This window comes from Streptomyces sp. NPDC104831 (assembly GCF_055583025.1).
The window spans coordinates 26678-83383 of sequence record NZ_JBVJOT010000026.1; the positions used below are offsets into that span (position 1 = coordinate 26678).

At 72.4% G+C, this 56706-nt stretch carries 51 protein-coding genes, 1 pseudogene and 2 riboswitches (1 of these 54 running past the window's edge); of the genes and pseudogenes, 14 read left to right on the forward strand and 38 right to left on the reverse strand.

Translation table 11 applies throughout. The features are described 5' to 3' along the window. Positions 1-98: 98 nt before the first annotated feature. Together pruA and ACZ63H_RS19155 are read right to left on the reverse strand one after the other, a co-directional pair. Positions 99-1730 (reverse strand): L-glutamate gamma-semialdehyde dehydrogenase, encoded by a 1632-nt coding sequence (gene pruA / locus ACZ63H_RS19150; protein WP_469866470.1) that lies wholly within the window; start codon positions 1728-1730, stop codon positions 99-101. A gap of 39 nt (positions 1731-1769) precedes the next feature. Further along, positions 1770-2696, reverse strand: coding sequence for a proline dehydrogenase family protein (locus ACZ63H_RS19155; protein WP_469866472.1), 927 nt, complete (start codon positions 2694-2696; stop codon positions 1770-1772). A gap of 164 nt (positions 2697-2860) precedes the next feature. Here ACZ63H_RS19155 and ACZ63H_RS19160 point away from each other — a divergent pair, with 164 nt between their 5' ends. Continuing rightward, positions 2861-4144, forward strand: coding sequence for a PucR family transcriptional regulator (locus ACZ63H_RS19160; protein WP_469866474.1), 1284 nt, complete (start codon positions 2861-2863; stop codon positions 4142-4144). Positions 4145-4488: 344 nt separating this feature from the next. Here ACZ63H_RS19160 and serA read toward each other — a convergent pair whose 3' ends face one another. From serA to ACZ63H_RS19190, 6 genes are all read right to left on the reverse strand, one after another. After that, the gene (serA, locus tag ACZ63H_RS19165; RefSeq protein ID WP_469866476.1) at positions 4489-6078 is read right to left on the reverse strand and encodes a phosphoglycerate dehydrogenase; all 1590 of its coding nucleotides are present in this window, start codon (positions 6076-6078) and stop codon (positions 4489-4491) included. 251 nt (positions 6079-6329) lie between these two features. Beyond that, positions 6330-7328 (reverse strand): ketol-acid reductoisomerase, encoded by a 999-nt coding sequence (gene ilvC, locus ACZ63H_RS19170; RefSeq protein ID WP_030614409.1) that lies wholly within the window; start codon positions 7326-7328, stop codon positions 6330-6332. A gap of 116 nt (positions 7329-7444) precedes the next feature. Continuing rightward, positions 7445-7969 (reverse strand): acetolactate synthase small subunit, encoded by a 525-nt coding sequence (ilvN, locus tag ACZ63H_RS19175; protein WP_356860857.1) that lies wholly within the window; start codon positions 7967-7969, stop codon positions 7445-7447. A gap of 29 nt (positions 7970-7998) precedes the next feature. After that, entirely contained in the window at positions 7999-9849 is a 1851-nt protein-coding gene (locus ACZ63H_RS19180) for an acetolactate synthase large subunit (protein ID WP_467941359.1), read from the reverse strand. Positions 9850-10092: 243 nt separating this feature from the next. Next, the gene (locus tag ACZ63H_RS19185) at positions 10093-13191 is read right to left on the reverse strand and encodes a putative bifunctional diguanylate cyclase/phosphodiesterase (RefSeq protein ID WP_469866479.1); all 3099 of its coding nucleotides are present in this window, start codon (positions 13189-13191) and stop codon (positions 10093-10095) included. Positions 13192-13576: 385 nt separating this feature from the next. Next, complete coding sequence (locus ACZ63H_RS19190) at positions 13577-14554, reverse strand: 2-hydroxyacid dehydrogenase (RefSeq protein ID WP_469866481.1); 978 nt, start codon at positions 14552-14554, stop codon at positions 13577-13579. Positions 14555-14629: 75 nt separating this feature from the next. Between ACZ63H_RS19190 and ACZ63H_RS19195 the strand changes: the two genes are divergently transcribed. Both ACZ63H_RS19195 and ACZ63H_RS19200 read left to right on the forward strand, forming a co-directional pair. Continuing rightward, positions 14630-15628, forward strand: coding sequence for an aldo/keto reductase (locus tag ACZ63H_RS19195; protein WP_469866483.1), 999 nt, complete (start codon positions 14630-14632; stop codon positions 15626-15628). 227 nt (positions 15629-15855) lie between these two features. Beyond that, positions 15856-17007 (forward strand): PQQ-dependent sugar dehydrogenase, encoded by a 1152-nt coding sequence (locus ACZ63H_RS19200; RefSeq protein WP_469866485.1) that lies wholly within the window; start codon positions 15856-15858, stop codon positions 17005-17007. Between the two features lie 13 nt (positions 17008-17020). On the opposite strand, the gene ACZ63H_RS19205 is transcribed toward ACZ63H_RS19200, so the two are convergent. From ACZ63H_RS19205 to ACZ63H_RS19220, 4 genes are all read right to left on the reverse strand, one after another. Continuing rightward, positions 17021-17230, reverse strand: coding sequence for a DUF6191 domain-containing protein (locus ACZ63H_RS19205; protein ID WP_469866487.1), 210 nt, complete (start codon positions 17228-17230; stop codon positions 17021-17023). 250 nt (positions 17231-17480) lie between these two features. After that, positions 17481-18074: a hypothetical protein gene (locus tag ACZ63H_RS19210; protein WP_469866489.1), complete on the reverse strand. Its 594-nt coding sequence runs from the start codon at positions 18072-18074 to the stop codon at positions 17481-17483. Between the two features lie 75 nt (positions 18075-18149). Next, complete coding sequence (locus ACZ63H_RS19215) at positions 18150-18722, reverse strand: GNAT family N-acetyltransferase (protein ID WP_469866491.1); 573 nt, start codon at positions 18720-18722, stop codon at positions 18150-18152. A 59-nt stretch (positions 18723-18781) separates the two neighbouring features. Further along, positions 18782-19210 carry a hypothetical protein gene (locus ACZ63H_RS19220; protein WP_469866493.1) on the reverse strand — a complete coding sequence of 143 codons (429 nt, stop codon included), beginning with the start codon at positions 19208-19210 and terminating at the stop codon, positions 18782-18784. 75 nt (positions 19211-19285) lie between these two features. Here ACZ63H_RS19220 and ACZ63H_RS19225 point away from each other — a divergent pair, with 75 nt between their 5' ends. Further along, positions 19286-20083, forward strand: coding sequence for an SAM-dependent methyltransferase (locus ACZ63H_RS19225; protein WP_469866495.1), 798 nt, complete (start codon positions 19286-19288; stop codon positions 20081-20083). Positions 20084-20184: 101 nt separating this feature from the next. On the opposite strand, the gene gatB is transcribed toward ACZ63H_RS19225, so the two are convergent. The 10 genes from gatB to ACZ63H_RS19275 all read right to left on the reverse strand — a co-directional run bounded on the left by gatB (position 20185) and on the right by ACZ63H_RS19275 (position 31416). After that, on the reverse strand, positions 20185-21699 hold the full coding sequence (gatB, locus tag ACZ63H_RS19230; RefSeq protein WP_469866497.1) for an Asp-tRNA(Asn)/Glu-tRNA(Gln) amidotransferase subunit GatB: 1515 nt from the start codon (positions 21697-21699) through the stop codon (positions 20185-20187). Positions 21700-21714: 15 nt separating this feature from the next. Next, on the reverse strand, positions 21715-21954 hold the full coding sequence (locus tag ACZ63H_RS19235) for a hypothetical protein (protein WP_318201248.1): 240 nt from the start codon (positions 21952-21954) through the stop codon (positions 21715-21717). After that, on the reverse strand, positions 21951-23456 hold the full coding sequence (gene gatA, locus ACZ63H_RS19240) for an Asp-tRNA(Asn)/Glu-tRNA(Gln) amidotransferase subunit GatA (RefSeq protein WP_469866499.1): 1506 nt from the start codon (positions 23454-23456) through the stop codon (positions 21951-21953). The genes ACZ63H_RS19235 and gatA overlap by 4 nt, the downstream gene beginning before the upstream one ends. Next, the gene (gatC, locus tag ACZ63H_RS19245; protein WP_004925108.1) at positions 23453-23749 is read right to left on the reverse strand and encodes an Asp-tRNA(Asn)/Glu-tRNA(Gln) amidotransferase subunit GatC; all 297 of its coding nucleotides are present in this window, start codon (positions 23747-23749) and stop codon (positions 23453-23455) included. Before gatC ends, gatA begins: the two co-directional genes overlap by 4 nt. A gap of 130 nt (positions 23750-23879) precedes the next feature. Further along, positions 23880-24251, reverse strand: coding sequence for a DUF4267 domain-containing protein (locus ACZ63H_RS19250; protein ID WP_469866501.1), 372 nt, complete (start codon positions 24249-24251; stop codon positions 23880-23882). Positions 24252-24401: 150 nt separating this feature from the next. Beyond that, complete coding sequence (locus ACZ63H_RS19255; protein ID WP_469866503.1) at positions 24402-26663, reverse strand: putative bifunctional diguanylate cyclase/phosphodiesterase; 2262 nt, start codon at positions 26661-26663, stop codon at positions 24402-24404. A gap of 259 nt (positions 26664-26922) precedes the next feature. Then, positions 26923-29118, reverse strand: coding sequence for an NAD-dependent DNA ligase LigA (ligA, locus tag ACZ63H_RS19260; protein ID WP_469866505.1), 2196 nt, complete (start codon positions 29116-29118; stop codon positions 26923-26925). A 14-nt stretch (positions 29119-29132) separates the two neighbouring features. Then, positions 29133-30140: a methionine synthase gene (locus ACZ63H_RS19265; RefSeq protein ID WP_469866507.1), complete on the reverse strand. Its 1008-nt coding sequence runs from the start codon at positions 30138-30140 to the stop codon at positions 29133-29135. Between the two features lie 31 nt (positions 30141-30171). Then, entirely contained in the window at positions 30172-30861 is a 690-nt protein-coding gene (locus ACZ63H_RS19270) for an SDR family oxidoreductase (protein WP_469866508.1), read from the reverse strand. Positions 30862-30876: 15 nt separating this feature from the next. Continuing rightward, positions 30877-31416 carry an LOG family protein gene (locus tag ACZ63H_RS19275; protein ID WP_469866510.1) on the reverse strand — a complete coding sequence of 180 codons (540 nt, stop codon included), beginning with the start codon at positions 31414-31416 and terminating at the stop codon, positions 30877-30879. Positions 31417-31481: 65 nt separating this feature from the next. Between ACZ63H_RS19275 and ACZ63H_RS19280 the strand changes: the two genes are divergently transcribed. Then, complete coding sequence (locus ACZ63H_RS19280; RefSeq protein ID WP_469866512.1) at positions 31482-31805, forward strand: DUF427 domain-containing protein; 324 nt, start codon at positions 31482-31484, stop codon at positions 31803-31805. Positions 31806-31868: 63 nt separating this feature from the next. After that, the gene (locus ACZ63H_RS19285; protein WP_469866514.1) at positions 31869-32651 is read left to right on the forward strand and encodes an alpha/beta fold hydrolase; all 783 of its coding nucleotides are present in this window, start codon (positions 31869-31871) and stop codon (positions 32649-32651) included. A gap of 13 nt (positions 32652-32664) precedes the next feature. Here the strand turns inward: ACZ63H_RS19285 and mnmA are convergent, their stop codons facing one another. After that, a complete protein-coding gene (gene mnmA / locus ACZ63H_RS19290; RefSeq protein ID WP_469866516.1) occupies positions 32665-33792 on the reverse strand; it encodes a tRNA 2-thiouridine(34) synthase MnmA in 1128 nt (375 codons plus the stop codon). Between the two features lie 60 nt (positions 33793-33852). Between mnmA and ACZ63H_RS19295 the strand changes: the two genes are divergently transcribed. Further along, positions 33853-34557 (forward strand): N-acetylmuramoyl-L-alanine amidase, encoded by a 705-nt coding sequence (locus ACZ63H_RS19295; protein ID WP_469866518.1) that lies wholly within the window; start codon positions 33853-33855, stop codon positions 34555-34557. Between the two features lie 70 nt (positions 34558-34627). Here ACZ63H_RS19295 and ACZ63H_RS19300 read toward each other — a convergent pair whose 3' ends face one another. The 3 genes from ACZ63H_RS19300 to ACZ63H_RS19310 form a co-directional block, all read right to left on the reverse strand. Beyond that, positions 34628-35797 carry a cysteine desulfurase family protein gene (locus ACZ63H_RS19300; RefSeq protein ID WP_469866520.1) on the reverse strand — a complete coding sequence of 390 codons (1170 nt, stop codon included), beginning with the start codon at positions 35795-35797 and terminating at the stop codon, positions 34628-34630. Between the two features lie 123 nt (positions 35798-35920). Beyond that, positions 35921-36202, reverse strand: coding sequence for a DUF4190 domain-containing protein (locus ACZ63H_RS19305; protein WP_469866522.1), 282 nt, complete (start codon positions 36200-36202; stop codon positions 35921-35923). 142 nt (positions 36203-36344) lie between these two features. Next, entirely contained in the window at positions 36345-36509 is a 165-nt protein-coding gene (locus ACZ63H_RS19310) for a hypothetical protein (protein ID WP_467941394.1), read from the reverse strand. 144 nt (positions 36510-36653) lie between these two features. Between ACZ63H_RS19310 and ACZ63H_RS19315 the strand changes: the two genes are divergently transcribed. Continuing rightward, entirely contained in the window at positions 36654-37280 is a 627-nt protein-coding gene (locus ACZ63H_RS19315) for a TetR family transcriptional regulator (RefSeq protein WP_467941395.1), read from the forward strand. 54 nt (positions 37281-37334) lie between these two features. On the opposite strand, the gene ACZ63H_RS19320 is transcribed toward ACZ63H_RS19315, so the two are convergent. Beyond that, positions 37335-38315 (reverse strand): helix-turn-helix transcriptional regulator, encoded by a 981-nt coding sequence (locus ACZ63H_RS19320; protein ID WP_469866524.1) that lies wholly within the window; start codon positions 38313-38315, stop codon positions 37335-37337. A gap of 104 nt (positions 38316-38419) precedes the next feature. Between ACZ63H_RS19320 and ACZ63H_RS19325 the strand changes: the two genes are divergently transcribed. Further along, positions 38420-39001: a TIGR03086 family metal-binding protein gene (locus tag ACZ63H_RS19325; RefSeq protein WP_469866526.1), complete on the forward strand. Its 582-nt coding sequence runs from the start codon at positions 38420-38422 to the stop codon at positions 38999-39001. Here the strand turns inward: ACZ63H_RS19325 and ACZ63H_RS19330 are convergent. Beyond that, on the reverse strand, positions 38988-39848 hold the full coding sequence (locus tag ACZ63H_RS19330) for a thioesterase family protein (RefSeq protein WP_469866528.1): 861 nt from the start codon (positions 39846-39848) through the stop codon (positions 38988-38990). The genes ACZ63H_RS19325 and ACZ63H_RS19330 overlap by 14 nt on opposite strands. Before the next feature lie 155 nt (positions 39849-40003). Here ACZ63H_RS19330 and ACZ63H_RS19335 point away from each other — a divergent pair, with 155 nt between their 5' ends. Then, the gene (locus ACZ63H_RS19335) at positions 40004-41254 is read left to right on the forward strand and encodes an alpha/beta hydrolase (RefSeq protein WP_469866530.1); all 1251 of its coding nucleotides are present in this window, start codon (positions 40004-40006) and stop codon (positions 41252-41254) included. On the opposite strand, the gene ACZ63H_RS19340 is transcribed toward ACZ63H_RS19335, so the two are convergent. From ACZ63H_RS19340 to ACZ63H_RS19385, 10 genes and pseudogenes are all read right to left on the reverse strand, one after another. Further along, on the reverse strand, positions 41163-41822 hold the full coding sequence (locus ACZ63H_RS19340) for a trimeric intracellular cation channel family protein (RefSeq protein ID WP_318201266.1): 660 nt from the start codon (positions 41820-41822) through the stop codon (positions 41163-41165). The two genes, ACZ63H_RS19335 and ACZ63H_RS19340, sit on opposite strands and share 92 nt — an antisense overlap. Before the next feature lie 46 nt (positions 41823-41868). After that, positions 41869-43260: a M1 family metallopeptidase gene (locus tag ACZ63H_RS19345; protein WP_469866532.1), complete on the reverse strand. Its 1392-nt coding sequence runs from the start codon at positions 43258-43260 to the stop codon at positions 41869-41871. Positions 43261-43700: 440 nt separating this feature from the next. Further along, positions 43701-45056 (reverse strand): annotated as a pseudogene (locus ACZ63H_RS19350) (ABC transporter ATP-binding protein); the annotation flags it as partial. Next, the gene (locus tag ACZ63H_RS19355) at positions 45053-46144 is read right to left on the reverse strand and encodes an ABC transporter ATP-binding protein (RefSeq protein WP_469866534.1); all 1092 of its coding nucleotides are present in this window, start codon (positions 46142-46144) and stop codon (positions 45053-45055) included. The pseudogene ACZ63H_RS19350 and the gene ACZ63H_RS19355, both read right to left, overlap by 4 nt. Next, positions 46141-47148: an ABC transporter permease gene (locus tag ACZ63H_RS19360; RefSeq protein ID WP_469866536.1), complete on the reverse strand. Its 1008-nt coding sequence runs from the start codon at positions 47146-47148 to the stop codon at positions 46141-46143. The genes ACZ63H_RS19355 and ACZ63H_RS19360 overlap by 4 nt, the downstream gene beginning before the upstream one ends. 72 nt (positions 47149-47220) lie before the next feature. Next, a complete protein-coding gene (locus ACZ63H_RS19365) occupies positions 47221-48972 on the reverse strand; it encodes an ABC transporter substrate-binding protein (protein ID WP_469866538.1) in 1752 nt (583 codons plus the stop codon). Positions 48973-49027: 55 nt separating this feature from the next. Beyond that, positions 49028-50026 (reverse strand): ABC transporter permease, encoded by a 999-nt coding sequence (locus ACZ63H_RS19370; protein ID WP_467941412.1) that lies wholly within the window; start codon positions 50024-50026, stop codon positions 49028-49030. A 350-nt stretch (positions 50027-50376) separates the two neighbouring features. Further along, complete coding sequence (locus tag ACZ63H_RS19375) at positions 50377-51165, reverse strand: enhanced serine sensitivity protein SseB C-terminal domain-containing protein (RefSeq protein WP_469866597.1); 789 nt, start codon at positions 51163-51165, stop codon at positions 50377-50379. Between the two features lie 171 nt (positions 51166-51336). Beyond that, entirely contained in the window at positions 51337-52128 is a 792-nt protein-coding gene (locus tag ACZ63H_RS19380; protein WP_469866540.1) for an enhanced serine sensitivity protein SseB, read from the reverse strand. A 66-nt stretch (positions 52129-52194) separates the two neighbouring features. After that, positions 52195-52863 carry an AAA family ATPase gene (locus ACZ63H_RS19385; protein ID WP_469866542.1) on the reverse strand — a complete coding sequence of 223 codons (669 nt, stop codon included), beginning with the start codon at positions 52861-52863 and terminating at the stop codon, positions 52195-52197. A 178-nt stretch (positions 52864-53041) separates the two neighbouring features. After that, positions 53042-53146: riboswitch (glycine riboswitch) on the forward strand. Continuing rightward, positions 53147-53260: riboswitch (glycine riboswitch) on the forward strand. 43 nt (positions 53261-53303) lie between these two features. Between ACZ63H_RS19385 and gcvT the strand changes: the two genes are divergently transcribed. The 4 genes from gcvT to ACZ63H_RS19405 all read left to right on the forward strand — a co-directional run. Continuing rightward, positions 53304-54422: a glycine cleavage system aminomethyltransferase GcvT gene (gene gcvT / locus ACZ63H_RS19390; protein ID WP_469866544.1), complete on the forward strand. Its 1119-nt coding sequence runs from the start codon at positions 53304-53306 to the stop codon at positions 54420-54422. Between the two features lie 135 nt (positions 54423-54557). After that, a complete protein-coding gene (gene gcvH, locus ACZ63H_RS19395; RefSeq protein WP_467941418.1) occupies positions 54558-54935 on the forward strand; it encodes a glycine cleavage system protein GcvH in 378 nt (125 codons plus the stop codon). Between the two features lie 14 nt (positions 54936-54949). After that, a complete protein-coding gene (gene glyA, locus ACZ63H_RS19400; protein ID WP_469866546.1) occupies positions 54950-56215 on the forward strand; it encodes a serine hydroxymethyltransferase in 1266 nt (421 codons plus the stop codon). A gap of 103 nt (positions 56216-56318) precedes the next feature. Beyond that, a protein-coding gene (locus ACZ63H_RS19405; protein WP_469866548.1) for an L-serine ammonia-lyase crosses the window boundary here: on the forward strand, positions 56319-56706 show its start. Its footprint extends 980 nt past the window's final position; only the first 388 of its 1368 coding nucleotides appear in the window; the start codon lies at positions 56319-56321; its stop codon lies off the right edge, out of view.

Here is a 56706-nt window from a genome sequence, read left to right on the forward strand (position 1 = left end):
GCGCCTCCCCCCCCCCCCCCCCCCCCCCCCTCCGCCCCCCCCCCCCCCCCCCCCCCCCCCCCCCCCCCCCCCCCCCCGGGCCGGGATCGCGGGGGCGGTCAGCCCATGTGCGGGTAGGTGTAGTCGGTCGGCGGGACCAGGGTCTCCTTGATGGCGCGGGTCAGGGTCCAGCGCAGGAGGTTCTGCGGGGCACCGGCCTTGTCGTTGGTGCCGGAGGCGCGGCCGCCGCCGAAGGGCTGCTGGCCGACGACGGCGCCGGTCGACTTGTCGTTGATGTAGAAGTTGCCCGCGGCGAAGCGGAGCTTCTCCATCGTGTACGCCGCCGCCGCGCGGTCGTTCGCGATGACCGAACCGGTGAGGGCGTAGTCCGACACCGACTCCATCTGGGTCAGCATCTCGTCGTACTTGTCGTCCTCGTAGACGTACACCGCGAGGATCGGGCCGAAGTACTCGGTGGTGAAGACCTCGTTCTCCGGGTCGGTGCACTCGATGACGGTCGGGCGGACGAAGTAGCCCACCGAGTCGTCGTAGGAGCCGCCGGCCACGATGGTGCAGGCGGGGTCGGCCTTGGCGCGGTCGATGGCGGCCTTGTTCTTGGCGAACGAGCGGTCGTCGATGACGGCGCCGAGGAAGTTCGACAGGTCGGTGACGTCACCCATGGTGAGGTAGTCGACCTCGGCCGCGAACTCCTCCTTGAAGCCCGAGTTCCAGATGGAGGCCGGGATGTAGGCGCGGGAGGTGGCGCTGCACTTCTGGCCCTGGTACTCGAAGGCACCCCGGGTCAGGGCGGTCTTCAGGATCGCGCGGTCGGCCGACGGGTGGGCGACCAGGAAGTCCTTGCCGCCGGTCTCGCCGACCAGACGCGGGTAGGAGCGGTACTTCTCGATGTTGTTGCCGACCGTCTTCCACAGGTACTGGAAGGTCTTGGTCGAGCCGGTGAAGTGGATGCCCGCGAGGTCCCGGTGCTCCAGGGCGACCTCGGAGACCGCGATGCCGTCGCCGGTGACGAGGTTGATGACGCCCTTGGGCAGGCCCGCCTCCTCCAGCAGCCGCATGAGCAGCACGGCGGCGTGCGTCTGGGTCGGGGACGGCTTCCAGACCACCACGTTGCCCATCAGGGCGGGGGCGGTGGGCAGGTTCGCCGCGATCGCCGAGAAGTTGAACGGCGTGATCGCGTAGACGAAGCCCTCCAGCGGGCGGTGGTCCAGGCGGTTCCACACGCCCGGGGAGTTCGCCGGGGGCTGCTCGGCCAGGATCTGGCGGGCGTAGTGGACGTTGAAGCGCCAGAAGTCGACCAGCTCACAGGGGCTGTCGATCTCGGCCTGCTGGGCGGTCTTGGACTGGCCCAGCATGGTGGACGCGGCGATCGTCTCGCGCCACGGGCCGGCCAGCAGCTCGGCGGCGCGCAGGATGATCGCGGCGCGGTCGTCGAAGGACATCGCGCGCCAGGCCGGGGCGGCGGCCAGGGCCGCGTCGATGGCGTCCTGCGCGTCCTGCCGGGTGGCGTGCCGGCCGGTGCCGAGGACGGCCTTGTGGTTGTGCGGCTGCACGACCTCGAACGGCTCGCCGCCGCCCAGCCGCTTCTCGCCGCCGATGGTCATCGGCAGGTCGATCGGGTTCTCGGCCAGCTCCTTGAGCTTGGCCTCCAGCCGGGCGCGCTCGGGCGAACCGGGGGCGTAGCCGTGCACCGGCTCGTTGACGGGGGTGGGGACCTGGGTCACAGCGTCCATGAGATCCGTAACTCCTTGTACGTGAGCGGGTGGTGGGGCTCAGCCCTTGCTGACCATGGAACGGAGGAAGAACCGCAGGTTGGCGGGCTTCTCCGCCAGGCGGCGCATGAAGTAGCCGTACCAGTCGGTGCCGTAGGCGGTGTAGACGCGCATGCGGTGGCCCTCGGCGGCCAGCCGCAGGTGCTCCTCGCTCCGGATGCCGTACAGCATCTGGAACTCGTACTCGTCGAGCTTACGGCCGGCCTGGTGGGCCAGCTCCTGGGCGATGGCGATCAGACGGGGGTCGTGGGACCCGATCATCGGGTAGCCCTCGCCCTCCATCAGGATCCGCAGGATGCGCACGTAGGCCTTGTCGATCTCGTGCTTCTGCTGGTAGGCGACCTCGGCGGGCTCCTTGTAGGCACCCTTGACCAGGCGCACCCGGCTGCCGGCCGCGGCGAGGCGGCGGGCGTCGGCCTCGGTGCGGAACAGGTAGGCCTGGATGACGCAGCCCGTCTGCGGGAAGTCCTTCCGCAGCTCCTCGTGGATGGCGAACATCGAGTCGAGGGTGGTGTGGTCCTCGGCGTCCAGGGTGACCGTCGTGCCGATGGCGGCGGCGGCCTCGACGACCGGGCGGACGTTGGCGAGGGCCAGCTCGTGGCCGCCCTCCAGCGCCTGGCCGAACATCGACAGCTTGACCGACATCTCGACCTTCTCGCCCAGCTCCAGGCCCTTGAGGCGGTCGATCAGCTCCAGGTAGGCGTCCCGGGCGGCGGTGGCCTGCTCCGGGGTGGTGATGTCCTCGCCGACGACGTCCATCGTCAGCTCCAGGCCCTTGGCCGTCAGGTCCTCGATGATCGGGACGATGTCGGCCACGGCCTCGCCGGGTATGAAGCGGTCGACGACCTGCTTGGTCACCGGGGCCGCCGAGATCAGGCGTCGCATCCGGTCGCTGCGCGACGCGGCGAGAATCACGGGACCCAGCACGGGGCACCTCCACAGACAAGCACCAAAGGGACCGCCACCCGACGATTCGGGTACGGCACGGAGAACCACCGTGAAACCTATGGATCTCTCCGATCCTGGGCCATCGACAGCTGTCACGCATCCACGCTCCGGATCTCAGACAGATGTATGAAGGTGGCCGGGAAATGGGGGAGAATGCCCGGGTGGCGGCTGAATTCAAGGCGGATTACCAGGAGCTGGTGGACGAGATCTCCGAGCTGCTGGGGGTGCCCGCGACCCTGGAGAACCGCGACTTCGAGCTGATCGCCTTCGGGGCCTACGACAGCGAGGACGAGCTGGACCCGTCCGCGCTGGACCCGGTGCGCACCCGCTCGATCCTGACCCGGCGCTCCACGGCCACCGTCCGGGCCTGGTTCGAGGGGTTCGGCATCACCCGGGCGATCGCGCCGGTGCGCATCCCGCCCAGTCCGCAGGCCGGTGTCTACCGGGGCCGGATCTGCCTGCCCGTGCGCCACCGGGGCGTCGTCCTCGGCTACGTCTGGCTGCTGGACGGCGACCCGGGACCGACGGACGCCCAGCTGACCGCGGCCATGGGGGTGGCGGACCGGATCGGCGCGCTGCTCGCGGACGAGGCGGAGGCCGGGGCCGGACTGAGCCGGGAGCTGCGGGCGGTGCTCACCGCGGACCGGGGCTGGCAGCGGGACATGGCGGTGGCCGAACTGCGCACCGCGCTCGGCCCCCGCGCCGACGGCCCGCACACGCTGGTCTGCGTGGCGCCCTGGCCGTCGGCGGACCCGGACGACGTCCCCGCCCCGCGCACGGTCCCGCACGCCACGGCCCTGTGCACACTGCCGTGGGGGGCGGCCGGCCTGAGCCTCGCGGTCCTGGTCCGGCTGCGCAGCGCGGACACGACGGCCCCCGCGACGGCCGCGGCCACCCGGCTGCTGAAGGAGGCCGAGGAGTCGCGGGGGGCGCGCACGCGCGGGGCCGGGGCGCGGACCGCGGCGGCGGTGGCGGCGCGGCCCGGCGCGGCGGCCGGACCGGCCGCCCGGGCCACCGGGTGCGCCGCCGGCATCGGGGAGCCGGGCACCGGCCTCGCCGAGCTGGGCGCCAGTTGGCAGCAGGCCCTCGACGCCGCGCGCGCCGCGCTGGCCGAGCCGCGGCTCGGGCCGGTGGCCCGGTGGGCGCGGATCGGGGCGTACCGGCTGCTGACCGCGCTGCCGCCGGAGAGCGCGCACGACAGGGTGGTCGGCTCGCTCCTCTCCCCCGCCCACGGGGAGCTGGCCCGCACGGCGGAGGTCTACCTGGACTGCGCGGGGCAGGCCGGCCGTACGGCGTCGGAGCTGGGCATCCACCGCCAGACGCTGTACTACCGGCTGTCCCGGGTGGAGCAGCTGACCGGCCTGGACCTGGACGACGGCGAGGACCGGCTGCTGCTGCACATGGCGTTGAAGCGGGCCCGGCTGTGAGCTTCGCCGGGCAGGCCCTCACGCGGGCGGCGCCCTGCCGGTGATCGCGGCGAGGTCCCGGTGGAGGGCGTCGGCGCCGGCGGGGCGGGCGGCGACATGACCGTCCGGGCGGACGAGCAGCGCCCCGTGCGGGCCGAGGCCCCACGCGTCGGCGTGCGGTGGGGCGGACGACGGCCCGGGTCGGCGGTGGGGACGTGGTCCGGGCTCCGCACGGGGCGGCGATCGCGGGGCCGTGACGCCGGGGGCGGGGGTCACGCTGCGGAGGAGCGGCGCGCGGACGCGGTGAACGGGAAGACGCCGGACGGGCCGACAGGAGTCGGCCCGTCCGGCGTCTTCCGCGGTGCTCAGACCAGGTTGACCGACCGGGCCGACGTGGCCCCGATCTCCGCGGCGAGCTCGGCCAGCACGGTGGCGCCCACCGTGTCGTCCACGGTCAGGACGGCCAGCGCCTCGCCGCCCACCGCCGCACGGGCGACCTGCATGCCGGCGATGTTGATGCCCGCCTCGCCGAGGATGCGGCCGACGGTGCCGACGACACCCGGACGGTCCTCGTAGCGCAGCACCGCCATGTGGTCGGCGAGCGCGAGGTCGACGTCGTACTCACCGACCGCGACGATCTTCTGGACGTGCTTCGGGCCGGCCAGCGTGCCGGAGACCGACACCTCCTCGCCGGTGCCCAGCGTGCCGCGCACGGTCACCACGTTGCGGTGTTCGGCCGACTCCGAGCTGGTGGTCAGGCGCACCTCGACACCGCGCTCCTGGGCGAACAGCGGCGCGTTGACGTAGGACACGGTCTCGTCCACGACGTCCTCGAAGACGCCCTTGAGCGCGGACAGCTCCAGCACCTTCACATCGTGCTGGGTGATCTCGCCGTAGACCTCGACGTCGAGGCGGACCGCGACCTCGCCGGCCAGCGCGGTGAAGATCCGGCCGAGGCGCTCGGCCAGCGGCAGGCCCGGCTTCACGTCCTCGGCGATGACACCGCCCTGGACGTTGACCGCGTCCGGCACCAGCTCGCCGGCCAGGGCGAGGCGGACGGACTTGGCGACGGCGATGCCGGCCTTCTCCTGCGCCTCGTCGGTGGACGCGCCCAGGTGCGGGGTGCAGACGACCTGGTCCAGCTCGAACAGCGGGGAGTCGGTGCACGGCTCCTTCGCGTACACGTCCAGGCCGGCGCCGGCGACCCGGCCCTCCTTCAGGGCCGCGTACAGCGCCGCCTCGTCCACGATGCCGCCGCGCGCGGCGTTGACGATGCGCACGCTCGGCTTGACCTTGCGCAGCGCCTCGTCGCCGATCAGGCCGAGGGTCTCGGGGGTCTTGGGCAGGTGGACGGTGATGAAGTCGGAGACCTCCAGCAGCTCGTCCAGCGACAGCACCTTGACGCCCATCTGCGCGGCCCGCGCGGGCTGCACATAGGGGTCGTAGGCGACGACCTTCATGCCGAACGCGGACATGCGCTGCGCGACGAGGGCACCGATGCGGCCCAGGCCCACGACACCCAGCGTCTTCTCGGCCAGCTCCACACCCGTGTACTTGCTGCGCTTCCACTCGCCGTTCTTCAGCGCGGCGTTGGCCTGCGGGATGTTGCGGGCGGTGGACAGCAGGAGACCGCAGGCCAGCTCGGCGGCGGTCACGATGTTGGAGGTGGGGGCGTTGACGACCATCACGCCGGCCTTGGTGGCGGCGGCGACGTCGACGTTGTCCAGGCCGACGCCGGCTCGCGCGACGACCTTGAGCTTCTTCGCGGCGGCGATGGCCTCGGCGTCGACCTTGGTGGCCGAGCGGATGAGGATCGCGTCCACGTCGGCGATGGCCGGCAGCAGCTCGGAGCGGTCCGCTCCGTTGCAGTGCCGGATCTCGAAGTCCGGACCGAGTGCGTCGACGGTGGCGGGCGACAGCTCTTCAGCGATGAGTACGACAGGTTTCGAGCTCACGTGAGTCCTCACATGTGCGATGCGGACGGCCGTCCCGACGGCCGCAGGCGGTGGAGGGGGGCTAGCCGCGGAAGACGCACGACGCTGTGGGCCTGACGCGTGTTGTGCAGAAGTGTAGTGGCGCGGCGCGATCCGTATTACGCCTCCGCGGAAGGATCACCCGGATGAGAGGCTCCACTTTGTACGGAGCCCGGGCGGGAAGCCGCGTGGCGGTGCCCCCGGACCTGGGGACACCGCCACGCGAGGCCGGGTCAGGCCTCCTCGTCCACCCACGACATCAGCTTGCGCAGCTGCTTGCCGGTGGTCTCCAGCAGGTGCTCGGAGTCCTGCTTCTTGTACTCGTCGTACTTCTTCAGGCCACCGTGGTACTCGTCCATCCAGTTCCGGGCGAAGGTGCCGTCCTGGATCTCGGCGAGGACCTTCTTCATCTCGGCCTTGGTGGCGTCGGTGATGATGCGCGGGCCGGTGACGTAGTCGCCCCACTCGGCGGTCTCGGAGACGGACCAGCGCATCTTCTCCAGGCCGCCCTCGTACATGAGGTCGACGATCAGCTTCAGCTCGTGCAGGCACTCGAAGTAGGCGATCTCCGGCTGGTAGCCGGCCTCGACCAGGGTCTCGAAGCCCGCCTTCACCAGCGCCGAGGTGCCACCGCACAGCACGGCCTGCTCGCCGAAGAGGTCGGTCTCGGTCTCCTCGGTGAAGGTCGTCTTGATGACGCCGGCGCGGGTGCCGCCGATGCCCTTGGCGTACGACAGGGCCAGCGCGAAGGCGTTGCCGGAGGCGTCCTGCTCCACGGCGGCGATGCACGGGACGCCGCGGCCCTCCTCGTACTGGCGGCGGACCAGGTGGCCCGGGCCCTTCGGGGCGACCATGCAGACGTCCACGCCGGCCGGGGGCTTGATGAAGCCGAAGCGGATGTTGAAGCCGTGGCCGAAGAACAGCGCGTCGCCGTCCTTGAGGTTGTCCTTGATGGACTCCTCGTAGACCTGTGCCTGGATCGGGTCCGGGACCAGGATCATGATGACGTCGGCCTCGGCGGCGGCCTCCGCCGGGGTGACCACGCGCAGGCCCTGCTCCTCGGCCTTGGCCTTGGACTTCGAGCCCTCGTGCAGACCGACACGGACGTCGACACCGGAGTCGCGCAGCGACAGCGCGTGGGCGTGGCCCTGGCTGCCGTAGCCGATGACCGCGACCTTGCGGCCCTGGATGATGGACAGGTCGGCGTCAGCGTCGTAGAACAGCTCGGCCACTTTGGGTTCTCCTTGTGTGCTGGTGGTGCGTCCCACCGTATGACGGCGGGCGGGAGGGAAGTTCGGGGGTCTCGGGATACGGGCGGCCGTTGATCGCCGGCCGCCCGTACCGGGTCTTACGCCGTCCGGTCGAGGGCGCGCAGCGAGCGGTCCGTGATCGAACGGGCACCGCGGCCGATCGCGATCGTGCCGGACTGGACCAGCTCCTTGATGCCGTACGGCTCCAGCATCTTGAGCATGGCGGACAGCTTGTCGCCGGAACCGGTGGCCTCGATGGTCACGGCCTCCGGGGAGACGTCCACGGTCTTGGCGCGGAACAGCTGGACGATCTCCACGATCTGGGAGCGGGTCTCGTTGTCGGCGCGGACCTTCACCAGGACGAGTTCGCGCTGCACGGCCTGGCCCGGCTCCAGCTCGACGATCTTCAGCACGTTGACGAGCTTGTTGAGCTGCTTGGTCACCTGCTCCAGCGGCAGGTCCTCGACGGTCACCACGATGGTGATGCGGGAGATGTCGGGGTGCTCGGTGACGCCGACCGCGAGCGAGTCGATGTTGAAGCCTCGCCGGGAGAACAGGGCGGCGATCCGGGCGAGGATGCCCGGCGTGTTCTCCACCAGGACGGAGAGCGTGTGCTTGGACATGGTGGTTGCTCTTCCTTGCCTGTTGACGGTCAGTCGTCTTCGTTGTCGCCGAAGTCGGGGCGGACGTCCCGGGCGGCCATGATCTCGTCGTTGGAGGTGCCGGCGGCGACCATCGGCCAGACCATCGCGTCCTCGTGGACGATGAAGTCGACGACGACCGGGCGGTCGTTGATGGAGTTGGCCTCCTCGATGACCTTGTCCAGGTCCTCGGGGCGCTCGCAGCGCAGGGCCACGCAGCCCATGGCCTCCGCCAGCTTCACGAAGTCCGGCACCCGGGTGCCCCGGGCGGCCGGGTCGACGTCGTCCGGGCCGCTGTGCAGCACGGTGTTGGAGTAGCGCTGGTTGTAGAAGAGGGTCTGCCACTGGCGGACCATCCCGAGGGCGCCGTTGTTGATGACGGCGACCTTGATCGGGATGTTGTTCAGGGCGCAGGTGGTCAGTTCCTGATTGGTCATCTGGAAGCAGCCGTCGCCGTCGATCGCCCACACGGTCTGTTCCGGGCGGCCGGCCTTGGCGCCCATGGCGGCGGGGACCGCGTAGCCCATCGTCCCGGCGCCGCCGGAGTTCAGCCAGGTGGCGGGCCGGTCGTACTGGATGAAGTGCGCGGCCCACATCTGGTGCTGGCCGACGCCCGCGGCGAAGATCGTGCCCTCGGGGGCGAGCCGGCCGACGCGCTCGATGACCGCCTGCGGGGAGAGCGAGCCGTCCTCGGGCAGGTCGTAGCCGAGCGGGTAGGTCTCGCGCCACCGGTTCAGGTCGCTCCACCAGGCGGTGTAGTCGCCCTTGTGGCCCTCGCTGTGCTCCTTCTGCACCGCCTGCACCAGGTCGGCGATGACCTCGCGGGCGTCGCCGACGATCGGCACGTCCGCCGCGCGGTTCTTGCCGATCTCGGCCGGGTCGATGTCCGCGTGGACGATCTTGGCGTAGGGCGCGAAGCTGTCCAGCTTTCCGGTGACGCGGTCGTCGAAGCGGGCGCCGAGGGCCACGATCAGGTCGGCCTTCTGCAGCGCGGTGACCGCGGCGACGCTGCCGTGCATGCCGGGCATGCCGACGTGCAGCGGGTGGCTGTCGGGGAACGCGCCGAGCGCCATCAGGGTGGTGGTCACCGGGGCGCCGGTCAGCTCGGCGAGGACCTTCAGCTCGGCCGTGGCCTGCGCCTTCAGGACGCCGCCGCCGACGTACAGCACCGGCTTGCGGGCGGCGGTGATGAGCTTGGCGGCCTCGCGGATCTGCTTGGCGTGCGGCTTGGTCACCGGGCGGTAGCCGGGCAGGTCCATCACCGGCGGCCAGGAGAAGGTGGTCTTGGCCTGGAGGGCGTCCTTGGCGATGTCGACCAGGACCGGGCCCGGCCGGCCGGTGGAGGCGACGTGGAAGGCCTGCGCGATCACCCGGGGGATGTCCTCGGCCTTGGTGACCAGCCAGTTGTGCTTGGTGATCGGCATGGTGATGCCGACGATGTCCGCCTCCTGGAAGGCGTCCGTGCCGATCGACTTGGAGGCCACCTGGCCGGTGATCGCGACCAGCGGCACCGAGTCCATGTGCGCGTCCGCGATCGGCGTGACCAGGTTGGTGGCGCCCGGACCCGAGGTCGCCATGCAGACACCGACCTTGCCGGTGGCCTGCGCGTAGCCGGTGGCCGCGTGGCCCGCGCCCTGCTCGTGCCGGACCAGGACGTGCCGCACCCGGGTGGAGTCCATCAGCGGGTCGTACGCCGGGAGGATCGCGCCGCCGGGAATGCCGAATACCGTGTCCGCGCCGACCTCCTCGAGGGAGCGGATGAGGGACTGCGCACCCGTGACGTGCTCGACGGGGGCGGACTGCTGTCCTCCGGAACGGGGCCGCGGCTGCGGATGGTGGGCCCCGGTGGCCTGCTCGGTCATCGGCATTCTCTTCTCGATGCTGAGGGTTTTTGCGAGGTACGGGCGGATCTGGGGTGCTGCACGAACGGCACTCGTGCAACAAAAAACCCCTCGTGCCGCAAGGCAAGCGAGGGGAGCGCGCCGGTGAGGTCGCTGGGGATTCCGGAACGTTCTCCGGTGGGTCCCAGCTCAGCCGACGCGCTGTCCAAGTACGAGAATTCGGGTGCGCATGGAACTGACCCTCCCCCCGGCACGCACCACGTGTCAAGTGGGTGGGACGGGCGTCTCAGAATGTGAGCGAAGGGCGCCGCCGCCTCCGAAGACGGCGGGAACACCCCCCGTGTACATCCCGTTCGGCTCCCTCGCGCTGCCCGCGAACGCGGGCTCGGCCGGGGCGTGCGGCACCGGGTAGTGGCCGGATCCGAGCGCCCGGCGCAGCCGGTACTCGTCCAGCGGACCGGCGAACGCCATACCCTGGCCGTGGGTGCAGCCCATGGCCCGCAGCGCGGCCACCTGCTCGGGCAGGTCGACGCCCTCGGCCACCGACTGGAGGCCCAGATCCCCGGCGATCCGCAGCAGACCACTGGTGATCTTGTGCAGCCGCGCGGACTCCACCACGCCCTCGACCAGGCCGCGGTCGAGCTTGAGGACGTCCACGGGCAGCCGCCGCAGGGCCGTGATGGCCGCGTAGCCGCTGCCGAAGCCGTCCAGCGCGATCCGCACCCCGAGCCGGCTGAGCGCGGTCAGCCGCCGCTCCAGCTCGTCCAGCGAGACCCGCGGGTCGGTGTCGGACAGCTCCACGACCAGCGCCCCGGGGGGCAGTCCGTGCCGGGCCAGCAGCGCCTCCACCGAGCCCAGCGGCGACGAGCGGTCCACCAGCCGGCGGGCGCTCATCCGCACCGTCACCGGCACGGCGACCCCGGCGGCGGCCCGCTCGGCCGCCTGCCGCACGGCCTCCTGGAGGAGCCAGCGGTCCAGCTCGGCGGTCTTGTCGACGTCGTCGGCCACCCGCAGGAACTCCGCCGGGGTGAACAGCACCCCCTGGGAGGAGCGCCAGCGGGCCTGCGCGGAGACGGTCGTGATCCGGCCGCTCTCCAGGCACACCACCGGCTGGTGCAGCAGCGTGAACTCGCCGTCGTGCAGCGCGGCGCGCAGGCGCGTGGCCAGCTCCGCCTTGCGGACGACGTCCTGCTGCATCTGCGGTTTGTACAGCTCGACCCGGCCCTTCCCGGCCGACTTCGCGCGGTACATCGCCAGGTCGGCGTTTCTCAGCAGCTCGCCCGCGCCGATGCCCGGCTCGGCGAAGGCGACGCCGATGGAGGCGGCGACCCGGACGTCGTTGCCGTCGATGACGTACGGCTGGGAGAGGGTCACCCGCAGGCGGTCGGCCAGTTCCAGGATGTTCCGCTCGCGGGCGGCCCGGTCCCGGGTGCCGTCGCCGACGATCAGGGCCGCGAACTCGTCGCCGCCCAGCCGGGAGGCGGTGTCGCCCTGCCGGACGGCCTCCTGGAGTCTGCGGGCGGCCTGGATGAGCAGTTCGTCGCCGGCCTGGTGCCCGATCGTGTCGTTGACCGCCTTGAACCCGTCCAGGTCGATGAAGAGCACCGCCGTACCGCGCAGGGCCGCGCCCCGGTCGGTGGCCCGGCGGCCGGACAGGGCCTGCTGCACGCGCCGGGTGAACAGCGCGCGGTTGGGCAGGTCGGTCAGCGGGTCGTGCTCGGCGTTGTGCTGCAACTGCGCCTGGAGGCGGACGCGCTCGGTCACGTCCCGGCTGTTGAAGATCAGCCCGCCGTGGTGGCGGTTGACGGTCGACTCGACGTTCAGCCAGCCGCCGTCGCCGGAGCGGAACCGGCACTCGATGCGCGTGGTGGGCTCCTGCACCGGGCTGGCGGCGAGGAAGCGGCGCACCTCGTGCACCACGCAGCCCAGGTCCTCGGGGTGGATGAGGGCGGCCAGCTCGGTGCCCACCAGTTCCTCGGCGGGCCTGCCGTACACCCCGGCGGCGGCCGGGGAGACGTACCGCAGGACGCCGTTGGGCGCGGCGATCATGATGACGTCGCTGGAGCCCTGCACCAGGGAGCGGAAGTGGTTCTCCTTCTGCGCCAGTTCCTGGGTGAGGGTGATGTTGTCCAGCAGCATGATGCCCTGCCGGATGACGAGGGCCAGCACCACGGCGCCCGCCGTGATCAGGACGACGTGGTCGGGCCTGCGGCCGTTGAGGACGTTGTACAGGATGCCCAGGGTGCACACGGCCGCGGCGAGGTACGGGGTGAGCGCGGCGAGGGAGCCGGTGAGCGGCCGGCCGGACGGGTACCGCGGGTGCTCGGCGCCCGGCGCCGGCAGCGCCGGCGGGTGCTGGTGCCCGGTGGTCCACTGGCCGGCGTTCCACTGGCCCGTGCTCCACTGCCCCGCGCTTCGCTGGCCCGTGCTCCACTGGCCGGTGGCGCGCTGGCCCGGCACGTGCTCGTGGACGACGCGCGTGTGCCCGTCGGAGGCGCGCGCCTCCTGCCCGCCGTGCCGCCGCGGGGCGGCCCAGGGGGCGTAGGCGAGCAGCAGCGAACCGGCGAACCAGCCCGCGTCCAGCAGCCGGCCGGAGCGGTAGCTGCTGTGCAGCAGCGGCGAGGTGAACAGCGCGTCGCACATCACGGTCAGCGCGAGCGCGCCGATCGCGGTGTTCACCGCCGTGCGGTTGCCCGGCGCCCGGCGGAAGTGCAGCGCGAGCACCATGCTGACCAGGGCGATGTCCAGCAGCGGGTACGCCAGCGACAGCGCCGCGTGCGCCACGCTCGACCCGTCGATCCGGGCCGCCTGGGCGAGCGCGAGGCTCCACGAGAGGGTGAGCAGCGAGCCGCCGATCAGCCAGGCGTCCAGTCCCAGACAGATCCAGCCCGCGCGGGACGCCGGCCGCTTGGCTAGCACCAGCAGGCCCACGATGGCGGGCGGCGCGAAGCACAGGAAGAACAGGTCGGCGTAGCTGGGGCTGGGCACCTCGGCGTCCAGGGCGACCTCGTACCAGCCCCAGACCGCGTTGCCCAGCGAGGTCATCGTCGCCGAGAGGGCGAACAGCAGCCAGGCGGACCGGAAGCGGACGCGCGGGCCGCGGGCGTACAGGAAGCAGGAGACGGCGGCGGCGGCCGCCGCCGCGCTCAGTCCGAAGTCGCCCATCACGTCCGCGACCCGGTCGGAGCCCCAGCCGAAGGCGGCTCCGCCGGCGTAGGCGGCGCAGACCAGGGCGAGGACCAGTTGCTCCACCAGGCGCCGGTTCTCGGCGACGGCCGGCCGGCGGGGCGGCGGTGCCTCGTGCGGGTGCGGTGCGCGCACCGCGCCGCCGAGGGGGGTCGTCAAGGAGGTCGGGGCACTCACCGGGGCCTCCCGGTCCGTGCCGTTCCCCGGTCCTGACGGTCCCGGTGCGCCGTGTACGCGGTCCGGCGACGGCCGCTGTACCTGCGCTGGTGGTGGCTGTGATGGCTGGTGTGATGGCCGCGCCTGCGCGCGGCCGTGCGCCAGGGTCGCCGTCGGCGGCTCCGCCGCGTCGGATCGTTCGTCCATAGGCCGTGCATCGCCCGTCGCCCCCCTCACGAATCTGAAATGTCCATCCCCGGCGCCGAACGTCAGCGGCGCAGCCCCTGCCCGGGACGATACACCAGGATCGTCACTCAGGGACATAGCTTCTCTACGCTCCGTGACGACCAGGGCGTATGCCGGTACGCGGTGCGCCCGAAAGATTGCGGAGGGTGCCGGAAGGCGCCTAGCGCCCGGTTGCTCCCCCCGTTTCGGGACCGGTCGTAAGGATCACGTTCCGCAGGGGTTCGTGGTTCACGAACCGGGTCAGCTGGTCGACGAGAAGCCGCTTGGCGCGGGGCAGGAAGGCCGAGGAGGGCCCGCCGACATGCGGGCTGATCAGCACGCCCGGCGCCTGCCACAAGGGGTGGCCGGCGGGCAGCGGCTCGGGGTCCGTCACGTCCAGGGCCGCCGTGATCCGGCCCCGTTCCAGTTCGGCGAGGAGCGCCTTGGTGTCCACGACGGGCCCGCGCGCGACGTTGACGAGCAGCGCGCCGTCCTTCATGCGGGCGAGGAAGGCGGCGTCCACGAGTCCCCGGGTGTCTTCCGTGAGGGGGGTGCACAGGATCACGACATCCGCGTGCGGAAGCAGAGAGGGCACATCGGCGATCGGGTGCACGGGACCGCGCGCCACCGTGCGACCGGAGCGTGCGACCCGTGCGACCCGCGCGACCTCGAAGGGCGCGAGCCGGTCCTCGATGGCGGCGCCGATGGCCCCGTACCCGACGATCAGGACGTTCTTGTCGGCAAGGGAGGGGTGGAACCCGCCCACCCAGCGCTCCCGCTGCTGGGCGCGGACGAATTCCGGTATGCCGCGCAGCGCGGCGAGGGTCAGGGTGAGCGCCAGCTCGGCGGTGCTGGTCTCGTGCACCCCCCGCGCGTTGCACAGGCGTACGCCCGGCGCGATGTCCGAAAGCCGCGCGGTGATGTCGTCGACGCCGGCGGTGAGCGTCTGGATGACCCGGACGTTCGTCAGCCGCGCCAGCGGAGCCACCCGGACCGGCAGCGGCTTCATGTACGGCACCACGTACACCGCGCACTGAGCCGGGTCGCCGGGGAACGGCCGCTCACCGTCCGCGCCCCCGTCCCAGAACAGGTACCGGGGCCCCTCGGGCAGCCCCTCGATCTCCTCGGGCGGAATGGGAAGCCACACCTGTGAAGTCATGCCAGGAGGCTATGTCAGGCACGCGCGGGCGCAGAGGTTAGGTTGGTGGCCGGGCAGAGGGAGGTTCACGAGCAGGTGGAGCGCAGGACGATCGGCGCGGGGGGACTCGCGGTGGGGGCCGTCGGACTCGGATGCATGCCGATGAACTGGGCGTACACCGCATCCCGGCGACGGGGTGAGGAGTCGGTCAAAGCCGTGCACCGGGCGCTGGACCTCGGCTCGGACCTCCTGGACACCGCGGACATGTACGGACCGTTCACCAACGAGCTGCTGCTGGGCCGGGTGCTCAAGGAGCGGCGCGCGGACGCCTTCGTGGCGACGAAGGTGGGGCTGCTGGTGGGCGAGCAGCACATCGTGGCCAACGGCCGCCCCGGCTACGTGCGGCGGGCCTGTGACGCCTCGCTGCGCCGGCTCCAGACGGACGTGATCGACCTGTACCAGCTGCACCGCACCGACCCCGAGGTGCCCGTCGAGGAGACGTGGGGCGCGATGGCGGACCTGGTGCGGGCCGGGAAGGTGCGGGCGCTGGGGCTGTGCGCGCTGGGGGCGCGCGGCGGGCGCCGCTCGGGCGCGGGACCGTACGACGGGACGCTGCGCCGGTTGCAGCGGATCCAGCAGGTGTTCCCGGTGAGCGCGGTGCAGGCGGAGCTGTCGGTGTGGTCGCCGGAGGCGCTGCGGGCGCTGGTGCCGTGGTGCGAGGCGCGCGGGGTGGGCTTCCTCGCGGCGATGCCGCTGGGCAACGGCTTCCTGACCGGCACGCTGACGCCGGGAGAGGGGTTCGAGCCGGACGACGTGCGGGCCCGGCACCCCCGGTTCACGGCCGAGATGATGGCGGCCAACCAGCCGATCGTCGCGGGACTGCGGCGCATCGCGCGGCGGCACGGCGAGGGGGTCACCCCGGCGCAGGTGGCGCTCGCCTGGGTGCTGGCGCAGGGCCGCCATGTGATCGCGGTGCCGGGCACCAAGCGGGAGCGCTGGGCCGCCGAGAACGCGGGCGCCGCGGCCCTGCGGCTGACCGCGCAGGATCTCGCGGAGGTGTCCCGGCTGCCGGCGGCCCAGGGGTCCTGGGACTGAGGTCTCCGGCCGGCGAGGGGCCGGGGGCCGGGGCGGGGCGACCGGGGATTCCGGGGGCCGGGGTCCGGCGACGGCCCCCGGCGGCACCCGACGGCCGTCCGGGGCGCGCGACCGCCTTCCGCGACGCGCACCGGCCGTCGGTGGCACGGCAACGGCCCCCCGGCGGGCGGGAGTAGCGTGCCGGGTGGGCCGTCGTGGTGTCCGCCGTCTCGAAGGGAACCGTGATCGTGCGACGTCGAGCTGTACCCGCCGTGCTGGCCGTGACCGCCCTGCTGCTGGCGGCCGGCTGCTCCTCCGGGGGCGGAACGTCCCCGGGCCGGGCGCCGGGCGTCACCGCGTCCGGCGGGGACACCGCCTCGCGGGACACCGGGCCGGCCGCCCCGGCCAAGGGGTCGGTGAAGGTGCTGCGCACGGTGGCGCAGGGGCTGAAGTCGCCATGGGGGCTCGCCCCGCTGCCCGGCGGTGATCTGCTGGTGTCCTCCCGGGACGAGGGCACGATCAGCCGGATCGACGCGAAGACCGGCCGGACGACGGTGCTGGGCACGGTCTCCGGGGTCTCCCCGGCCGGCGAGGGCGGGCTGCTGGGCATCGCGCTGTCCCCCGGCTACGCCTCGGACCGCATGGTCTACGCCTACTTCACCTCGGCCTCCGACAACCGCGTGGTCCGGGTCCGCTACGACGAGCGGAAACCGGCCGGTGAGCAGCTCGGCGCTCCCGACACGGTGTTCAAGGGCATCCCCAAGGGCACCGTCCACAACGGCGGCCGGATCGCGTTCGGGCCGGACGGCATGCTCTACGCGGGCACCGGCGAGAGCGGCAAGCGGGGCCTGGCACAGGACCGGTCCTCGCTCGGCGGGAAGATCCTGCGGATGACCCCGGACGGCGAACCGGCGCCCGGCAACCCGTTCCCCGGCTCCGTCGTGTACTCCTACGGCCACCGCAACGTCCAGGGCCTGGCCTGGGACCGCCACGAGCGCCTGTTCGCCTCGGAGTTCGGCCAGGACACCTGGGACGAGCTGAACGCGATCAAGCCGGGCGGGAACTACGGCTGGCCGGAGGCGGAGGGCCGCTCCTCCGACGCCGGTTTCCAGAACCCCGTGGCCCAGTGGCACACCGACGAGGCCTCCCCCAGTGGCATCGCCTGCGTGGACGGCGCGATCTGGATGGCGGGGCTGCGCGGCGAGCGCCTGTGGCGCGTCCCGCTGGACGGTGTCGCGGCCTCCGCCGCCCCGCAGGCGTTCCTCACCGGCGCCTACGGCCGGCTGCGCACGGTCGCCCCGGCGGGCACGGGCCGGCTCTGGCTCGTGACCAGCGAGACGGACGGCCGGGGCGATCCCGGGAAGGGCGACGACCGGGTACTGGAGCTCCAGGTGCGCTAGGGCCGGCCCCGGGTCAGTCGGTGTCGCCGGTGCCGGGCCCGGGCTCCTCGTCGGGCCGGGCGGGCGGGGACAGTCGTATCACCGCCTTGCCGGAGGTCAGGTCTATGGGACCGTGACCGGGGTCGTTGTCGCCGACGTCCTCCCGGGACAGCTCCAGCCGGTTCTGTTCGTCCCGGGTGTGTTTGCGGCCGGGTGCGAACAGGTCCTCGAAGACGTTGAACACGGCTCCCCCTCTTTGCCGGTTTTCTCCAGCGTAGGTCTCACCCGGTCGTTCCGGCAGCGAGCGTCCCGGCCATGACCGGGCCGAGCCTGCCCGGGACGTGGGAGACGTGGACGCTCGCGGTCTTCGGCGAGATGAACAGCTCCTCGGCTGTCCGGCGGTCGCCCGGCCGACCGCACGCACGCGCAAGGGGCCCCAGGACGCCCCGCGCGGTGCGCGGAACGCCCTGAGGCCCCGGGAATCCCGCGGTCGGTCAGCCGGTGGAGGGCAGGCCCAGCAGGGCGTCGGAGTACTTCAGGACGGCCAGCAGCAGGCCGATGACGCCGAGCGAGAGGCCCGCCCAGGCCACCGACCTGATCCAGGCGGCCTGCGGCCGGCCGGGGGTGCCGAAGGCGGGCCGGACCAGCACGACCACGGCGGTGATCAGCGCGGCCAGCGCGAACAGGCCGGCCCACAGGGCGGTGGTGTGCCAGGCGTCGCCGTAGACCTCCTTGAGCTGGGTGCCCACGCTCGCGTCGGTGGACGTCCGCAGCTGGCCGATGAGCTGCTCGCGGGCGGCGGCGACGGTGCCGGTCCAGCCGCCGGTGAGCGAGACCAGGCCCAGCGCGGCGGAGACGACGGCACCGGCGCCCTGGCCGACCCCGGAGGACTTCTTGCCGGCCTCTCCCTCCCCGGCGTCCGCGACTTCCCCGGCGTCCTCGCCGGCCGTGCCGGGCCCGGTCTCCCCGTTCTCCCCGTTCTCCTCGACGGCCCCGGTGCCGGCCGTGGTCGTCCCGTCGTCCTCGTGCGCCTCGGTACCGGAGCCGGTGCCGGCGGTCTCAGCGCCTTCCGCTGTCTTCGTTGCCATGCCCGGCACCGTACGGACGCTGTCTGAGAGGTCCCTTAATGATCGCCGTGACCGCTCGGCGACCGCCGGGATCCCTCAGTCGTTCCGTGCGGTACGCGCGCGTGCCGCACGCCACTCCGGGGCCAGCACCGCCCAGATCTCGGTGCTGGTGCGCACGCCCCGGTGCGGGTAGTTCTCGCGGAGCACGCCCTCGCGGGTCATGCCCAGCCGCCGGGCCACGCCGATGCTCGGCTCGTTGGCCGAGGAGACCTGCCACTCCACCCGGTGCATGCCGCGCTCCTCGAAGGCCCAGTCGAGCAGCGTCCGCATGCCGCGCGTGACCAGCCCGCGCCCGGCCGCGCCCGGCTCCAGCCAGCAGCCGGCTTCGCAGACCCCGCTCGGGGTGTCCCAGACCCGGAACAGCAGCCCTCCGACGAGCTTGCCGTCCAGCCAGATCCCGTGCAGGCTGCCGGCGTCGGCGGCGCGCTTGTCGGCGTAGGACCTCAGCCAGGACCGGGCCCCGTCGAGATCGCAGACCACGTCGGCGAGCCCCACGTGCCGGCCGATGAACTCCCGTCCCCGGTCGATGTTCTCCAGCAGCTCCTCCGCGTGCCACACCTCCAGGGGCCGCAGTTCGGCGCCGTCGTCACCGAGCGATGTCGCGTACATCCGCCGCTCTTCCTTCCGCAGTTCGTCCGCCCGGATCCGGCCGGTACGGCAAAAATACGTCAGTCGAACTGGTCCCCGAGCGCCATGATCATCGTGCCCGCGACCAGCAGCCACAGGGCCCTGCGGGTACGGCCCCGGCCGCCGAGCACCGCCGCCGGGACGCACACGGCGGCGCCGAGGGCGTAGGCAGCGGGCACGACCGCCGGGGCGGCTCCGGCGGCCCTCAGCAGCGCGGCGGCCAGCCCCGCGCAGGCCAGCAGCGCCCCGGTGCCGACGGCCAGCCAGCGGGCCCGCCGGGCGTCCCCGACGCCCTCCTCGGCATCCCCCGCGTACCCGTCGGCGTCCCCGGTGCGCTCCCCCGCGTCCCCGGCGTACTCCCCCACGCCCCCGGTGCGCTGCCCGGCGTCCCCGGGTTCCCCGGCGCCTCCCGGCTCTTCCACGGCCTGCGTGGTCGCGGGCTCGACGCCGGCATCGGTGCTTCCCCTCATGGCGGGCGAGCGTACCTCCCGCCGTGGCGAAAACCCGGTGCGGGGCGGCCGTCCCGGCTGCTAGGCAGGTTGCTCGTGAACACGACACCGACATCACCGGACGCGCTCACCCGCCGTCTCACCCATCCGCGTTATCCCCGCAGCAACGGCTACGACGCCCGCTGGACCATCGAGAACCAGATGGGCCCGCACGCGTTGTGGCTGCTGGAGTGGCTGGCGCCCGCGCTGGGGCTCGACGCGCTGCCGCCGGGCGCGCGCGTGCTCGACCTCGGCTGCGGACGGGCGATGACCTCCGTCTTCCTCGCCCGCGAGTACGGCTTCCAGGTCACCGCCGCCGACCTGTGGGTGAAGCCCGGCGACAACGCCGTGCGGATCGCCGAGGCGGGCGTCGCCGACCGGGTGCTGCCCGTGCGCGCCGAGGCGCACGACCTGCCCTTCGCCGAAGGGTCCTTCGACGCGATCGTCTCCATCGACGCCTACCAGTACTTCGGCACCGACGACCTCTACCTGCCCACGCTGACCCCGCTGTTGAAGCCCGGCGGGCGGATCGGGGTCGTCGTGCCGGCGCTGCGCGAGGAGCCGCCGGGCACCGAGCCGCCGGAGCACCTGAAGCCCTGGTGGGAGCCCGCGTTCTGGTGCTTCCACACCCCCGGCTGGTGGCGGCGCCACTGGACCCGCGGCGGTGGGGTGGAGGTCGAGGCGGCCGACTGGCTGGAGGACGGCTGGCGCGACTGGCTGCTGTGGTGCGACGTGGTCGCCGAGGAGAGCACGGACGACTTCCACGTCCGCATGGCGGGCAGGTCCGCGCGGATGCTCCGCGCGGACGAGGGGCGCACGCTGGGCTTCGCCCGGGTCGTGGGGCGCCGGGCGTAAGCCGCCGTACGGCCCGGAGGGCGCCCCGCGGCACCACGACGCGCCCCGCACCACGCGAACGGCCCCGGAGGGCGAACCTCCGGGGCCGTACGCGGATGGGGTCAGCCCTCGCCGACGCCCAGCTTGTCCAGGATCAGCTCCTTGACGCGGGCCGCGTCGGCCTGGCCGCGGGTGGCCTTCATGACCGCGCCGACCAGGGCGCCGGCCGCGGCCACCTTGCCGCCGCGGATCTTGTCCGCGATGGCCGGGTTGCCGGCGATGGCCTCCTCGACGGCGGCGGTCAGCGCGCCCTCGTCGGAGACGACCTTCAGGCCGCGCCCCTCGACCACCTCGTCCGGGGTGCCCTCGCCCGCGAGGACGCCCTCGATGACCTGGCGGGCCAGCTTGTCGTTCAGGTCGCCCCCGGCGACCAGCTCGGTGACCCGGGCCACCTGCTGCGGGGTGATCGCCAGCTCGTCCAGCGCCGTGCCGGACTCGTTGGCGCTGCGCGCCAGTTCGCCCATCCACCACTTGCGGGCGGCGGCCGCGTCGGCACCGGCGTCGATCGTGGCGACGATCAGGTCCAGCGCGCCGGCGTTGAGGATCGCCTGCATGTCGGTGGCGGAGATGCCCCACTCCGCCAGCAGGCGGGTACGGCGGGCCAGCGGCAGCTCGGGCAGGGCCGCGCGGATCTCCTCGACCCACTCGCGCGAGGGCGCGACCGGGACCAGGTCGGGCTCCGGGAAGTACCGGTAGTCCTCGGCCTCCTCCTTCACGCGGCCCGAGGTCGTGGACCCGGTGTCCTCGTGGAAGTGGCGGGTTTCCTGGACGATCGTGCCGCCGCCGGAGAGCACGGCCGCGTGGCGCATGATCTCGTAGCGGGCCGCGCGCTCCACCGAGCGCAGGGAGTTGACGTTCTTCGTCTCCGAGCGGGTGCCGAACTTGTCGGCGCCCTTGGGCATCAGCGACAGGTTCACGTCGCAGCGCATCTGGCCCATCTCCATGCGGGCCTCGGACACGCCGAGGGCACGGATGACCTCGCGCAGCTCGCGGACGTACGCCTTCGCCACCTCGGGGGCGCGCTCGCCGGCGCCCACGATCGGCTTGGTGACGATCTCGATCAGCGGGATGCCGGCACGGTTGTAGTCCAGCAGGGAGTGGGACGCGCCGTGGATGCGGCCGGTGGCGCCGCCGACGTGCGTCGACTTGCCGGTGTCCTCCTCCATGTGGGCGCGCTCGATCTCCACGCGGAAGGACTCACCGTCCTCCAGCTGCACGTCGAGGTAGCCGTTGAAGGCGATCGGCTCGTCGTACTGGGAGGTCTGGAAGTTCTTCGGCATGTCCGGATAGAAGTAGTTCTTCCGGGCGAAGCGGCACCACTCGGCGATCTCGCAGTTCAGCGCGAGACCGATCTTGATGGCGGACTCGACGCCGGTCGCGTTGACGACCGGGAGCGCGCCGGGCAGGCCGAGGCAGACCGGGCAGGTCTGGGTGTTCGGGTCGGCGCCGAGCGAGGTCGAACAGCCGCAGAACATCTTGGTCTTGGTGCCGAGTTCGACATGGACTTCGAGGCCCATGACGGGGTCGTACGCGGCCAGCGCGTCCTCGTACGACACCAGGTCGGTCGTGGTGGTCACGGTGTAACTTCCCTCTCAGCCCAGCAGGACGTCGTCGTCGCCCAGCCGCTTCAGCTCGCGGTAGAGGATGGCGAGGCCGGTGACGATGCCCGCGGCGGTGACGACGGCGTCGACGAGCCTCAGCGTGTCGTTCTCGGCGCGGGCCTTCTTGATCTGCTTGGCGGCGCCGACCGCGCCGAACGCGGTGGCGGCCATGGACAGGTACGTACCGGACTTGGACTTCTTGAAGCCCTTGGCCTTGGACAGTGCGTTCACAGCGACGGTGCCTCCTCGAGCAGCGGGTGACCCCACTTTTCCACGAAGGCGGCCTCGACGGCGGCGCCCACCTTGTACAGCCGATCGTCCTTCAGCGCCGGGGCGATGATCTGCAGGCCCACCGGGAGGTTGTCCTCCGGGGCGAGACCGCAGGGCAGGGACATGGCCGCGTTGCCCGCCAGGTTGGTCGGGATGGTGCACAGGTCCGCGAGGTACATCGCCATCGGGTCGTCGGCGCGCTCGCCGATCGGGAAGGCGGTGGTCGGGGTCGTCGGGGAGACGATCACGTCGACCTGCTCGAAGGCCTTCTCGAAATCCCGCGTGATGAGCGTGCGGACCTTCTGCGCGGAGCCGTAGTACGCGTCGTAGTAACCGCTCGACAGGGCGTACGTGCCGAGCATGATCCGGCGCTTGACCTCGGGGCCGAAGCCGGCCTCGCGGGTCAGGGAGGTGACCTCCTCGGCGGAGTGCGTGCCGTCGTCGCCCGTGCGCAGGCCGTAGCGCAGGCCGTCGAAGCGGGCGAGGTTGGAGGAGCACTCGGAGGGTGCGATCAGGTAGTACGCCGACAGGGCGAGGTCGAAGGACGGGCAGTCCAGCTCGACGATCTCGGCGCCCAGCTCCTTCAGCAGCTCGACCGACTCGTCGAAGCGCTGGATGACGCCGGCCTGGTAGCCCTCGCCGCGGAACTGCTTGACCACGCCGACGCGCATGCCGCGGACGCTGCCGTTGCGGGCGGCCTCGACCACCGGCGGGACGGGGGCGTCGATGGACGTGGAGTCCAGCGGGTCGTGGCCGGCGATCACCTCGTGCAGCAGGGCCGCGTCCAGGACCGTACGGGCACAGGGGCCGCCCTGGTCGAGGGAGGAGGAGAAGGCGACCATGCCGTAGCGGGACACCGCGCCGTACGTCGGCTTCACGCCGACCGTGCCGGTGACGGCGGCCGGCTGGCGGATGGAGCCGCCGGTGTCGGTGCCGATGGCGAGCGGGGCCTCGTAGGCGGCGAGCGCGGCGGAGGAGCCGCCGCCGGAACCGCCGGGGATCCGGGTGAGGTCCCAGGGGTTGCCGGTCGGGCCGTAGGCGCTGTTCTCGGTGGAGGACCCCATGGCGAACTCGTCCATGTTGGTCTTGCCGAGGATGACGATGTCGGCGGCCTTCAGCCGCTTGGTGAGCGTCGCGTCGTACGGCGGGATCCAGCCCTCGAGGATCTTCGAGCCGACGGTCGTGGGCACGCCCTCGGTGGTGAAGATGTCCTTGAGCGCCAGCGGGACGCCGGCCAGCGGGCCGAGCTTCTCGCCGCGGGCCCGCTTCTCGTCGACGGCGCGGGCCTGCGCGAGGGCGCCCTCGCGGTCGACGTGCAGGAAGGCGTGGACCTTCTCGTCCACGGCCTCGATCCGGGCGAGGTGGGCCTCGGCGACCTGGACGGCCGTCAGCTCGCCGGAGGCGATCTTCTCGGCGGTCCGGGCGGCCGTGAGCTTGATGATGTTGCTGTCCGTCATGGTCACTCCTCCCCCAGGATCTGCGGCACCTTGAAACGCTGCTGCTCCTGGGCCGGGGCGCCGGAGAGCGCCTGCTCGGGGGTGAGCGAGGGACGGACCTCGTCCGGCCGCATGACGTTCGTCAGCGGGAGCGGGTGCGAGGTCGGCGGTACGTCTTGGTCGGCGACCTCGCTGACGCGGGCGACCGCGCCGATGATGTCGTCGAGCTGTCCCGCGAAGTGGTCGAGTTCTTCGGGCTTCAGCTCCAGACGCGCCAGCCGGGCGAGGTGGGCGACCTCCTCGCGCGTGATGCCAGGCATGCAGCGATCCTCTGGGGTGAGTGTGTGTGGTTTGGGCCCAATCCTAGGGGGCGGCGCCCCGTGCCCGTGAAACGGTTTCCCCCAGGCCCGCTCGCCGCCCCCGCGCGGCGGGCGCCGCGCGAGGTGGCGCTCAGAGCGCGAAGAGCAGACCGGCGGTGATCAGCACGACGATCGCGGTGGCGAAGTGGACCCCGAAGGCGACGGCTCTCGTGCCGCCGTTGCGCAGGACTATCAGCGTGTCGGCGAGCGGGACGAGTGCCACGCAGACCATGAACCAGGCCTCGGCGCGGGTCCCGGCGAAGGCGAGGAGGGCGAGGCCCAGCAGCCCGAAGGTGCCGTCCCTGAGTCCCTTGACCGACAGGTAGGCGCGGGCGTCGCCGCGCGGGTCGGCCGCGACTCCGTACCCGGCCGCCGCGGGGCCCGGCCGGAACAGGAAGCGGTAGCCGAGGAACACGCAGAACAGGTCGAGCAGGACGGCCAGGGTGTACGCGGTGACGGTCACGCCAACTCCTTGCTAGCAACGCTAGAGACAAGAGTGAAGCTAGCAGATCAACGACAGAGTGACTAGCGTCGCTAGATTCACCACGGCCGGGAGCATTCCGCGAGCGGCCGGGCGGCGCCCCGCAGCGGTGGCGGCGGTCGGAACGGGCGGCTACTCGGCCGCGGGCAGCACGGCGGGAGCGGCGGGGGTCCGCTGCCAGCCGCGGGACCCCCGGGCCAGCAGCCAGGTGGTGGCCTCCTCCGGCGGCATCGCCGCGGCGACCAGCCAGCCCTGCACCGCGTCGCAGCCCAGGTCCCGCAGCCGCTCCCAGGTCTCGTCGTCCTCCACGCCCTCGGCGACGACCAGCAGCCCCAGCGAGTGGGCCAGGTCCACCGTGCAGCGGACGATCTCGGCGTCCTCGGTGTCCACGGCGAGCCGGGCCACGAAGGAGCGGTCGATCTTCAGCTCGCTGACCGGCAGCCGCCGCAGGTGGACCAGGGACGAGTACCCGGTGCCGAAGTCGTCCAGGGACATCTTCACGCCGTGTCCGGTGAGCCCGGCGAGGGTGTCGGCGGCCCGCTGCGGGTCCTCCAGCAGCACGTGTTCCGTGATCTCCAGCTGGAGCGCCCCGGCGGGCACCCCGTGCCGGGCCAGCCGGGCGGCGACGGAGCCGGCGAAGCCGGGGGTGTGGACGTCGCGCGGGGAGACGTTGACGGCGACCGGGACCCGCAGGCCCTGCGCGCGCCAGCGGGCGACCTGGCCGAGCGCGGTCTCCAGGACGTACTCGGTGAGGTGGGGCATCAGCCCGGAGGACTCGGCTATGGCTATGAACTCGTCCGGCGGCACCTTGCCGCGCTCGGGGTGCACCCAGCGCACCAGCGCCTCCAGGCCGGCGACCTGCCCGTCGAAGCGGACCTTGGGCTGGTAGTGGAGGTGGACCTCGTGCGCGTCGAGGGCCCGGCGCAGGTCGCCGAGCAGGCCGAGGCGGTCGGGGGTGTTGGAGTCCCGCTTGGATTCGTAGACCTCGACGCCGGTCCGGTCGCGCTTCGCCTGGTACATCGCGACGTCGGCGCGGCGCAGCAGGCCCTCGGCGTCGAGCGCGTGGTCGGGGAAGACGGCGACGCCGGCACTGGCCTCCAGGACGAGGGTGAGGCCGTCCAGGTCGAGCGGGGAGCTGAGGGCGGTCACGAGACCGCGGGCGACGCGCGTCGCCGACGTGGTGGAGTCGGCGACGGGGAGTAACACGGCGAACTCGTCACCGCCGAGCCGGGCGGCCTCGGCGCCGCGCGGCAGGGCGAGCCGCAGCCGGTCGGCGATCTGGAGCAGCAGCCGGTCCCCGGCCAGATGGCCGAGCGTGTCGTTCACCGAGCGGAACCGGTCGAGGTCGATCAGCATGAGCGCGGAGCGCGCCCCGATGCGGTCGGCGTCGTCCAGGGCGGTCCAGATGCGTTCCAGCAGCCACTGCCGGTTGGGCAGCCCGGTCAGCGGGTCGCGCAGCTGCTCCTCGGCGCGGGCGCGGGCCATCCACAGCGTGGAGTCCAGCGCGATGAGCGGGATGGCGAAGAGCGGGAGCAGGATCGGCTCGGCGTCGGCGACGACGCACAGCAGCGGGGCGATGCCGAGCAGGGCGACGGCGACCAGTCCCTGCCGGACCAGGGCGGTGCGGGCGACGGTGGGCACCCCGCCCTCGCGCGGCGCGTACAGGTACCACAGCAGGCCGCGGCTGACGGCGAGGTAGGCGACCGCGACCAGGACGACCTGGGGGGCGGTGGCGATGGTCCAGCTGTCGGGCCGCCAGGGCGTCTCGACGCTCGGGACCCGGCCGAACGCGCCGAGCAGCAGGGCGCCGACACCGATGCCGAGGACGTCCGCCGCGCCGTGCAGGACCCCCTGGCGCCAGCGGTGCCGGCGGGCGATGCCGACCAGGACGACGACGGTGAGGCTGACCAGTCCGGCGGGCACCCAGCCGTACAGCAGCAGGACGGCGAGGGTGAGGGCGGCGCCCGATCCGGTGCCGCCCCACCAGCGGGCGCGGCCCAGCATCACGAGGTGGCCGACGATGACGCCGGTGAGCAGGGCCAGCGCCCAGCCGACCGTGCCGCGCGGGAAGAGGGCGTGCTGGTCGGTGTAGGCGCGGTAGAACCCGGCGCCCAGGGCGCAGCCCGCGGCGGCGACGACGGCCGCGGGCAGCGGGGGCCAGGACAGCGGGTGCCGTTCGGTGTCGGCGCCGGTCAGGGCGGGGGCGCCGGCCGGCGGCAGGGGGGCGGCGGACTCGGTGGCCGCGCACGGGCCGGCGAGGAGCGGGCCCGTGGGGCGCGGCCGCGCGCCCGTACGGCCCGCGGCCCGGTCGGTCCACCGGTTCCGGCGCCAGGTGCCCGCACGGCGGCGCGGACGCAGCCGTGCGTCGGGGGCGGCGCTCTCGGTCGGTTCCATTCCCGTCCCTCTCACAGCCGGCGGTGCCCACGCCACGCGGCCCGGTGCCCGACAACCCTCAGCGGCTCCGCGTCGAAGAAACCCTCCCCGGGCCTGTCGAGGGCACGGAGGTGCCCCAGCCGCAGCTGGGCACGGCAGGCGCACGCCTCAACAGTAGGCCGCGGAAGGCTTCCACGGGCAGCGGTCTCCGACGGTTGCCCGAATGCGCCCGGGCCACCCGTATGCATCTGATATGCGCCGATCGGGCGGCCTTCAACCGCTACTCCTCGGTCGGAAGCGCGACTTCGGCCGCCGCTTCGGGGCCCTGCTCCAACAGGACGTTGAAACCATCCTCGTTCAGAACAGGAACCTTCATTTGCATGGCCTTGTCGAACTTCGATCCGGGGTTGTCACCAACGACGACGAAAGAGGTCTTTTTCGAAACCGAACCGGTCACTTTCGCTCCCCGGCTCTGCAGCGCCTCCTTGGCGCCGTCCCGGGTGAAGTGCTCCAGCGTGCCGGTGACGACGACCGTGAGCCCCGCCAGCGGCCGCGGCCCCTCCTCCTCGCCGGACGCCTCGTCCTCCAGCGGGACCCCGGCGGCCTTCCACTTGCGGACGATCTCGCGGTGCCAGTCCTCGGCGAACCACTCCTTGAGCGCGGCGGCGATGATCGGGCCGACGCCGTCGGTGGCCGCCAGCTCCTCCTCGGTCGCCTGTTCGATGCGGTCGACGGAGCGGAACTCGCGGGCGAGGGCCTGCGCGGCGACCGGGCCCACGTGCCGGATGGACAGCCCGTTCAGGAACCGGGCCAGCGGACGGGACTTGGCCGCCTCGATGTTCGCCAGCAGCGCGAGGGTGTTCTTCTTCGGCTCGCCCTTCTGGTTGGCGAAGACCGTGACGACCTTCTCCTCACCGGTCTTGGGGTCGCGCTTGGGCAGTCCGCTGTCCGGGTCCAGCACATGGGCCTTGATGGGCAGCAGCTTCTCCACCGTCAGGTCGAACAGGTCGCCCTCGTCCACCAGCGGCGGGTCGGCCGGCTCCAGCGGCCGGGTCAGCGCGGCGGCGGCCACCTGGCCGAAGTGCTCGATGTCCAGGCACTCGCGGCCCGCCAGGTACGACACCCGCTCGCGCAACTGGGCCGGGCACGTACGGGCGTTCGGGCAGCGCAGGTCGACGTCGCCCTCCTTCATCGGCCGCAGCGGCGTGCCGCACTCCGGGCACTTGCCCGGCATCACGAACTCCCGCTCGCTGCCGTCCCGCAGGTCCACCACCGGGCCGAGGATCTCCGGGATGACGTCACCGGCCTTGCGCAGCACGACGGTGTCCCCGACGAGGACGCCCTTGGCCTTGACGACGTCCTGGTTGTGCAGGGTGGCGAACTCCACCTCGCTGCCCGCCACCGTGACCGGCTCCACCTGGGCGTACGGCGTGACCCGGCCGGTGCGGCCGACGCCCACCTTGATGTCGACCAGCTTGGTGTTGACCTCCTCCGGCGCGTACTTGTAGGCGATCGCCCAGCGGGGTGCCCGCGCGGTGGAGCCGAGCCGCCCCTGGAGGCGGATCTCGTCCAGCTTGACCACGACGCCGTCGATCTCGTGCTCGACGGAGTGCCGGTTCTCGCCGTAGTACGCGATGAACTCGCGCACCCCGTCCAGGCCGTCGACCACGCGGTTGTGCGGGGAGGTGGGCAGGCCCCAGGTCTTCAGCAGGTCGTACGCCTGGGAGAGCCGGTTCAGGCCGGTGAAGCCCTCCAGGGCGCCGATGCCGTGCACCACCATGTGCAGCGGGCGGGTCGCGGTGACCCTCGGGTCCTTCTGGCGCAGCGAACCGGCGGCGGCGTTGCGGGGGTTGGCGAACGGCTTGTCGCCGGCCGCGACCAGGCGTTCGTTCAGTTCGAGGAACTTCTCCATCGGGAAGTAGACCTCGCCGCGGATCTCCACCAGGTCGGGCACCTGCTCGCCGGCCAGGCGGTCCGGGATCTCCGCGATGGTGCGGACGTTCGGCGTGATGTCCTCGCCGGTGCGGCCGTCGCCGCGGGTGGCCGCGCGCGTGAGACGGCCCTTCTCGTACGTGAGGTTGACCGCGAGGCCGTCCACCTTCAGCTCGCACAGGAAGTGGTACGCCTGGTCGCCCAGTTCCCTCGCGACGCGGTCGGCCCAGGCGGCCAGCTCGTCGTCGTTGAACGTGTTGTCCAGCGACAGCATCCGCTGGCGGTGCTCGACGGCGGTGAACTCCGTCTCGTAGGACCCCGCGACCTTCTGGGTGGGCGAGTCCGGGGTGCGCAGCTCCGGATACCGCTCCTCCAGGGCCTCCAGGGACTTCAGGAGCCGGTCGAACTCCGCGTCGCTGACGACGGGGGCGTCCTTCACGTAGTACCGGAAGCGGTGCTCCTCGATCTGTTCCGCCAGCCGCGCGTGGGTCTCGCGGGCCTCGGCGGGCACCGCTGTCGTCTCCGCTTGCTTGTCGCCGGCCACCGTGTCGTCCTCCGTTACTCAGGGTTGTCCGCGAGGGATCTCGCCGCCCGGACGCAGTGGGCGAGCGCCTGGCGTGCGTACGCGGGGGAAGCGCCCGCCAGACCGCATGCCGGGGTCACCGTGACCGCCTCCGCGAGCAGCCCCGGACGCAGCCCCAGCCTGCGCCACAGCGTCCTGACACCCATGACGCTACCGGCAGGGTCTGACAACGGGCCGTCCGTGCCCGGCACGACACCGGCGAACAGCCGCGTGCCGCTCTCGACGGCCTCACCGATCACGTCGTCGTCACGCTCGGTGAGCAGCGTGAGGTCGAAGGAGACGGCCGCGGCGCCGGCCCGCCGCAGCAGCGCGAACGGCACGTCCGGGGCGCAGGAGTGCACGACCACGGGCCCGCCGTCGTGCGCCCCGACGACGTCCCGGAGCATGGCCTCCACCACCTGCCGGTCCACGGCGCGGTGGGTGCGGTAGCCGCTGGCGGTGCGGACCTGTCCGCGCAGCACGGCGGTCAGGGAGGGCTCGTCGAGCTGGAGGACGACCCGGGCGCCCGGGACGCGCCGCCGCACCTCGGCCAGGTGCGACCGCAGCCCCTCGGCGAGCGAGGCGGCGAGGTCCCGGCAGGCCCCGGGGTCCGACAGGGCGGCCTCGCCGTTCCTCAGCTCCAGCGCGGCGGCCAGCGTCCACGGCCCGACGGCCTGCACCTTCAGATCGCCCGTGTAGCCCTGGGTGAACTCCTCCAGGGCGTCCAGGTCCTCCACCAGCCAGGACCGGGCCCGGCGGGTGTCCCGGCCCGGCCGGTCCCCGATCCGCCAGCCGCTGGGCTCCACGCGCGCGTACAGCTCGACCAGCATCCCGGCGGTCCGGCCGATCATGTCGGCGCCGGGCCCGCGCGCGGGCAGCTCCGCGAGGAACGGGAAGTCCTCGAAGCTGCCGGTGGCGGTCTTGGCGGCCTCGCGGGCGTCGGTACCGGGCAGGGAGCCGACACCGGTGGCTCCGGGGAACCTGAACTGGCTGTTTTCGCTCACCAGGGAAGCCTACGGAACCCCGGGACCCCGGTCAGCGCCCCGGGCGTACCGACAGGTCGTTGACCTCCGCGTCCCTCGGCAGGTCCAGGGCCATCAAAAGGGCCGTGGCGACCGACTCGGGGTCGATCCACTTCCCCGGGTCGTACTCCTTGCCCTCCTGCCGGTGCACCTTGGCCTGCATGGGGCTGGCGGTGCGGCCGGGGTAGACGGTGGTGACGCGGACGCCGCCCGCGTGCTCCTCCTGGCGCAGCGCGTCGGCGAGGGCCTTCAGGCCGTGCTTGGAGGCGGCGTACCCGGACCAGCCGGCGGAGGCGCTCAGACCCGCTCCGGAGTTGACGAAGATCACATGGCCGCGGGCCGCCCGCAGCTGCGGCAGGAAGAGCCGGGTCAGCTCGGCGGGCGCGATCAGGTTGACGTTCAGCTGGTGGTGCCAGGACTTCGGGGTGAGGTCGCCGACCTGACCCAGCTCGACGACCCCGGCGATGTGCAGCAGGGAGTCCACCCGGTCCGGCAGCGTCTGGTGGGAGAACGCCCAGGAGAGCTTGTCCGGGTCCGCGAGGTCGCCGACCAGGGTGCGCGCGCCGGGGAACAGCGCCGCCAGCTCCTTGGCGCGGCCCGCGTCGCGCGCGTGCAGCACGAGGTCGTCCCCGCGCGCGTGCAGCCGGCGGGCCACGGCCGCGCCGATGCCGGAACCGGCCCCGGTGATCACATGAGTAGCCATGGGGCCATGCTCGCATCAGTGCCCGGCGAGCTGCTCCTCCAGGTAGGCCAGGGCGCCGGCGGGCTCGTCGGCGAAGAAGACCAGCTCGGCCAGCGGGCGGGGCAGGAAGCCCTCGGCCTCCATGCGGCGGAACTGCTCGCGCAGGCCGTCGTAGAAGCCCGCCGTGTTCAGCAGCACGACCGGCTTGCCGGTGCGGCCGTGCTTCTTCAGCTCCAGGATCTCGGTGGCCTCGTCGAGGGTGCCGGTGCCGCCCACCATGATCACCACGGCGTCGGCCTTCTCCAGCAGCAGCCTCTTGCGTTCGGCGAGGTCGGCCGCGATGACCATCTCGTCGGCGCCGGGCCGCGCCTTGTTCGCCAGGAACTCCACGGAGACGCCCAGCAGCCTGCCGCCCGTCTCCTGCACCCCGTCGGCGACCACCTTCATCAGACCGCTGTCGGAGCCGCCCCAGACCAGCGTGTGACCGGCCTTGCCGATCAGTTCCGCGAACTCGCGCGCGGGCCGGGTGTAACGCTCGTCGAGGTCGGCGGCGGACAGGAAGACGCAGATGTTCATGGCTCATACCGTACGTCGCCCGGGCCGGCCGGGAAGAAGCGCGGTCCGTCCGGTGCTGTTCCGGTATGACCGATGGACACACGATCACGATCCACAAGAGCGAGCGGCACGTGCGCGTGGTGCACGGCGACCAGGTGCTCGCGGAGTCCGACCGTCCCCTGGAGCTGCGCGAGACGGGCTGTCCGGTGCGGTACTACATCCCCGCCGAGGACGTGCGCCTCGATCTGCTGACCCCCTCCGACACGCACACCGTCTGTCCGTACAAGGGCACGGCGTCCTACTGGTCGCTGCCGGACGCGGCCGACCTCGTCTGGGCGTACCCCGAGCCCAAGCCCGACAAGGCGGAACTCAAGGACCACTACTGCTTCTACGACACCGAGGTCGTATGACCCTCCCCGGCACCGCCGTGTCGTGACCGGCGAGGGGGCGGCCGTGCGGCAGTCTGCACGGGCATGGACAAGAAGACGACTTCCCGCGACGGCACCCCCCTCGCGTACCACGTGACCGGCCAGGGGCCCACGGTGATCCTGGTGAGCGGCGCGATGTCCACCGGCGGCACCGTGCTGCCCCTGGCGGAGCGTCTCGCGGCCCGCTGCACGGCCGTCGTCTACGACCGCCGGGGCCGCGGCGCGAGCGGCGACACGGCGCCGTACGCGGTCGAGCGCGAGACCGAGGACCTGGCCGCGCTGATCGACGCGGTGGGCGGCGACGCGGCGCTGTTCGGGGTCTCCTCGGGCGGCGCGCTGGTCCTGCGCGCGGCGGCGGAGGGGCTGCCGGTGACCCGGGCGGCGGTGTACGAGGTGCCGTACGCCGACCATCTGGCGGACGGCGCCGCCCGCGAGGCCGCCTACAAGGAACGGCTGACCGGGGCGCTGGCCGAGGACCGGCGCGGGGACGCGGTGGAGCTGTTCCTGCGCCACACGGGCCTCGGCGAGGAGATGATCCAGCGCGCCCGGCAGTCCCCGATGTGGGCCGGCATGGAGAGGCTGGCGCCCAGCCTCGCGCACGACGACGCGGTCATGGGCGACGGGCTGCTCCCCCGCGACCGGCTCGCCGGGATCCCGGTGCCCGTGCTCGCGGTCGCTGGCGGCGCGAGCCCGGAGTGGATGCACCGGGCGGGCCAGGCGGTCGCGGAGGCCGTGCCGCGGGGCACGTACCGCGTCCTGCCCGGCCAGACCCACATGGTGGAACCGGACGTGCTGGGGCCGGTGCTGGCGGAGTTCCTCGCCGGGTAGGCCCCCGCGCGGCTCAGACCGACGCCGTCGCGCGCGTGGTGGACGCGATCGTCGCCGAACCCACCACGCGCGTGCCGTCGTAGAGCACGATCGCCTGGCCGGGGGCGACGCCGCGGACCGGCTCGGCGAAGGTCACGCGCAGCTCGCCGTCCACGAGTTCGGCGCTGACCCCGGTCTCGCCGCCGTGGGCGCGCAGCTGGGCGGTGTAGGTGCCGGGGCCGGCCGGGGCGGCGCCGCACCAGCGGGGCCTGATCGCGGTGAGCGCGGTGACGTCCAGGGCCTCGGCCGGGCCGACGGTGACCGTGTTGGTGACCGGGGAGATGTCCAGGACGTAGCGCGGCTTGCCGTCCGGGGCCGGGGTGCCGATCCTGAGGCCCTTGCGCTGGCCGACGGTGAAGCCGTACGCGCCCTCGTGGGTGCCCAGCTTGCTGCCGGACTCGTCCACGATGTCGCCCTCGGCCTTGCCGAGGCGGCGGGCCAGGAAGCCCTGGGTGTCGCCGTCGGCGATGAAGCAGATGTCGTGCGAGTCGGGCTTCTTCGCCACGGCCAGGCCCCGGCGCTCGGCCTCCGCGCGGATCTCCTCCTTGGTGGTGACCGTGTCGCCGAGCGGGAACATCGCGTGCGCGAGCTGCCTGTCGTCCAGCACACCGAGGACGTACGACTGGTCCTTGGCCATGTCGGAGGCGCGGTGCAGCTCGCGGGAGCCGTCCTCGTTCACGATCACCTTGGCGTAGTGGCCGGTGCAGACGGCGTCGAAGCCGAGGGCCAGCGCCTTGTCCAGCAGCGCCGCGAACTTGATCTTCTCGTTGCAGCGCAGGCACGGGTTCGGGGTGCGGCCCGCCTCGTACTCGGCGACGAAGTCCTCGACGACGTCCTCGCGGAAGCGGTCGGCGAGGTCCCAGACGTAGAACGGGATGCCGATGACGTCGGCCGCGCGGCGGGCGTCGCGGGAGTCCTCGATGGTGCAACAGCCCCGCGCGCCGGTTCGGAACGACTGCGGGTTCGCGGAGAGCGCGAGGTGGACGCCGGTGACGTCGTGGCCGGCCTCCGCGGCACGCGCGGCGGCGACGGCGGAGTCCACTCCGCCGGACATGGCGGCGAGGACGCGGAGGGGGCGGGTGCGCTGCGGGGTGTCAGTCATAACCCTTCCAGGGTACGGGGGCGCGGGAACCTGGTCCGCCGGTCGTGCGTTGAGGTTCGCATGGGGGCGACGACAGGCGCGGCGGCGGGAGCGGGCACGGGGCCGCCGGGAGGCGACGGGGACCGCCGGCTGGGGCGCCGCGCCCTGCTGGTGGGCGGGGTCGCGGCGGCCGTGGGCACGGCGCTGCTGGCCCGCGAGGAGCTGTCCCGGTCCTGGTGGCGGCTGCCCGGGGTGGACAAGCCGCGGGAGGCGGGCGCGGTGGACTTCCGGGGCGCGCGCTGGGTGGCGGCCTCCGCGGCGAACTACCGCCGGGCGGACCGGCCGGACGACTATCCGGTGGACCGGATCGTCGTCCATGTCACCCAGGGCGGGTACGCGTCGGCGGTGCGGGCCTTCCAGGATCCCGGCCACGGCGCGGCGGCGCACTACATCGTGCGCGCGGACGGCCGGATCACCCAGCTGGTCCGCGAGCTGGACGTGGCGTTCCACGCGGGCGACCGGACGTACAACGAACGCAGTGTCGGCATCGAGCACGAGGGCTTCGTGGAGGACGCCGGATCCTTCACGGACGCCATGTACGCGGCCTCGGCCCGGCTCGCGGCCGCGATATGCGGGCGGTACGGCATGCCCGCGGACCGGGAGCACATCATCGGGCACGCCCAGGTGCCGGGCACGGACCACACGGACCCGGGGAAGTTCTGGGACTGGGACCGGTATCTGCGCCTGGCCGGCGCCGAGCGCGCCGGGGCCCGGCCGGCCGGGTGAGGCCGGCGGCGCGGGCCGCGGGCGGGGTGGGACCGGAGGGGCCGGCCGCCGGTCAGGTGAGGCCGGCCGGCTAGGTGAGGCCGGCCGCGCGGGCGCGTTCCACCGCCGGGCCGATCGCCTTCGCCACGGCCTCGACGTCCGCCTCGGTGGAGGTGTGGCCGAGGGAGAAGCGCAGGGTGCCGCGGGCCAGGTCCGGGTCGGTGCCGGTGGCGAGGAGGACATGGCTGGGCTGGGCGACGCCCGCGGTGCAGGCGGAGCCGGTGGAGCACTCGATGCCCTGGGCGTCCAGCAGGAGCAGCAGGGAGTCGCCCTCGCAGCCGGGGAAGGTGAAGTGCGCGTTGGCCGGGAGCCGGCCCCCGGGCGCCGGGTCGCCGCCGAGGATGGCGTCCGGTACGGCGTCGCGCACGGCGTCGACCAGCCGGTCGCGCAGGCCGCCGATCTCCCGCGCGAACCGCTCGCGCCGCTCGGCGGCGAGCCGGCCGGCGACGGCGAAGGAGGCGACGGCGGGCACGTCGAGCGTTCCGGAGCGCACGTGCCGCTCCTGGCCGCCGCCGTGCAGGACGGGCACGGGGCTGTACTCGCGGCCGAGGAGGAGGGCGCCGATGCCGTACGGGCCGCCGATCTTGTGGCCGGAGACGGTCATCGCGGCGAGCCCGGAGGCGGCGAAGTCGACGGGGACCTGCCCGAAGGCCTGGACCGCGTCGGCGTGCAGGGGGACGCCGAACTCGGCGGCGACGTCGGCGAGTTCGCGGACCGGCATGATCGTGCCGATCTCGTTGTTCGCCCACATCACGGTGGCCAGGGCGACGTCGCCGGGGTTGCGGGCGATGGCCTCGCGCAGCGCGTCGGGGTGGACGCGGCCGTGGGCGTCGACGGGGAGGTACTCGACGGTGGCGCCCTCGTGCTCGCCGAGCCAGTGCACGGCGTCGAGGACGGCGTGGTGCTCGACGGGGCTGGCCAGGACGCGGGTGCGGGCGGGGTCGGCGGCGGCGCGGGACCAGTACAGGCCCTTGACGGCGAGGTTGTCGGCCTCGGTGCCGCCCGAGGTGAACACGACCTCGCTGGGGCGGGCGCCGAGCGCTTCCGCGAGGGTCTCGCGGGCCTCCTCGACCGTGCGGCGGGCCTGCCGGCCGGACGCGTGGAGGGAGGAGGCGTTGCCCGTGATGCTCAGCCGGGCGGTGAACGCCTCCGCCGCCTCCGGGAGCATCGGGGTGGTCGCGGCGTGGTCGAGGTAAGCCATGGTGACGCCGATTCTACGGCTCCCCCGCCGGCGGCCCGGGCCGCGTGTGGCGCCGGGGGCCGAGGGGCGCCTCGCGCCGGCCGCGTCCGGCGCCGGATATCCGGTGTCGGGCGTGCGGCGTCCTCACAGGGTCCAGGACACCGACCCGGTCATCTCCATCGCCGTCACCAGGACCAGCAGGTCGGCGACGCCCAGGGCGAGGCCCAGGTAGGCGCGGCCCCGGCGGGCGGTGTCGCGCCAGAGGGCGGCCACGGCGAGGATGACGGCGATCGGGCCGAGGAAGAGGTTGAGGACGAGCAGGCCGAGGAGTCCGAGGATGAAGGACGCGACGGCCATGCCGTCGGCGTCCCGGGTGTGCGGACGGGTGTCGGTGCGGCCGGTGCCGGCCGGTGCGGTGAGGTGCATGATGCTCAGCTCCCGAGGATCCTGTGCGGCGGACCGGCCGGTGCCCCGGCGCGGCCGCCGCCGGTCGGACGGCGTTCCGTGGCGGTCGGTCGCCGGCCTGACGGCGCGTGCCGACGGCCGGTCGGACGACGTGCCCGGACCGTCAGTCGGACGACGTGTGGCGGCGGCCGTGACGTTCGCGCAGTGCGAAGACGCCGAGCCAGACGGCGATGACGGCGGCCAGGACGGCGCTGACGCCGAGCGGCGCGTGGGCCACGGTGCCCAGCATCACTCCGAGCAGCATGAGCGCGGCGACGAGGAACAGCATGGGATCGGATCCCCCCTCCGGGGTGCCTCGTGTGCGGCCGTGTGAAGTTTGGGTGAACAGTTGTAGTAACAGTTGTCCACTGACTCCGAGTCTAACGCCTCCCGCGGCTTTCCAATTACGGAGAACAGTTGTTAACTGGATGACATGAGTCACACCCTCGGCATCCGGCAGGCCCAGAAGCAGAAGACCCGGCAGGCGTTCCTCGACGCGGCGCTCGCCCTGCTGGAGGAGCAGAGCCTGAGCAGTCTGGGCCTGCGCGAGGTCACCCGGGCCGTCGGGGTCGCCCCGACCGCCTTCTACCGGCACTTCCGCTCGACCGCCGACCTCGGGGTCGCCCTGGTCGACGAGGCGCTGGGCAGCCTGCATCCGATGGTGCGGACGACGGTGTCCACCACGGGCGACAGCGAGGAACGCATCGCGCGCGCCGTCGAACTGATCGCCCGTCACGTGGCCGAGTACCCCGCTCACGTCAGATTCATCGCCCGCGAACGGCACGGCGGCGTGCAACCGGTGCGCGAGGCCATCCGGGCCCAGTTGCACCGGTTCGCCGAGGAGGTCGGGGCGGAGCTGGCGCGGGACCGGGAGGCCGAGGGCTGGAGCGACGACGACCTGCTGATGCTCGCGCACCTCTACGTCGACCAGATGCTCATCACCGCCTCGCTGTTCCTGGAGGCGCTGGAGGCCCCCGAGGAGGAGCGGGAGCGGGTGACCCGGCTCGCCACCCGTCAGCTGCGGCTCATCACCCTCGGCCGCACCCACTGGCTGGACTGACCCGCCCCGGCCGCCGTCCGCCCGGCCCGGCCCGCCACCCCGGCCGCCGCCCGCTCAGCCCCCGCCGGCCGTCCCCGCCGGCCCGTACAGGTCCAGCACCGCACGCGCCCCCGCGACCAGTTCCGCACGCGCCTCGGGCGGGTCCAGGACCTCCACCCGGTCGGAGAACACGAGGAGTTGGCGTACCGCCCGCAGCGCCGGGTAGGCCAGCCGCGCGGTGACCCAGGCGCCCTCGCCGTCGTCCTCGGGGAAGGCCGTCAGCTGGGCCGCCGTCATCCGCCGGAACATGTCGGCCAGTTCGCGCCGCACCCGCACGGTGACCTCCACCCCGGCGTCCCGCTCCTCCACCCGCCGCCGCAGCCCCTCCCAGACGTCGGCGAGTTCCACCCCGGGCCGGCGCCGTACCGGCTGCTCCAGCACGCGGGCCGAGCGCACCCGGTCGGCGCGGAACAGCCGGGGCCGGCCGCGCCGGTCGGCGACCAGGTACCAGATCCCGGCCTTGGCCACGAGGCCGTACGGATCCACGGTGTACGTCCGCACCTCCCGCTCCCCGCTGTGCCGGTAGCGCAGCCTCAGGCGCCGGTCGGAGAAGACCGCGTCCCGGAGCGCCGCGAGGTCGGCGGTCCGTTCGGGGCCGCTCATCCAGCGGGTGGCGTCGACCAGGACACGGCGGCTGGTCACCTCGGCGGCGGGGCGGTGCGGCGCCGGCAGCGCGGCCATGACCTTGCGCTGGGCCGAGGCGAGGGCCGCGTCCAGGCCGAGCGCGGCATGGGCGCCCTGCGCGGCCAGGACGAACAGGGCCCGGGACTCGTCGGCGGTCAGCCCGGTGACGTCGGTGCGGAAACCGGCGAGGAGCCCGATGCCGCCGTGCCGGCCGCGCTCGGCGTAGACCGGGACCCCGGCGGCCGACAGCGCCTCGACGTCCCGGTAGACGGTGCGCACCGACACCTCCAGCCGCTCGGCGAGTTCGGGCGCGGGGACCCGGCCCCGGGTCTGCAGGAGCAGCAGGATCGACAGCAGCCGGGCGGACTTCACCGCGCCAGGATCGCGCCGGGCACCGGCCGTGGCAAACCTGACGGCGGGTGTCAGGTTTGGCGGGGAGGGTGGCGCCGACCCACCCAGACGAAGGAAGGCCGGCCATGACCACCGATCCCCGCCCGCTGTACGTCCGCGCCACGGCCCAGGCGGCCCTGCTCATCGGGACCGTGCGCCCCGGGCATCTGACCGCGCCCACCCCCTGTGCGGAGTTCGACGTGCGCGCGCTGCTCGGTCATGTCGTCGGCGGCACCCGCGGGGTCGCCTCGGTCGGTGAGACCGGCGGGGAGCGGGGCGGACCGGCGGCCGCCCCCGATGTCCCGGACGACGGCTGGGCGCGGGCTTACGACGAGGTCCGCGAGCGGGCCCTGAAGGCGTGGGAGCCCGACGAGCGCCTGGCGTCGACGGTGCGGGTCCCCTGGGGCGAGATTCCCGGGCGGGCCGCCCTGTCCGCCTTCGTCATGGAGATCGTGACCCACACCTGGGACCTGTCCGAGGCGGTCGGCCGGCCGCTGGCGCTCGACGCGGAACTGGCCGGGTTCGCGCTCGCCACCGCGCGGGAGTCCCTGCCCGGCGGGCCGCGGGAGGGCCGTCCCTTCGACGCGCCGGTGCCGGCCCCCGAGGGAGCCGGCGCCTACGAGAGGCTGGCGGCCTGGCTGGGGCGCGAGCCGCTCAGCCGAGCCTGACCCGGGCCAGCTGGCGGGACTGCGCGACCAGCCGGTCCGCGCTGTCCCAGACCTCGGCGTCCTCCTCCAGGAAGCCGCCGGCCAGGTTGCGGGTGGTGATCGACACCCGCAGCGGACCGGGAGCCGGCCGCCGGCGCACGTGGACGGTGAGTTCCACGGTCGGCACCCAGCCCTTAAGGCCCATCTCGAAGGCGGTGGGCGGGAGGGCGTCGACGGCGAGGAGCAGCGAGAGCGGGTCGGCGTCGCGGCCGTCGGCGAGGCCGAACCAGGCGCGCATCTCCCCCTTGCCGGAGGGGGTGCCGAGGGCCCAGCCGGTGGTGGCGGGGTCCAGCTTGATCATCAGCCGGTCGGCGATGGCGTTGCTGCCGTCGATCGGGGCCGGGCCGTCCTCGGGGCCGAAGCACCGCTCCGGCGGGGGGATCGTGGGCGGGGTGGCCGTCGTACGGACGTCGTCGGGGAGGGCGGCGAGGTCGCCGTAGGAGGCGAGGACGCGGATGCGCTCGACCTCGTTGCCCTCGTCGTCGTACTGGAAGAGAGATGCCTGGCCGGTGGAGAGGGTGCGGCCGGTGCGGACCGTCTCGGTGCGGACGACGGCCGGGCCGGGCCGGGACGCGGTCAGGTAGTGGGCGGTGACGGAGAAGGGGTCCGGGTGCGGGAGGGTGTCCGCGAGGGCCCGGCCGAGCACGGCCAGCAGATAGCCGCCGTTGACGGCGCTGATGATGGTCCAGCCGGCCGAGAGGTCGATGTCGTAGACGCCGGGCTCGCGCCGGGTGACCGCGGTGTCCCGGTCGAACTCGCTGTCGCCGATCACGGCGCGCGGGGAGGGGGCGGTAGCTGCTTCTGCCATGCGCGAAACGCTACAACACGAAAATACTAAGCGGTAGCTTTCTCTGTTTTCAGAGGGACGACGCGGTCTTCACCCAGGGTGATGATCAGGCAATTTCCCGGTAAGTGTCCGGACACGTCCACAACCCCTCGCCCCCGATTTCCCTCTAGGGGGACATGAGCCTCACCGGGACTCCGTTCCTCTACACCACCATCGTGCTGTCCGTGGTCGCCCTGATCCTGCCACTCGTGCTCTGGTCACGGATGGGCGGGCCCAGACCGCTGCGGGCCGCGGCCCGCGTCCTGATGCTGCTGTTCGCCCAGGGCACGGCCGTCATGCTGGTGTTCGTACTGGTCAACAACCAGAACAGCCTGTACGACGACTGGGCGGACCTGCTCGGCACCGGCGACCACGTCCAGCAGGCCGCCGACCTGGGCCGGGACGGCACCGGCGGCATCGCGGTGGAACGGCTGCCCCGGGTCCGGCAGACCTTCCGGCCCGTCGGCGGGTCCGGCACGCACGCGGCCGGCACCGTGCGCGTCACCCAGCTGGAGGGCCGGGTCTCCGGGGTGAACGCCGAGGTCTACGTCTGGCTGCCGCCGCAGTACGACGACCCGGCCTACCGGCACCACAAGTTCCCGGTGGTGGAGCTGCTGCCCGGCTACCCCGGCTCGGCGAAGGCATGGTTCGGCGCGCTGCGCGCCCCCGAGCAACTGCTGCCGCTGATGCGCGACGGCCGGGTGGCGCCGTTCATCCTGGTCGCCCCGCGCACCAACCTGCTGGCCGGCGTGGACACCGGCTGCGCCAACATACCCGGCCAGGTCAACGCCGACAGCTGGCTCAGCATCGACGTGCCGAAGATGGTCAAGGACAACTTCCGCACCGAGCCGGCCCCGCGCGGCTGGGCGGTGGCCGGCTACTCGGCGGGCGCCCACTGCGCGGTGAAGCTGGCCGTGGCGCACCCGGACCGGTACCGGGCCGCGGTGAGCATGTCCGGCTACAACGACCCGATCGCCGAACGCGACTCCCTCGCCGCCCAGACCCCCGCCCTGCGCGCCGCGAACAACCCCTACGCCCTGCTGCGGAAGGCGGCCGCACCGCCGCCGGTCGCGCTGTACCTCTCCGGCCAGCCCGGCGACGGCTACCAGGCGGGCATGGCCCTGCGGTCCGCCGCCAAGGCGCCCACCACCGTGCGCGTGGTCTTCCTGCCGCGCAGCGCGGGCGGTCACACCCTGGCGCTGTGGCGCCCGCAGCTCCCCGCCGTCTTCCGCTGGCTGACCCTCCAGATGGGGCAGAGCCACGCCAAGGGGCGGGACACCTCACTCGCCGGGGCCGCTACTCCTCCGTCACCGTCGAGCGCCGGTTCCACGCACGAGGCGCTCGCCAGTGGAACCGCATCGCGAGCAGGCGCAGCACGAACGCCGTGAGGGCCGCGAACCCGCTGGTGAGCGGGGAGAGCGCGTCATAGCGGATGCACAGCACCACCATCGCGGAGCCCACGATCGCCGGGACCGCGTACAGGTCGCGGTCCCAGCGCAGCAGCGAGGGCACCTCGTTGGCCAGCACGTCCCGCAGCACACCGCCGCCCACGGCGGTGGCCAGGCCGAGCGTCGCCGACGCGGTCAGGCCGAGGCCGTGGCTGTACGCCTTCGTCGTGCCGCTCACGCAGAACAGGCCGAGGCCGGCCGCGTCGAAGACGAGCACCGCCGACTGGATGCGCTCCACGTGCGGGTGCAGGAAGAAGACGACGAGCGCGGCCAGCAGCGGGGTGACGAAGTAGCCGAGGTCCGTGAAGGCCGCCGGGGGGACGGCCCCGATGACCAGGTCGCGGAACAGCCCGCCGCCCAGCGCGGTGACCTCGGCGAGCACGGCGATGCCGAACACGTCGAAGTTCTTCCGGACGGCCAGCAGGGCGCCGGAGATCGCGAACACGAAGATCCCGATCACGTCGAGCGTGTGCTGGACGGAGGGGCTGAAGAGTTGCTGGAGCTGCACCCTGACATTCTCGCCTGTCGGAGTGCCTGAACCTTACAAAGCCAGGCTAGAGGGCAGGTTTCCCTGTCGTGAACAGCCAGGTGTCGAAGAGGTCGTCCAGCTGCCGTCCGCTGACGCGCTCGGCGAGCCGGATGAAGTCCGCGGTGTCGGCGTTGCCGTACCGGTGGAGCGCGGTCCACGTGGGCAGCAGCCGGAAGAAGGCCGGGTCGCCGATCCGCTCGCGCAGCATCTGGAGGGTCATCGCGCCGCGCTGGTAGACGGCGGAGGCGAACATGGTGTCCCGCTCCGGGGCGCCGGGCCTGACCTGCCAGAAGGCGGAGTCGGCGGGCCGGGAGCCGTATCCCGCGAGGAAGGAGTCGTGGGCGGAGCGGGTGCCCTTGTGCTCGGCCCACAGCCACTGGGCGTAGGTGGCGAAGCCCTCGTTCAGCCAGATGTCGTTCCAGTGCGCCACGCTCACCGAGTCGCCGAACCACTGGTGGGCCAGCTCGTGCACGATCGTCGTCTCGCTGCGCACCGCCGAGTACGCGGGCTTGGACTGCACCTCCAGCGAGAACCCGGCCTGCGGCATGTCGTCGACGATGGCGCCGGTCTCCTCGAAGGGGTACGGCCCGAAGACCTGCGACCAGTAGTCGGTCACGGCGGCCGTGACCCCGTAGACGTCGACGGTGTTGGCGTCCTTCAGCACGGGGTCGATGGCCACGTAGACGGGGATGCCGCCCGGGGTGCGGCCGGTGCGCACGTCGAACTTCCCGATGGTGGCGGTGGCCAGGTAGGTGGCCATCGGCCTGGACTCCCGCCAGTGGGTGTACGTCGAGCCGTCCTTGTCGTACGCCGACACCAGCCGGCCGTTGGAGACGGCGGTCAGGCCCTTCGGCGCCTTGATCCGGACGTCGTAGGTGGCCTTGTCGGCGGGGTGGTCGCTGGACGGGAACCAGGTGGAGGCGGCGTTGGGCTCGCAGGCGACGAAGACGCCGTCGGAGGTCTTCATCCAGCCGTAGTCGGAGCCGAAGACGATGGGACCGCCGAGGGCCTCGGGGACGCCGCCGTAGGTGACGGTGACGGTGAAGTCGCGGCCCTCGGGGAGCGGCCGGCGCGGGGTGACGGTGACCTCGTCGCCGTCCCGGGTGAACGCCGCCCGTCTGCCGTCCACCTCCACCCTCGTGATCTCCAGCTTCTGGAGGTCGAGGTCGAAGGAGGAGAGGGTCCGGGTGGCGCGCGCGGTGAGGGTGGTACGGCCGTCCAGGCGGCCGGTGCCGGGGGCGTAGGCCACGTCCAGGTCGTAGTGGCGGGCGTCGTAGCCGCCGTTGCCGAGGTGCGGGAAGTAGGGGTCGCCGATGCCGGGGGCGCCCTGGGTGGGGGGCGCGGAGGCGGCGATGGCGAGGAAGGAGGCCGCGGCGGTGGCGAGGACCCCCAGACGTGCCGAACGGGAGAGTGCCATGGGTCGTCCCTTTCGAGCGTGCCGATCAGTGGTCGGGCACGGACGACTCTGCACTCTCCCGTTCAGGCATGTGCATGACTTTGCCCAGTCGTCATGCGTTACGCGCCGGACGGCTCCTGGGAGCCGGTCCCGGTGGAGGGCTTGCCGGGCGTCTTCTTCGCCGTCCTCCGGATCGTCTTGCCGGTCGTCCTCGGCGTGGACTTCGCGCCGGGGCCGGTCTTCTCCCCGGACGCCTCCGTGGCCGCGGCGGCCTCGGCGGCCTCGGGCACCGGCGCGGTGTCGGCGGCCTCGGCGACGGCCTCGGCGGACGCGGCGCCCTTGGCCGTCTCGGAAGCGGTCGCCCCGGGGGCTTCCTCGGAGGCGGTGGCTTCGGAGGCGGTGGCTTCGGAGGCGGTCGCCTCGGGGGCCGCTTCGGAGGCGGTGCCCTTCTCGACCGGTTCCTTGTCGGCCACCGGTTCCTTGTCGGCCACCGGTTCCTTCTCGGCCACCGGTTCCTTGTCGGCCACCGGTTCCTTGTCGGCCGCCGGCTTCGGATCGGTCGCCGGTGCCTTCGCGGCCGGTGCCTTCTCGGCCGGCTTCGGGTCGGCCGGCTTCTCCTCGCCCGCCGGCTTCGCCTCGGGCGCCGATGCCTTCTCGGGCGCCGGCTCCTTCTCGGCCGGGCCGTCGGAGACGACCGCGTCCGGGACCAGTTCCGAGGCCGCCTTCGCCGCCGACAGCAGGACGGTGTCCTGCGGGGCCTGGTCGGCGAAGTTCTCCGGGTGGTGGCACGCCACCCGCTGGCCCGGCTTCAGCTCGATCAGCTGGGGCTCGGTCGTCCGGCAGATCTCCGTCGCCTTCCAGCAACGGGTGTGGAACCGGCAGCCGGAGGGCGGGGCGATCGGGGACGGGACGTCGCCGCGCAGCAGGATGCGCTCGTTCTTCCGCCCCCGGCGCTTGGTGTCCGGCACCGGCACCGCCGACATCAGCGCCTTGGTGTACGGGTGCATCGGCGCCTCGTACAGCGAGGTGCGGTCGGCCAGCTCCACGATCTTGCCGAGGTACATCACCGCGATCCGGTCCGACACGTGCCGGACCACCGACAGGTCGTGGGCGATGATCACATAGGTCAGGCCCAGCTCCTGCTGGAGGTCGTCCATGAGGTTGACGACCTGCGCCTGGATCGACACGTCCAGCGCGGAGACCGGCTCGTCCGCCACCACCAGCTTCGGCTTCAGGGCGAGCGCGCGGGCGATGCCGATGCGCTGGCGCTGGCCGCCGGAGAACTCGTGCGGGTAGCGGTTGTAGTGCTCGGGGCTGAGGCCGACCAGGGACAGGAGCCGCTGGACCTCCTTCTTGACCCCGCCCTCCGGCTCCACGCCCTGGAGCCGGAAGGGCGCCGAGACGATCGAGCCGATGGTGTGGCGGGGGTTCAGGGAGCCGTACGGGTCCTGGAAGATCATCTGGATGTCGCGGCGCAGCGGGCGCATCTGCCCGGCGCTGAGCCGCGTGATGTCCTGGCCCTCGAAGGTGATCCTGCCGCCGGTCGGGTCCTGGAGGCGGGTGATGACCCGGCCCATGGTCGACTTGCCGCAGCCCGACTCGCCGACCACGCCCAGGGTCTCGCCCTTGCGCACCTCGAAGTCGAGGCCGTCGACGGCCTTCACGGCGCCGACCTGGCGCTGGAGGATGCCCTTCTTGATCGGGAAGTGCTTGGTCAGGCCCTCGACCCTGAGCAGCACCTCGCGCTCCGCCGAGCCCTCGGAGGCCGGTGTCTGCCGGGGGACCGCGGCCTCGTCCGTCTTCTTGGTCTCACTCACAGCTTCGGCGCAATCTCTTCGGTCCAGATCCGCTGGCGGTCCTCGGTGGGGAGGTGACAGGCGGACCAGTGCCCGGTGCTCACCTGCTCCAGCTCGGGGCGCACCGTGCGGGTGACGTTCCCCTTGGGGATGTCCGCGTACGGGCAGCGCGGGTGGAAGGCGCAGCCCGGGGGGACGTTGATGAGGCTCGGCGGCTGGCCCTTGACCGGGATGAGCCGTTCGGAGGTCTCGCGGTCGATGCGGGGCATCGAGCCGAGCAGGCCCCAGGTGTAGGGGTGCTGCGGCTGCTCGAAGACCTCGTCGGCCGGACCGCGCTCCACGCACCGGCCGCCGTACATCACCAGGACCTCGTCGGCGATCTCGGCGACCACACCCAGGTCGTGGGTGATCATGACGACCGCGGAGCCGAACTCCTTCTGCAGGTCCCGGATCAGGTCGAGGATCTGCGCCTGGACGGTCACGTCGAGGGCGGTGGTCGGCTCGTCCGCGATCAGCAGCTCGGGGTTGTTCACCAGGGCCATGGCGATCATGGCGCGCTGGCGCATGCCGCCGGAGAACTCGTGCGGGTAGCCGTCGACGCGCTTGGCGGGCTCGGGGATGCCGACCCGGTCGAGCATTTCGATGGCCCGGGTGCGGGCGACCTTCTTGCTGACGTCGTGGTGCACCCGGTAGGCCTCGACGATCTGGTCGCCGACCTTGTAGTAGGGGTGCATCGCGGACAGCGGGTCCTGGAAGATCATCGCCATCTCCCGGCCGCGCAGCCTGCGCACCTCGTCCGGGGAGGAGGAGATCAGTTCCTTGCCGTTCAGCCAGATCTCGCCGGACATCCGCACGTTCTTGCCGCGCGCGCCGAGCCGGTGCAGGCCCATGATGGCCAGCGAGGTCACCGACTTGCCGGAGCCGGACTCGCCCACGATGGCGAGGGTCTTGCCCTTCTCCAGCGAGAAGCTGACCCCGTCGACGGACTTGACCAGGCCGTCGTCGGTCGGGAAGTGCACCTTGAGGTCGCGGACCTCCAGGAAGGCTTCGGGGGCCTTGGCGGGGGCGGGCTCGCCCACCGCGGCACCGGTCTTGGAGAGTTCGGTCACGAGAGCCTCACCCGCGGGTCGGCGGCGGCGTAGAGCACGTCCACCACAAGATTTGCGATCACGACGAAGAAGGCGGCGAGCAGGGTCACGCCGAGGATCTTGGGCAGGTCGTTGTCGGTGATGCCCTGCACCGCGTACTCGCCGATGCCGTGCAGCGAGAACACCGACTCGGTGATCACGGCGCCGCCGAGCAGCAGGCCGATGTCCATGCCGAAGACGGTGATGATCGGGGTGAGCGCGGAGCGCAGTCCGTGCTTGACCACCACCCGGCGCTCGACCAGGCCCTTGGACCGGGCCGTGCGGATGAAGTCCTCGTTCATCGTCTCCAGCATCCCCGAGCGGGTCAGCCGGGCGTAGATGGCGGAGTAGAGCAGGGCCAGCGAACACCAGGCCAGGAAGAGGGTGTTGGCCCACTGCGCCGGGTTCTCCGTGAACGGGACGTAGGTGCGCCCGAAGATCGGGATCTGGACGGTGAAGAGCAGCTGCGCCAGCTTGCCCGTGAAGAACATGGGCAGCGAGACACCGGCGAGCGCGACGCCCATGAAGGCGCGGTCGAAGAACGAGCGCGGCTTCAGCGCGGAGATCACGCCGACCACCACTCCGGACAGGAGCCACAGGACGGCGGCGCCCACGGCCAGCGAGGCCGTGATCGGGATGCGGGAGGTCAGCTCCGGCCAGACCGCCTGGTGGTTCTTGAAGGAGTAGCCGAAGCACGGCGCGTCGCAGTGCACCGTGGTCGGGCCGAGGTCGTACGTGGCGCCGCCCACGATCCCCTTGATGAAGTGCCAGTACTGGACGTAGACGGGCTGGTCCAGACCGAGGTTGTGCTTGACCGCGGCGATGTCCGCCTTCGACGGGCTCTTGCCGATGTACTGCTGTGCCAGCTGGTCCGCCGTCTGGCCGGCGAGTCGCGGCAGCAGGAAGAAGATGGCGAAGGTGACCGCGGAGACGACCAGCAGCAGGATCACTGCCGCGAACGTCCGGCGGAGGATGTACGAGATCACGGGGGCCGGCGCTGGTGCCCGTGGGCCGGGGGGCCCACGGGCACCAATGCCTTCACCTGCCTTCCGGGGCTGCTACTTCGACGCGACGCCGATGTTGAGGTAGTCGTACTGACCGCTGAAGGCCGCCGTGGAAACCAGGTTGGTGTAGTTCTGCGGACGGCCCAGCAGGACCTTGAAGTAGGTCAGCGGGACGAGGACGGCGTCGTCCATGGTCTTCTTGTCGATCTGGCTGTAGAGGCTGTTGCGCTCGCCGGTGTCCTGGGTGGCGATCGCCTTGCCCAGCAGCTCGTTGACTTCCTTGTTGTCGTACTGCGACAGGTTGGTGCTGCCGGACTGGCTGATCGCCTTGCCGTTCAGGATCTGCTGCAGGAAGCCGTAGCCGGAGGGCCAGTCGGCACCCCACTGCATCATCATCAGGCCGACGTTCTGCTTCTGCGTGAACTTCGGCACGCCCGCGTAGTCCGTGAAGTACTTGCCGGACGGGTACTGCTTGAGGCTGGCGTTGATGCCGACCTTCTTCAGCGAGTTGATGATCGCCGTGGCGGCGTCGATCTCCTGCGGACGGTCCGAACGGGCCGTGATGTTGGTGGAGATCGAGGTCTCGCCGCAGGCCTTCAGCTGGTCCTTGGCCTTGGCGACGTCGCCCTTGCTGTCCTTGGTCGCGTAGACGTCGGCCTTGGCGTAGCCCGGGATGTCCGGGGGCAGGACGGTGGAGGCGATCTCACCGCGGACCGGGCCGCCCTCGGCGGTCTGCACCGAGACCTTGTCGATGGCGTACTGCACGGCCTTGCGGCACTCGGGCTTGTCGAACGGCTTCAGCTTGCTGTTGATCGCCAGGTAGACGAGACGGCCACCGTAGGTGTTGTCCGTGTTGGCCTTCTTGGCGGGGTCGGTGAGGATCTCGGCCTGGGTGGAGGCCTGGACACCGGTGCCGACCAGCTCGATGGCGTTGCCGGCCGAGACGTCCTGGTCGATGGTCTCCGGGTTGACCTTCATCTTGACGACGATCTTGTCCGGCAGCTGCTTGCGCAGCGGGTCGGTCTTCGGGTCCCAGTTCTCGTTGCGCACGAACACGGCCTGCTTGCCGTCCTCGTAGCTCTGGAACTTGTACGAGCCGGAGGACAGGACGTGCTTGACGTAGTCGACGCCGGTGTCCTTCGACTGCGGCACCGGGGCCGTCTGCGGCGTGGCGACCAGGTAGTCGAACTCCTGGAAGGCCTGCTTCAGGTGGAAGACGATCGTGGTGTCGTCCGGGGTCTCGATGGAGGACAGGCCCTTGGGGTTCTTGTCCTTGTACGGGCCCTTGTACTTGTCGCCGTCGGCCATGAACTGCTGGAAGTAGTTCGGGCCGAGGGAGAGCACGTCACGCGCGAAGTTGGAGCGCTCGACGGCGTACTTGACGTCCTTCGAGGTGATCGGCGTGCCGTCCTCGTACTTCAGGCCCGCGCGCAGCTTGTACGTCCAGGTCTTGCCGCCGTCGCTCGGCTGGCCCTTGCTCGCCGCGAGGTCCGGGACCAGGGTGTTGCCCTCGTCGCCGGCACCGGGCTTGAAGGTCATCAGCGGACGGGCGTACAGCCGGCTGAGGTTGTACATGTACGCGTAGTACGTGTTGCCCGGGTCGAAGGAGTCCGGGACGTCGGACATCTCGTAGGTGACCGTGCCACCCTTCTTGTCCGACGCGTTCACGACGCCCTTGGTCGCGGCGTTGGCCCCGGCCGACTTGGTGCCGTTCTCGTTGGTGTTGTCATCGGCCTTGCTGCAACCCGCAAGAAGCAGGCTGGCGGAGCCGATGGCCGCGATAGCGGCCAGCGCTGACCTTCGCATGATGGGCGCTTTCCCCTCCATTGATTGAAAACTTGTCGGGCTCTCGCGGCAGGCGTCAGCGGCTGCGCGGGTCGAGAGCGTCGCGGAGACCGTCGCCGAGCAGGTTGAACGCCAGCACGGTGACGAAGATGGCGAGGCCCGGGACGATCATGTACTGGGGGTCGACCTGGTAGTAGGTGACCGCCTCGCGGAGCATGCCGCCCCAGGACGCCTGCGGGGGCTGGATGCCGACGCCGAGGAAGCTCAGCGACGCCTCGAAGATGATGTTGGTCGGGATCAGCAGCGTCGAGTAGACGATGATCGGGCCGACCAGGTTCGGCATCAGTTCGCGGAAGAGGATGTAGGGGGCCTTGGCGCCCATGCCCCGGGCCGCGTCGACGAACTCGCGCTCCCGCAGGGCGAGGGTCTGGCCGCGCACGATCCGGCCCAGATAGGGCCAGTTGAAGAAGCCGATGACGAAGATGAGCACGCTCAGGTGCAGCGGCAGTCCGTTGAGGCCGAAGGCGCCGCCCTGGAGGGTGGCGGAGATGGCGATCGCGAAGAGCAGGAGGGGGAAGGCGAGGAAGGTGTCCATCAGCCGGCTGATGATCGAGTCCACCCGCCCGCCGTAGTAGCCCGCGATGACGCCCATGATCGCGCCGATGACGTTGGACAGGATGGTGGCGCCGAACGCGACCACCAGCGACACCCAGGAGCCTTCGAGGATGCGGGTCGCGATGTCCCGGCCGAACTTCGGGTCCACGCCGAGCGGGTGGTCCGCGCTCATGCCGCCCCAACTGCCCGTGGGCAGCGAGGTGTCCGGGGTGATCAGGTCCTGGTGGAAGGCGTTGGGGTCGAGGCCGAACAGGGCCTGGAGGGGGCGGGAGAGGACGGCGAGGAGGATCAGCAGGATCACGATGACGCCACCGGCGACGGCGGCCTTGTCCTTCTTGAACCGGGTCCAGGCGATCTGGCCCAGGGAACGACCCTCGATCTGCCCCTTACCGGCACCCTCCAGCACAGCCTCCGGCTGCGCCTCGGCTGCCGCCCCGGTGGTCTCGATCGGTGCGGTCACGGTGAGCGACCCCTCTCGCCGGTGGTGACCGGCCTGCGCCTGCCGCGGATTGCGGCTTTGTCGACTTGCCATCGATCACGAGGCCCTCGGCCTCGCGTCTGAGTCGCGAGTCTTCAGCGTCGCTGTGATCACCCGCCAGAGCTGACGGCGAAAGTATGCGCAACCGTGATGCAGTGCAGGGGATTCCGTTATCCGAACAGTGGGTAACGGACCCCGGACGCGGGCCAGTTGGGACAGAACGGCGAATCTACGCGGTTCGGGAGGTTCGGCCGATGTCTACGCGCGCAGAAGCGTCCCGGGCCGATGGATTCTGCGTGTGCGTCAACAAGACCGTCTCCGGGCGCGGTTGGTCAGTAGCCGCCCGGCGCGGGCGGATAGCCGTACCCGCCGGCCGGGGTCTGCGGCGGGGCCGGCACCTGGAGCGGGGACTGCGGCGGCACCGGGGCGTGTGCCTCGCGGTCGTAGAAGGGGCGCGCGTTGGCCCGCATCCACATCACCACCGGATCGTGGGCGTCGGTCATGGCGACCGTCGAGACCGGCAGGCCCTCCGGGACCGCGCCGATGGACTGCTGCATCATGGCCCGCACCGAGTCGACCGCGGCGGGCGAGGTGTCGTACACGTCCAGGCCGATGGCGAGGTACGGCGCCCCCAGCGCGGGCTGCACCCAGGCGCGGCGCAGTGAGCGCAGCGCGGGGGTGCGGTGGGCGTTCTGCGCGAGCAGGGCGTAGAACTGCGGGATCTCGATGCCGGGCTCGGACAGGCGCAGCGGACCGGCCGGCTGGCGGTCCAGACCGGTGGCGATGCGGCGCAGGTCCAGCCAGGGGATGCCGACGCCGCCGCCCGGGGCGTGCGGATTGAGCCAGAGGCCGTAGTGGTCGGGGTAGAGGGTGCGGGCCACGTCCAGGCCGTCGGCCACCTCGTAGGAACGGTTCCAGCCGCTGGCCGACAGTTCCTGAGCGGAGGTCACGCCGGGGGCGTAGTGGAAGCCGTCCACCTCCATGTTCCCGTACTGGGCGTCCGGGGCGCCGGCCTGGCCGTGCCACAGGAGCATGAAGATCTGGCCGGAGGAGGGGGTGGCGAGGGCGCGCAGCAATGCCTCGTAGGCGTCGTAGCGTCCGGGCGTGACCTGGCGCAGCATGTGCTCGACGCTGCCGCTGTGGCTCGCGCTCACCTGGTGTGCCCCTTCTTTTTTTGACCCGGCGTGTGAGCACAGCTTATGCGCCTGCCGGCCCGGGGCCTTGGCGTCCGTACGCGTGTGCGGGTGCGTGTTGGTTCTCGCGCGGTTCCCCGCGCCCCTGAAGGGCGCGTTTCAGTGGGCGTATGTGTAGAACGGACGGACGTTCGCCTTCAGCCAGGTCGCGACCGGGTCGTCCGTCACGTCCAGGAGGACCAGGTTGACCGCCCACCGCACCGGGACCGCGGCCAGGGCCCTGCCGAGGGCCTGGAGGGGGAGGGCGCGCAGGTCGCCTTCCCACCGGGAGAGTTCGACGCCGACGAACAGCGCCGGGTCGGCCGTCTCGACGGCGGCCAGGCAGCGGCGGGCGGTGAGGACCACGCCGGTCCCGGTGAACTCGGCGGAGGCGGCGGCGAGGAAGTCGACCGGGTCGTCCTGCCAGTCCGGCTCGAAGAGACGGACCCGGCCGCCGGTGCCCGGGCCGTCGAGCGGGGTGCGGCCCACCCGGCACAGCTCGGCCACCGCCTCGGGCGGCAGCGGTATGCCGACCACGCCCTCGGGGTTGACGACGATGCCCACGTGCGGGGGCAGGCCGCGGGCGAACTCCACCGCCGGGGCGATGGTGAACGCCATGTGCGAGCCGGCCACCTGGCGGAGCTGTTCCTCGGAGCTGAACACCGGGACGAAGGCCTGGCCGCCGATGTCCATCGTGGGCAGGTCCAGCGGGCCGCTGTCCGGGCCCCCGCCGCCCGGCAGCGGGATCCACAGGAGGCTGCGGCCGACGACCTCGACGATCCGGCCGCCCGCCGCGGGGATGCCGAGGGAGGCCGACAACACCTCCTCCAGCTCGTTGCCGGGCCAACCGCCGTGCGGGTGCGGGTGCGCCGGTGCCGGGAAGTCCGCGGGAATGTCCGCCGGGAAGTCCATGTGCCTACCGCCTGCTGGGAACCACTGCTGTGACCATGAAGGCTAGCGGGTGGCACTGACAGCCCCTCACCGAGTGAAGCCGACGCGGGCGAGGACGTCCGCCGCGTCCCGGTCCAGCAGCACGGCCGCGCCGCATCCGGCGGGCAGGTCCCCCTCCTCCACCGCGCGCAGCAGCCGGGCCGTGGCGCGGCGGTGGCGGCGGAAGGCGTAGCGGGAGACGCCCCGGCCGCGCTCGCGCTGGCCCCGGCGGGCGGTCTCGGGGTCCACGTCGAGCAGCAGCAGGTGCAGGGTGCCGCCCCGGCGCCGGGCCGCGCGGGCCAGCCAGGCGCGCACCCACGGCTGGGTGCCGCAGTCGTGCACGACCAGCCCCTCGCCGGTGCGCAGCGCCCGGCGTAGCCCGGCGTAGTGCGCGAGGCGGACCAGGGGGCGGTAGAGCGCGTACGGCAGGAAGCCGGGGAGGCGGGCCTGGAAGCGGTCGCGCATGTCCTGGGAGTCGACGCGGCGGCCGGTGACCGCGCGGTGCATCAGGGTGGACTTGCCGCTGCCCGGCAGGCCGGTGACCACCACCAGGTCGCGGGGCCCGAAGAGCAGGGCGTGCGGGCTGCGGCCGGCCCGGTCGCGCAGGTCGCGGACGACCGGCGCGGGGCGCTCCGCACCGCGTTCCCGGGCCGCCGCGGCGGGCGGTTTCGGGACTGCCAGACCGGTGTGGGCGGCGTAGGCCGATGTCCTGTTCACCGTGATCGTCCTCCCCAGGGGCTCGGTCAATCCCATGCCCGTTCTGTGTAAAGGAAAGGTAATGGGCAACCGTCGGCGGTACGTGCGCTTACGGCCACAGGTCGGTCACAAGCGGCGCACTCTGGATGGCCGGGGTGTGGCGTGCAATGATGAGGCCGCCAACTGCATACCGGCCGTTTGAATCCGCGCGGGAGAGTCCCCGGGCCCCCTCGGGGCCGCCTGGGGCGCCGAAGGAGCAAGTCCCTCCCTTGAATCTCTCAGGCCCCGTTACCGCGCGGGCGAGGCACATCTGAAAAGCGGGCCGCCGGCGACGGCGGTCCCACCCAAGGTGCAAGCCGTGATCGTCCCCGTGGCGGTGGCGGCGAACCTCTCAGGTTCCGATGACAGATGGGGAGGAACGTTCCTCGCCCCGTCCTTGTGCCCTGGGAGACGACCGACCGATGAGCAGTACCGAACTCCGCCATACCGCGCTCGACGCCGTGCACCGCTCGCTGGGCGCCACGATGACCGACTTCGCCGGCTGGGACATGCCCCTGCGCTACGGCTCCGAGCGCGACGAGCACACCGCCGTGCGCACCCGGGCCGGCCTGTTCGACCTCTCCCACATGGGCGAGATCACCGTGACCGGCGCCGAGGCCGCCGCCTTCCTGAACCACGCCCTGGTCGGCAACATCGCCTCCGTCGGCGTGGGCCGCGCCCGCTACACCATGATCTGCCGGGCCGACGGCGGCATCCTGGACGACCTGATCGTCTACCGGCTGGCGGAGACCGAGTACATGGTCGTGGCCAACGCCTCCAATGCCCAGGTGGTGCTGGACGCGCTCACCGAGCGCGCGGCCGGGTTCGCCGCCGAGGTCCGCGACGACCGGGACGCCTACGCGCTGATCGCGGTGCAGGGCCCCGAGTCCCCCGGCATCCTGAAGTCCCTGACCGACGCCGACCTGGACGGCCTGAAGTACTACGCCGGCCTGCCCGGCACGGTCGCCGGCGTCCCGGCGCTGATCGCCCGTACGGGGTACACCGGCGAGGACGGCTTCGAGCTGTTCGTGAAGCCGGAGCACGCCGTCGGGCTGTGGCAGGCGCTGACCGAGGCCGGCGAGGGCGTCGGCCTGGTCCCGTGCGGGCTGTCCTGCCGGGACACGCTGCGCCTGGAGGCGGGCATGCCGCTGTACGGGCACGAGCTGACCACCTCCCTGACCCCCTTCGACGCCGGGCTGGGCCGCGTGGTCAAGTTCGACAAGGAGGGCGACTTCGTGGGCCGCGAGGCACTGGCCGAGGCCGCCGACCGGGCCGGGCAGAACCCGCCCCGGGTCCTGGTCGGGCTGGTCGCCGAGGGCCGCCGGGTGCCGCGCGCCGGGTACGCCGTGGTCGCGGGCGGCGAGGTGATCGGCGAGGTCACCTCCGGCGCCCCCTCCCCCACCCTGGGCAAGCCGATCGCCATGGCCTACGTCGACGCGGCGCACGCGGCGCCGGGCACCCCGGGCGTCGGCGTCGACATCCGGGGCACCCACGAGCCGTACGAGGTCGTGGCCCTGCCGTTCTACAAGCGCCAGAAGTAGCCGCCGGGCACGCTCGCGCCCGTCCGGCCAAGGCCGTGCGGCGACGCGTGACCCTGCGCACATTCACCCGCTCACCAGCGGTTTCCCCAGTCCCCCCGTCACCATCACTCCCGCGCGTACAGGAGAATTCAGGCCATGAGCAACCCCCAGCAGCTGCGCTACAGCAAGGAGCACGAGTGGCTGTCGGACGCCGAGGGCGGCGTCTCGACGGTCGGCATCACGGAGCACGCGGCCAACGCGCTCGGCGATGTCGTCTTCGTGGACCTCCCCGAGGTCGGCTCCACGGTGTCCGCGGGCGAGTCCTGCGGCGAGCTGGAGTCGACGAAGTCGGTCTCCGACCTGTACTCGCCGGTCACCGGTGAGGTCACCGAGGTGAACGAGGACGTCGTCAACGACCCGTCGCTGGTGAACTCGGCCCCCTTCGAGGGCGGCTGGCTGTTCAAGGTCCGCGTCACGGAGGAGCCGGCCGAGCTGCTCTCCGCGGACGAGTACACCGCCTTCACCGCCGGCTGAGGAGTCGTAGCCCCATGACTGTCCTGAACACGCCCCTGCACGAGCTGGACCCGGAGATCGCCGCCGCGGTCGACGCCGAGCTGAACCGCCAGCAGTCGACGCTGGAGATGATCGCCTCCGAGAACTTCGCGCCGCTCGCGGTCATGGAGGCGCAGGGCTCGGTCCTCACCAACAAGTACGCCGAGGGCTACCCGGGCCGCCGCTACTACGGCGGCTGCGAGCACGTCGACGTGGCCGAGCAGATCGCCATCGACCGGGTCAAGGAGCTGTTCGGCGCCGAGTACGCCAACGTGCAGCCCCACTCCGGCGCCTCCGCGAACCAGGCGGCCCTGTTCGCGCTGGCCCAGCCCGGGGACACCATCCTCGGCCTGGACCTGGCGCACGGCGGCCACCTGACCCACGGCATGCGGCTGAACTTCTCCGGCAAGCAGTTCGACGTGGTCGCCTACCACGTGGACGCCGAGACCGGCCTGGTCGACATGGCCGAGGTGGAGAAGCTCGCCAAGGAGCACCGCCCCAAGGTGATCATCGCGGGCTGGTCGGCGTACCCCCGGCAGCTGGACTTCGCGGAGTTCCGCCGGATCGCCGACGAGACCGGCGCGTACCTGTGGGTCGACATGGCGCACTTCGCCGGCCTGGTCGCCGCGGGGCTGCACCCGAACCCGGTGGAGTACGCCGACGTGGTCACCTCCACGACCCACAAGACGCTCGGCGGCCCGCGCGGCGGCATCATCCTCGCGAAGAAGGACTTCGCGAAGAAGCTGAACTCCTCCGTCTTCCCGGGCTTCCAGGGCGGTCCGCTGGAGCACGTGATCGCGGCCAAGGCCGTGTCCTTCAAGGTCGCGGCGGGCGAGGACTTCAAGGAGCGCCAGCGCCGCACGGTGGAGGGCGCCCGCATCCTCGCCGAGCGGCTGACCGCCGCCGACGCGCGCGAGGCCGGGGTGAACGTGCTGTCCGGCGGCACGGACGTGCACCTGATCCTGGTGGACCTGCGCGCGAGCGAGCTGGACGGGCAGCAGGCCGAGGACCGGCTGCACGAGGTCGGCATCACGGTCAACCGCAACGCCGTCCCGAACGACCCGCGCCCGCCGATGGTCACCTCGGGGCTGCGCATCGGCACCCCGGCGCTGGCCACCCGCGGCTTCACGGCCGAGGACTTCGCCGAGGTCGCCGACGTGATCGCCGAGACGCTGAAGCCGTCCTACGACGCCGAGGCGCTCAAGGCCCGCGTCAAGGCGCTCGCCGACAAGCACCCGCTGTACCCGGGTCTGAACAAGTAAGTCACCTTTCGCGGGGCACCGCGCACACTGGTAGTACCGGCGTGTGCGGTGCCCGCGCCCCTGTACCGCCCTTTTTGCACCACCCCGTCTTGAGGAGTCCTCCGTGGCCATCTCGGTCTTCGACCTGTTCTCGATCGGCATCGGCCCGTCCAGCTCCCACACGGTCGGTCCGATGCGCGCGGCGCGCATGTTCGCCCGCCGGCTGCGCAACGAGGACCTGCTCGGCTCCGTCGCCTCCCTGCGCTGCGAGCTGTACGGCTCGCTCGGCGCGACCGGCCACGGCCACGGCACCCCGAAGGCGGTGCTGCTCGGCCTGGAGGGCGCCTCGCCGCGCACGGTGGACGTGGAGACGGCCGACGAGCGGGTGGAGGGGATCCGGCAGGCGAACCGCATCGCGCTGCTCGGCGAGCACGAGATCCCCTTCTCCTACGACGACGACCTGGTCCTGCACCGCCGCAAGGCCCTGCCCTACCACGCGAACGGCATGACCC

What these genes read in the sequence shown, in the direction of transcription:
- ACZ63H_RS19300 (WP_469866520.1), bottom strand. Translation starts at nt 35,797, where the DNA reads ATGGCTTACCTCGACCACGCCGCGACCACCCCGATGCTCCCGGAGGCG.
- ACZ63H_RS19315 (WP_467941395.1), top strand. Translation starts at nt 36,654, where the DNA reads ATGAGTCACACCCTCGGCATCCGGCAGGCCCAGAAGCAGAAGACCCGG.
- gcvH (WP_467941418.1), top strand. Translation starts at nt 54,558, where the DNA reads ATGAGCAACCCCCAGCAGCTGCGCTACAGCAAGGAGCACGAGTGGCTG.
- ACZ63H_RS19255 (WP_469866503.1), bottom strand. Translation starts at nt 26,663, where the DNA reads ATGGAACCGACCGAGAGCGCCGCCCCCGACGCACGGCTGCGTCCGCGC.
- ACZ63H_RS19380 (WP_469866540.1), bottom strand. Translation starts at nt 52,128, where the DNA reads ATGGACTTCCCGGCGGACATTCCCGCGGACTTCCCGGCACCGGCGCAC.
- ACZ63H_RS19180 (WP_467941359.1), bottom strand. Translation starts at nt 9,849, where the DNA reads ATGACCGAGCAGGCCACCGGGGCCCACCATCCGCAGCCGCGGCCCCGT.
- ACZ63H_RS19345 (WP_469866532.1), bottom strand. Translation starts at nt 43,260, where the DNA reads ATGGCACTCTCCCGTTCGGCACGTCTGGGGGTCCTCGCCACCGCCGCG.
- ACZ63H_RS19275 (WP_469866510.1), bottom strand. Translation starts at nt 31,416, where the DNA reads ATGAACATCTGCGTCTTCCTGTCCGCCGCCGACCTCGACGAGCGTTAC.
- ACZ63H_RS19310 (WP_467941394.1), bottom strand. Translation starts at nt 36,509, where the DNA reads ATGCTGTTCCTCGTCGCCGCGCTCATGCTGCTCGGAGTGATGCTGGGC.
- ACZ63H_RS19270 (WP_469866508.1), bottom strand. Translation starts at nt 30,861, where the DNA reads ATGGCTACTCATGTGATCACCGGGGCCGGTTCCGGCATCGGCGCGGCC.
- ACZ63H_RS19210 (WP_469866489.1), bottom strand. Translation starts at nt 18,074, where the DNA reads ATGGCAACGAAGACAGCGGAAGGCGCTGAGACCGCCGGCACCGGCTCC.
- ACZ63H_RS19160 (WP_469866474.1), top strand. Translation starts at nt 2,861, where the DNA reads ATGGGGGAGAATGCCCGGGTGGCGGCTGAATTCAAGGCGGATTACCAG.
- pruA (WP_469866470.1), bottom strand. Translation starts at nt 1,730, where the DNA reads ATGGACGCTGTGACCCAGGTCCCCACCCCCGTCAACGAGCCGGTGCAC.
- glyA (WP_469866546.1), top strand. Translation starts at nt 54,950, where the DNA reads ATGACTGTCCTGAACACGCCCCTGCACGAGCTGGACCCGGAGATCGCC.
- ilvN (WP_356860857.1), bottom strand. Translation starts at nt 7,969, where the DNA reads ATGTCCAAGCACACGCTCTCCGTCCTGGTGGAGAACACGCCGGGCATC.
- ACZ63H_RS19375 (WP_469866597.1), bottom strand. Translation starts at nt 51,165, where the DNA reads ATGCTGCGCCAGGTCACGCCCGGACGCTACGACGCCTACGAGGCATTG.
- ACZ63H_RS19220 (WP_469866493.1), bottom strand. Translation starts at nt 19,210, where the DNA reads ATGAGGGGAAGCACCGATGCCGGCGTCGAGCCCGCGACCACGCAGGCC.
- ACZ63H_RS19280 (WP_469866512.1), top strand. Translation starts at nt 31,482, where the DNA reads ATGACCGATGGACACACGATCACGATCCACAAGAGCGAGCGGCACGTG.
- ACZ63H_RS19335 (WP_469866530.1), top strand. Translation starts at nt 40,004, where the DNA reads ATGAGCCTCACCGGGACTCCGTTCCTCTACACCACCATCGTGCTGTCC.
- ACZ63H_RS19285 (WP_469866514.1), top strand. Translation starts at nt 31,869, where the DNA reads ATGGACAAGAAGACGACTTCCCGCGACGGCACCCCCCTCGCGTACCAC.
- mnmA (WP_469866516.1), bottom strand. Translation starts at nt 33,792, where the DNA reads ATGACTGACACCCCGCAGCGCACCCGCCCCCTCCGCGTCCTCGCCGCC.
- ACZ63H_RS19325 (WP_469866526.1), top strand. Translation starts at nt 38,420, where the DNA reads ATGACCACCGATCCCCGCCCGCTGTACGTCCGCGCCACGGCCCAGGCG.
- ACZ63H_RS19190 (WP_469866481.1), bottom strand. Translation starts at nt 14,554, where the DNA reads ATGACTTCACAGGTGTGGCTTCCCATTCCGCCCGAGGAGATCGAGGGG.
- gcvT (WP_469866544.1), top strand. Translation starts at nt 53,304, where the DNA reads ATGAGCAGTACCGAACTCCGCCATACCGCGCTCGACGCCGTGCACCGC.
- ACZ63H_RS19215 (WP_469866491.1), bottom strand. Translation starts at nt 18,722, where the DNA reads ATGTACGCGACATCGCTCGGTGACGACGGCGCCGAACTGCGGCCCCTG.
- ACZ63H_RS19295 (WP_469866518.1), top strand. Translation starts at nt 33,853, where the DNA reads ATGGGGGCGACGACAGGCGCGGCGGCGGGAGCGGGCACGGGGCCGCCG.
- ACZ63H_RS19365 (WP_469866538.1), bottom strand. Translation starts at nt 48,972, where the DNA reads ATGCGAAGGTCAGCGCTGGCCGCTATCGCGGCCATCGGCTCCGCCAGC.
- ACZ63H_RS19305 (WP_469866522.1), bottom strand. Translation starts at nt 36,202, where the DNA reads ATGCACCTCACCGCACCGGCCGGCACCGGCCGCACCGACACCCGTCCG.
- ACZ63H_RS19330 (WP_469866528.1), bottom strand. Translation starts at nt 39,848, where the DNA reads ATGGCAGAAGCAGCTACCGCCCCCTCCCCGCGCGCCGTGATCGGCGAC.
- gatC (WP_004925108.1), bottom strand. Translation starts at nt 23,749, where the DNA reads ATGCCTGGCATCACGCGCGAGGAGGTCGCCCACCTCGCCCGGCTGGCG.